Genomic DNA, 57,671 nt, shown 5'->3' with positions numbered 1-57,671 from the left:
TAGCATGTGCGTCGCAAATATCGGCCTGCACGAAGGTGTAACGCTCATTGGTTTCAACATTAGCGAGCGATTCCAGATTACCTGCATAAGTCAGCTTGTCTACATTCACGACATCGTGAGCTGAGTTCTGGATAAGCTCACGCACCACCGCTGAACCGATAAAACCAGCACCACCGGTAATCAAGAAAGTTTTATTCGCCATGTACTACAGTCCTTGAGTTAAATGTTACAACCTATTCAGCAGCGGCGTTGCCCTGCTCTTGCTTAAGTGCTTCCAGGTGAAGCTGGGCATTGGTTATTTGCTGTTGGCGTTTGGGTATGTCGTCTCGTATATGTTTGCGGTAAATAGGTAATAGGTTTTTTTCTTTAGCGACTTCTAACGCGCGCTGCGCTTCTGCTAGCTTGCTTTTTGCCTGTTGCAGATGTTTTTCAGCTTCAGGAATATTGCCGGGCAAGTTGTCGAAACGCTTGGGCTTACCAGGGGTTTTGGGTTTAGTGACCGCTTTACCACTATCTATGTCCGCATGGTAGGCCTTAATAGCTTCATTAATATTGTCATACCAATATGCTCGGCCCTCTTTTAAATAAAGACCTGACTTACAAAGATCCTTCAGGATACCTTCAGAGTGGGACACCATGATTAACGAGGCTTGGCCGATTTTAGATTTGAACAATGCTTTGGCTTTTTCTTTGAAAGCCCTGTCGCCAACAGCAGTCGCCTCATCAGAAATATAGATATCGAAATCGAAGGAAAGCGATAGGCCGAATGACACCCGGGAGCGCATACCTGAGGAGTAAGTTCGCACGGGTTCATCAAACGCTTCGCCAATCTCTGCGAAGTCTTCAACAAATTTGATGACTCGCTTAACCTCTTCAGGTGTACTGCCCTGCACACGGGCAACAAATTTAGCATTTTGCCGCCCGGTCATATTGTTCTGCATACCACCAGCCAGACCCACCGGCCAAGAAACACGACTGTGGCGAATAACTTCACCTCGCTCAGGCTTGTCCATTCCTGCGACTAAGCGCAACAAGGTCGATTTACCCGCGCCGTTGGCGCCGATCAACCCCACGCTTACCCCGGTGGGGATCGTCAGGTTGATGTCCTTGAGTACCCAATCGCTGCCGTGGTGATTGTGGTAGCGTTTGTAGAGGTTTTTTATCTCAATCATTTGTTTGTGAATCGTGAGGTGTGAATCGTGAATCGTGAATGCTCCTCAACTCACTACTTACCATTCACTACTCTCACTTCTTTTCCTTTTCGCTTATAGAGTTTTTCCAACTCGCTTTTGAGCGTTGCGCGGGCGGTTTGTTCACCGTGCACCAGACGAATGGTGTTGGGCCAGCGGCGCATTCGCTTTACGAAGTTGAGCAGGTCTTTTTGATCGGCGTGGGCGGAGTAGCCGCTGATAGAGGTCACGCCTGCCTTTATATCGATTCGCTCGCCGTCTATGTTTACCCAGCCGCCCTGGGGGCCGTACTGCTGAATATCTCGCCCTGGGGTGCCTGCGCCTTGGTAGCCCACAAATAGTACTTGGTGGCGTTCATCGCCGAGCATGGCTTTTAGGTAATTCATAATACGCCCACCTGCACACATACCGCTGGCGGCTATTACTACTGCTGGGCGGCCAGTTTTGGCCAGGTACTCCACCGTTTGTTCGTGCTCTGCGTGGCTGTCCACCGTGTAGAGGTTGGCAAAGTTGAGCGGGTGACGGCCACTGCGGAGGCGGCTTTGAGCTTCTTTATCCCAGTAGGGTTTTAGCTCGCGGTACACCTTGGTAAAGCGTGCGGCCAGCGGTGAATCGACAATTATTTCCAGCGACTGCCATTGTGACGAGCGCGCTTGGTGGATGATGGTTTCCAGCTCGTACAGCAGTTCTTGGGTGCGGCCAATGCTGAACGCAGGCACCATCACCGTGCCGCCGTTAGCGAGTGCTTGCTCCACGGCGGCTTTCAGGGTGGCACGGCGCTGGCGGCGGTCTGGGTGTAGGCGGTTACCGTAGGTGCTTTCGAGTACCAGTTGATCGCAGCCGTAAGGTGATTCGGGGGCGGGCAATAGAGGCGCGTAGGGGGCGCCCAGATCGCCGGAGAACACTACGCGCTCTTTTTCGCCGGTTTTGGCATCCTGGTAGCTTACTTCTACGTAGCTGGAACCGAGTATGTGCCCTGCCCGTTTGAGTTTGACGCGGGTGGTGCCCTTTCCGCCCATACCAGAGCCAGCACTGGAGTGACCGCTTACATCGCTGCCTGAGCCTATGTTGTGCCATTTGCCGTAAGGCACGCTAACAATCTGCTTTTCGAGCTGCGCTTGAAAGCGCTCGATTAGCTGGGTGTTGCGGGTAAAGCCGATTTTTAGCGCGTCTTCAATTACCAGGGGCAGCAGTTTGGCCGTGGGGATCGAGCAGATGATTGGCCCGGTGAAACCTGCGGCCAGCAGGTAAGGCAGCCTGCCCACGTGGTCGATGTGAACGTGGGTGATGACCAGGGCCTTGACGGTGCTGATATCGAATTCGATCTGTAGCTGCTCGAAGCTGTTTTCTGCGGCGTCTTCGCCTTGGAAGAGACCGCAATCTACCAGTAGGGATTCGTTTTGATTGAGAACCAGTTGGTGGCAGCTTCCCGTTACGCCAGTGGCACCGCCGTGGTGGATTATTTCGAGCATACGAGTTGTGAGTTGTGAGTTGTGAGTTGTGAGTTGTGAGTTGTGAGTCGTGAGTCGTGAGTCGTGAGTCGTGAGTCGTGAGTCGTGAGTCGTGAGTCGTGAGTCGTGAGTCGTGAGTCGTGAGTCGTGAGTCGTGAGTCGTGAGGAATTATCGATTTTGTAAATGGCGAATTAACCCACCGAGTAAACCAGATACTTGGTGAATTAATTCAATGGCAGTTGTCACATCCCGGATGTAACCAAGGCGCTGGGCAATCAGCACCTGGGTTTCTATTTCACTCAACGAGCCACGTGCGATAAACAAAAAACGAATAAAGTCTTTATCACTTCCTCTTGCTGCACCTTCTGAAATGTTGCTTGGAATTGATACGGCAGCTCGCCTCATCTGACTTGTGAGACCAAATCTTTCGTCATCAGGAAATAGCGACGTAATTTGATAGATGTGTTCGACCAGATCCATCGCCTGCTGCCAAACTCTCAGCTCCTGATGCTTCCTCATTCCCATCCCCTTACCACTCACACTTCACCATTCACGACTCACACTTCACGCCTCACTTAGTCTCTGTGATCCTTAATGATCATGATCAGCATGCTGAGGATGAAGGCTAGGAAAATGGTGATGATGGCGAATACGCTGCTGTTGTAGAGCCGGTCGGGTTTTGTGGGGTATTCCGGCATTAGCGGGCTTTGCAGTACGCTTACTTGCTTGAGCTGGCGTGCAGCTTCCAGGCGGGTGTTCTCTAATGCGGCGAGTGCGCTGGAGTAGGTTTCCTGGGCGAACTGCGCTTGCAGTTCTAACGTTTCGTATTGCGCTGAAACGCTGTTGAGTGAATCCCCGGATGCCTGAGCGATACGGTCCCGCTGCTCAACAATTTGGTCGCGCAGTGCGCTGATATTGCGCTCTACCTGGCGTAGTTCTGACGATTGCGCGCTTTGGTAGCTAGAGAGCGCCGTACGTTGGGCTTGGAGCCGAGCTAAATCTGCTTCAAGTGTTGCGACAACCTGATTAATGTTTGCAACGGTATCTGTGGGCGATACCAGCCCGTACTCATTTTGGTACTCCAGCAACGCTTCGCGTGTTTCAGAGAAACGTTCATCCAGGCGCACCATTTGCTGCTCTAAAAACTTAACCTGCTCTTCGGCTAAACGGTGCCCCATTTCATTCATATGCGCTTCGCCCGCTTCCAATAGCAGCGTGGTCATCTGGTGCGCAAACTCAGGGGTATACCCCTCTACTTGAACATTCAGCACCCCTGCGTACTCATCTAATTCTACCGTTACCCGGCGCAGATAATATTTGTGCAGGTCTTCAATCGGTGCATCGTGGTTACGTAGTCTGGCAAAAATATCGCCGTGTTCGGTGTAGTGGTCGCGGATATTTAGTTCTTCATCTAGGCGACGCAGCATATCCACGGACAGTAAGTGTTCACGTAATAGCAGCAGATCTTGAGTATTGCCGCCGCTCCCTCCCATGATTGAGGATAAGCTAATTTCAGGGGTAGCTACTTGCGGGCTTTCCAGCACCACCGTGGCCCGTGATACATAACGATCCTGAGCCCAAACAAACCAATAAAAAGAAACTAAGAGTATGGCAAGTATCGCCACGGCCCAGTGTGGCGATTTTTTTACAAAACGACGTAACGAACGTTGCATGGATTATTTAGCCTTTAAACGATCAGAAAAGCGCAGGTGCATTAAAAGCCCAAGGGCAGTAACTGAGAGTGTAACCATCCAAAAGTAGGTCATGCTGGTACCGTGAATAATTTGATAATTTTCAAAAAAACCCAACCTCAGCGACTCTAACGCATGGGGTACAGGATTAAGCATTAGGTACTTGAGCAACCCATGGGGCAATTGATTCAGCGGGAAAATAACGCCGGAGAGTATCAAGAGTGGGAGTGAAAGCATACGAATTATCTTTCCAACCTCAGGCACCAGCGTACTGGCTACTGAAGTAAACAACCCTAGCCCTAGCCCCAACATCCACAATGAGAGCCAACCCCACATTGCACGAATCGCATTATCGGGGTAAATGTCTAGACCAAGCATTATACCGCCAAGGATAAAAAGCAGAAAAACAAAGGTGCGGAGCATTCCTTCTAAAAACACGCGGACAAATACGGGATCGATAGGTTGCACTTGGCGATAAGCAAACAATGAACTGTTACCCTCAATAGCACCCATGCCTCGTAGCATGCCATCCCGTGCTAAGAAAAAGCCGAGCATCCCAGTAATCATCCAAGGGATAAATGGGGCATTAGAGATCAGCTGATCGCCACTGATAAAACTACGTATGGCCGCCATTATTGCTACTAATGCGGCTGGTTCAAATACCATCCAGAACCATCCCATGCGGTCCGCCATGGTTCGCGAAATTGCTTCGCGCATAAACATGGCATACCACACGCTGCGAGTTACCTGCCACGGCGTGCGGGCGCTCCGAGGCTGGGGCTGAGCGTTTATGTTATCCATAGCGTTACTTTTGCATGTGTGAGGTGTGGGGTGTTGATTGTGAGGGGTGAGGTGTAAATTGTGAGGTGTAAATTGTGAGGGGTGAGGTGTGAGAGGGACTTTCTTTACCCCTCACTCCTTACTCTTCACCCTTCACTCCTTACCCTTCACTCCTCACCCTTCTCCTATTACAGATCGACCGCTACACGGGTAGCAACGGCTACCTGATAGAGGATCTGCGTGATGGTGGAGGCTAGCTGCAGGTTGTGCGTGGGTGCGGCGGGCATGACCAATATCTCGTCGCCGGGGCGCAGGTTTACGTTGCGGGCGTTTTCAACCGCACCGTTCTGGCGTACCACCAGAATGTGGTCGTCATCTGCGCGCTCGGTGAAGCCACCGGCGCCTTCGATGTAGTCGATCACGCTCATGCCGGGGCGGTAAACGGCGGCTTGGGGCACCAGCACTTCGCCACTGATCAGCATGGAGTCACTGACCTCAGGAATGGTGACCACATCGCCATCCTGCAGGCGGATATCGGAAATTCGGCCATCGTAGGCCACTACCAAGCGGCCGCTGGGTTCTAGCTCGCTAGCGCGGGAGATGAAGTCTTGAATCAACTCTGCTTCTTGAACTCGAATCTGGGCTTCTTCGTTGGTATTGGAAGGCGCGCCGAGGTAGGTGGTTTCCAAGCGGCGCAGGCTGTCTTCTAGCGACTGCGCTTGCTGCTCTTTTACACTTTCCCGCTTGATTGAGATGCTCTCTACTGCGGTCATGTTTTCCGGCACGGCGATGGCATCTAGCAGTTCGCTCAGGCGGGCATCCCGGGGTAGCGCATAGCGCGAGGGGCCGTAGTAGCTGCCTTCTACCTCAACCACGATGGTTTCGCTGCGCTGGTCGGAGCTGAACAGCACTTCGTCACCGCTGCGAATCGTTTGGCCTGCGAACATGTCGATGGGGAAGTACTGGGCAATGGGGCCGTCTTCACGGTCGCCACGCAGCAGTACGTGGGAAACTCCGCTTTTCAGCCGCGCCAAATTTACCAGCTCGGCGCCGCTAAGCTGATTGCCAACTAGCTCGTAACGGTGTTCACGATGCACATCGCCGCCGACTGCAATGGCGGGGCCGCGCTCTTCGACCACGATGGTGTCGCCATCCTGGAATTGCGGGCGGGCAATGCTGCCATTGAGCAGGAAGTCGTAAAGGTCGACCGTGGCTACTGTGGTGTCGTTGCGCACCACGCGCACTTGGCGATAGCTGCCCAGGTCTTGGTCAATGCCGCCCGCTTGATCCAGAAAGTAGAGCAGCGAGTCGTTAGGTGTACCGGCATAGCGGCCAGGGTTTTCTACATAGCCGGTGACATAAACAGCGACCGGCTGTACGCCTTGCAGGTTGGTGTAGACCTCGACGTTATCCGGGTAAACGGAAGTAATCGCGCTGCGCACGCTGCCATCCACCTCCTGGCTGCTCTGCCCTTCTACATTTAGCGGGCCAGAGCCGGGAATAAAGATATTGCCTTGGGCATCTACTGGCAGCACGCGGTCAAACTCAAACGCGCCCCAGGCGCGTACGGTGACTTGGTCACCGGGCTTGATGCGGTAATCAGGGTTTAGGCCATCGCCCATGGCGCCCCGAAAGCCACCGGTAAATAGGTTGGCGCCAAACGGTGGCAGCGCATCCGGGTCTTGCGGGGGTTCTGATACCGGGCCATAGGTGCCGCTGCGCCAGTCTGCACGGGGGGTGTCGTTAACCTGCTCCTGCTGCTGAGCACCTGCGCCCTGCTGGCCATTTTGTTCCGGCAACATACTGTCGGAAAGGCTCAGGGACTGCGCCATGGTAGTGCTGACGGTGAAGGTGCTAACCAGGGCAAGGGAAACCACAACTATGCTGCGTTTGAACGACGCGCGGTCAAGCAATTTTAAAACGTTCATCAGTTGCTCCCCTGTGTTGTTTGCGCCACAACGCGTTGGTTGACCCAGCCGTTCGGTGTTTTGCATACCAGGGCGGCCCCCGCGGCGTTAGTGCCTGCTTCAACTACGCGCAACTTGCGGCATTCCCGCCCGCTGGCGGCCAGGTAAGCGGCATCGGCCACAACTTCAACGTTGTCGCCCCATGGGCTGCTGGTTACATTCATGATGGCACCGGCGGGGGCTTTGGTAAGAAAATCGTTGAGGCTTTCATCTTGCAGCAACGTGGCGGGGTCATTGTTGAGCACATATTGTGCTTCTTGCTGGCTAGAGCCAGAGGGGTATGAGGCGCAACCGCTGACCATGACTAAACTAAGCGCCGCCAGCAGCATGCGAGCTGGCGACACCAATGAACGTGAGGGTAATGGCATAGTTAATTCCAAATTAAAGGCACGCTACCGCCCAGGGATCGTAACGGGCGTATTCCCTTGCCCTACTTTTCTGCGCGGGTGAATGTGGTGGTGCGCTACACTCTTAGTGGTTTACAGAAGTAGATATCAAACTAGATATTTCGCACCAGCTCGCCATTGTAGGGGAATACCGTCCTCGCCTCTACATCGACAACTCTTGTACAACTTGCTAACTTTACTTACGCAATGAATGGGTTATCTTTCATCGGCTTAGCGGCGGCGACCACCAACGATGCAAAAACGCCACACCGGCAAGCCAGTGTGGCGTAGGCATAACGCGCTTTTCCGCTGGTGAGCGTTGGCGGCTATAACGGGCTGTATACTTCTGCTGATTTGAGCGTGCTACCCGCCTGATCCTTTTCCGAAAGCGCAAACGGTACCGGCAGCTCGGGCCACTCGATACCTAGCGCCGGGTCGTCAAAGCGGATGCAGCGTTCGGATTCAGGATGGTAGAAGTCTGTGGTCTTGTAGAGAAAGTCTGCTGTTTCTGACATCACCACAAAAGCGTGCCCAAAGCCTTCTGGAACCCACAGTTGGCGATTGTTCTCGGCGGAAAGCTCGATGCCCACCCACTGACCAAACTGTGCCGAATCACGGCGCAAATCCACGGCCACATCCCAAACGCTGCCATGCACTACTCGCACCAACTTGCCCTGGGGCTGTTCCAACTGGTAGTGAATGCCACGCAAAACGCCCTGGCGTGAACGTGAATGGTTATCTTGCACGAACTGTCGCTTGCAGCCGGTGGCGTCTTCAAACGCCTGCTGGTTGAAGCTTTCCATAAAGAAGCCGCGTTCGTCGCCGAACACCTTGGGGGTCAGGATCACCACCTCGGGCAGGGCTGTTTTTTCAACGTGCATCAGTGGGCTCCTTCTGCATCTAGACGGTGTAATAGGTACTGGCCGTAGCCGGTCTTAGCCAGCGCAGTGGCACTTTCACGCAGTGCTTCATCGGTTAGCCAGCCCTGCTGCCAGGCAATCTCTTCCAGGCAGGCGACTTTAAGGCCCTGGCGGTGTTCGATGGTTTGCACATACTGGCTGGCTTCCAGCAGGCTGTCGTGGGTGCCGGTATCCAGCCATGCGAAGCCACGGCCCAGGCGCTCGACGCGCAGGTCACCGCGCTCCAGATAGGCGTTGTTGATGCTGGTGATTTCCAGCTCGCCGCGCTCGGATGGCTTCACCTGGCGGGCGATTTCCACCACATCGTTGTCGTAGAAGTAGAGGCCGGTTACCGCATAGGGCGATTTGGGCTTGTCGGGCTTCTCTTCGATGGAAACGGCGGTGCCGCTTTCGTCGAACTCCACCACACCAAAGCGCTCGGGATCCTTGACCAGGTAACCAAATACCGTGGCGCCGCTTGCCTGGTCAGAGGCGCGTTTTAGCTGCTCGGAGAAGTGCTGGCCGTGGAAGATGTTGTCGCCCAGCACCAGGCACACCGGCGCATCGCCGATGAACTCTTCACCAATGATGAACGCCTGGGCCAGGCCGTCCGGGCTTGGCTGCACGGCATACTCTAAACGCACGCCGAAGGAGTCGCCATTGCCCAGCAGGTTTTCGTATTGGGGCAGGTCTTCCGGCGTGGAGATGATCAGGATTTCGCGGATGCCTGCCAGCATGAGTACCGAGATGGGATAATAGATCATCGGCTTGTCGTAGATTGGCAGCAGTTGTTTTGAAACACCGCGCGTGATGGGGTGCAGGCGGGTTCCGCTGCCCCCCGCTAGAATTATGCCTTTACGTTGCATCGTTATTGCTCCTTGCTCGTTGCCCGCCACTAACGCGAGCTTGCTATTTCTTCCACGGTAAGCGCCAACTGGCTTTGCCAACTGGGCAACTGGATTCCCAGTGCTACCTCTATCTTATCGACTTCCAGCCGAGAATTCAGCGGGCGCGCCGCCGGGGTTGGGTAATCAACGGTGGGTATTGCCGTTACACCTTCCGGGCTAATCGCCACCGGTAATCCAGCCTGTTTTGCTACCTGGAATATCTCGCAGGCAAAGCCGTGCCAGCTGGTTTCGCCTTTGGGGGCGAGATGATACACGCCGCTTTTCAGTTCTTTGCTGGCTTTGGGGTTACGCAGCTTAGCTAACGCCTGCTGGGTGACGAGTGCAATCAGGCGTGCAGGTGTGGGCGCCCCCATCTGGTCACTGACAATGCTTAATGCTGTTCTTTCGGCCCCTAGCCGCAGCATGGTGGCCAGAAAGCTTTTGCCGAAGGCGCTGTAGACCCAGCTGGTGCGGAAAATCAGGTGCTGGCAGCCGCTGTTGGCGACGGCTTCGTCACCGGCCAGCTTGGTGGCGCCATAGGCGTTGCATGGCCCGGTGGCATCGCCTTCCTGCCAGGGGGCGGTGCCTTCGCCGTTGTAAACGTAATCCGAGGAGTAGTGGATCAACCAACAGGCGCGCTGCTGGCAGTACTCCGCCAGTTGCGCTGGCAGTTCGGCGTTTAGGCGCGTTGCCATTGCCTGGTCGGTTTCGGCGTTGTCCACCGCCGTGTAAGCTGCCGCGTTGACGATCAGGTCTGGCTGGTGTTCGGCCAGAAATGCATCGACGGCGGCGGCATCGGAAAGATCCAGCGCTGCGCGATTGGGCGCTAGAATTTCTCCCAGCGTTGCCAATTGACGACGCAGTTCAGAGCCCACCTGTCCGTTACCGCCGGTAATGAAAATGTTCATGGTAAATCCTTTTGAGTTCACGCCGGAAGGTTGTGCCGTGCCTCTTACAAGCTGCCCAAGCGTTGGCCCTGGTAGCTGCCGTCTTGTACGCGCTTCCACCAGGCTTCATTAGCCAGGTACCACTCTACGGTTTTGCGTAGCCCGGTTTCGAAGGTTTCTTCTGGTTTCCAGCCTAGCTCACGCTCAATTTTACTTGCATCAATGGCATAGCGTAGGTCATGGCCTGGACGGTCTTGCACGAAAGTGATTAGGTCTTTGTAAGATGTGAGTGGTGAGTGGTGAGGTGTGAGGCGCGAGCGCTGTGCTTGTGAGGGGTTCTCCTCACTCCTTACTCCTCTCTCCTCACTTAACATCAATTCATCCAGAATCTCACAGATGGTCTCAACTACGTGGAGGTTCGTCTGCTCGTTATGCCCACCGATGTTATAGGTTTCACCGACGACGCCTTCCGTGACGACTTTGACCAGCGCGCGGGCGTGGTCTTCTACATATAGCCAATCGCGTACTTGCTGGCCATTGCCGTAAACGGGTAGTGGCTTGCCCGCCAAGGCATTCAAAATCATCAACGGTATGAGCTTTTCGGGGAAGTGGTAAGGCCCGTAGTTGTTGGAGCAGTTGGTGACGAGGATCGGCAGGCCATAAGTGCGGTGCCATGCACGCACCAAGTGGTCGGAACTTGCCTTGCTGGCGGAGTAAGGCGAGCTGGGGGCGTAGGGGGTTTGTTCGGTAAACAGGTCTTCCGGGCCTTCCAGGTCGCCATACACTTCATCGGTGGAGATATGATGAAAGCGGAACGCGCTGGCTTTTTCAGGGGCGCTTGCTTGCAGGCCTTTCCAGTAGTGACGCACGGCTTCCAGCAGCGTGTAGGTGCCGACGATATTTGTCTGGATAAACGCAGCTGGGCCGTCAATCGAGCGGTCGACATGGGACTCTGCCGCCAAGTGCATCACCGCATCCGGCTGATGGCGATTAAGAATATTAGCCATGCTTGCCGCATCACCGATATCGGCCTGCTCAAAGGTGTAGCGGGCGCTGCTGTCTACCGAGCTTAGCGACTCAAGATTGCCTGCGTAGGTCAAGGCATCCACATTCACCACGGCGTGTTCGGTCTGCTCGATCAGGTATCGGATCACCGCTGAACCGATAAACCCTGCTCCACCTGTTACTAGAATATTCATACTAAATCACCACTATTACGGATCACTCTTTGATCGATCCCTGATTAATCTCATCGTTTTCACATGGCGCACATGCAAAAACACTGAACACTACTTACCTGCCCTGCCGAAGATGCCGTGGAATAACCCTTGGGTCATTTTCATAAAATGTTGTCGACGAGGTTTAGCATATAAAGTGTAAAAACCATATTTCAACAGTAACCGCCATGCATCGACACATTTCCACTGCAGCGGCACCCATCCGGTACGGTAGAGCAGCACGGCATTTCTGAAGTGATAATAGTGACGCAATGGGCTGTGCAACGGTATTTTCCGACCACGAAACTCGATGGGCGTTTCGCCCAGGCTGTGCTCCATGTGCGCTCCGCATACACCATAGCTTTGAAACCCGTGATGGCCTGCTCGCAGCCCCCATTCTATGTCGACATAATCAATGAATAAGTCGTCGCGCATGCCACCTACTTTTTCCAGCACCGACATAGGGATCAGGCATCCAGAGGCGATCAGATAATCGACTGGCAACACGGCACTGTCGCTCTCGCAACTATGCCTGCATAACCGCCAGTTGCGAATTTGCAGAAACGGGGGCGGGTTTTTCTGACGAGTATCTACGTAGCGAGGTCCGACAGAAGCAGCTACCGGTTGACTGGCTAGCGCGGCATGCAGCTTTTCAAGCATATTGGGCGCGGGCAGACTGTCTTGATCCATTAACAGCACGTGGCTAGCGCCCTGCTGCTTGGCCCATGCAATGCCTACGTTCTGCGCCGCGGCTATGCCGCGGTTTTCCTCCAAGGCAATGATGTGGTCGGCAGATTGTGGCCGCCCGATACTCCAACTAGGCAGGTCTTCATCTGAGCCGTTGTCCACTATCAGCACCGTTTCTACTTGGCTGGCTAGCCGATCCACCAGCTCACCCAGCACGTCCAGTGCCGGGTGGTAGGTGACAATAACGGCCGTGGTACGCGGTGTTGCCACATTAGGATCGATTGGCATGCCGGTACTCACTGGTTTCAATGATGCTATCGCTTGTGGAGTAACGACCGGCATCTACGCCAACCAGTATCTCCGCCAGCTCTTCCGCCTGATCTTCAAAGTAGGTTAGCTGGCTGTTTTCCAGTTTGATTTCATCCCCTGGGCGATAGTTTTTAAACACTCGGATGGATTCCAGAACCGCCTCTTTCAGGCGCTCACCTTTATCGCTAAATGGGATAATAATACCGTTCTCACCTGGAATGATGTCTTCGACGACACCACCTGCGTCGGTCGTGATGACCCAGACGTTTCTGGCTAGCGCCTCCCGAATGGTCAGGCCGAAGCTCTCTTTCCACTGGGTCGGGAACAGCAGCACATCAATACTGGCGAAGAAGCTATCGATCGTCTCCTGCGTATAGGCGGGCACGATTTCTACTCTTTGCATGTTCTTGAAGGTACTGGGGTCGTAGGTCGAGAACCCAAGATTGCGGGCATTATCGACAATAACGAGCTCAGCATTGGCACTATCGAGCTCGGTGAACACCTTCTTGACGAGATGCACGCCCTTGATTTCAGTATTGCCCCCCACGTAGCCGAAGCGAACAGGCCCATCATGAGCAATTTTGGGTGTGTTGCCTGGCTTACGGATACCGTTCTTGTTAACCAGTACCTTTTTCTCTGAATAGCCGTTGGCGATAAAGAAGTCGGCAAAAAAGCGGCTGGGTGCCAGCAACGCAGAGGCTCCGCTGAGCGCGGCGTCCATTTTGTCCAAACGCTCATTATTGAGGCTGGCGTTGTCCACACAGGAAGCGCATATGTCCCGATCAATCACGTATTGGCCACAGAACTTGCCGCGCCGATCAATCATGAACTGGCGACCACACAGCCACCATGCATCGTGTAGCGTGATGACGTACTTGATGTTCCGTTCCTTGCACAGGTCGACTATTGGCAGGCCGATGCCCTGGATACTGTGCAGGTGCACAATATCTGGCTGGACGACACTCAGCACATCGCTCAGCGCCTGCACGACATGGGGATTATCGAACTGTGACTTGTCATCCAGCCCATCAGGCAGGCCCATGCCATAGACGTTGATACCATCTGCTTCGTAGCGCCTGATTTGATAGGCTTCTGCCACGCTGGTCGGCACTGCTGTGAACATGTGCATGTCAAAATCGTCACGCTGATTCAACCGCGTGTTCATCTCTGCCGCTACCACGGTGGCACCACCAAAGGCGCGAGGCTTGTAGTAGCAATTGACCGCTAATACCTTGCACTTACGGGGCTGCGCTGCGCTTGCTTCGTGTCGGGCAAAGTCGCTGAGCAGGGGTTGAAGTTGCTGGGTGGCAATGTTTTCCGGGGAGTAAGCCTGCATTACAGAGGCATAGGCGTTTGCAGCCATTTGTTCGCGTAGCGCTGCATCAGTTACCAGTTGAGTGAAAGCTTCTTTCCACTCCTGGTCTGTTTCGCAGAGAAAGCCTTCCACGCCATTGGTGATAGCGCTGGTAAAGGCAGCCCGTGGCGAGCAGATAGAGGGCACCTGTACTGCGGACGCTTCCAGAAACTTGATATTGCTCTTGGAGTCGTTGAATACATAGTGCTCCAAGGGCGCAATGCTAATATCACACTCGGCGAGACTCTCTAGGTACTCTTCGTAGGAGCAGACCGGGATGCGTTCAATGCGGGACTCAAACTGATCGAACTCCACAGGTAGATCCAGCAAGCCAATGAGGCGGAAGTGTACGTTGCTGTGCGTTGCCAGTATTTCCAGCAGCGCTGGCACCGCTTCCTGGAAGTCGACGTTGTGGGTATTGGTGCCAGAGCCGTACACGATTCGTACAACGTCATCCTTGATAGCCGTCTTGCGCTTTTCGTTTACCTTTTCGGCCACGACCATGGTTTGTGCATCCAACGCATTTTCGACCACCTGAACACTGTTCATGCCCGACTCTTGCATGGCTTTTGCTAGCCCGGTGGTGGAAGCGATGCCGTTATCACAGCTGAGCATGGCTTTAAGGTAAAGCTCGGCACCTGTCAGTAGCCCCTGGAAATCATCTTTGGAGAGCCCCGCCAGCGTTTTGCTGTTGAGTAGCACTTCTCGGTTGAAAATCAGGTCATCGACTTCCCAATAAGTGGGCACATTGAGGCGCTTGGCTTCTTCGATGATGCTTATTACATTCGGGAACCCTGGAACACGGTAAAAAATGACCATGGAGTGCGTCTGCAAGGCCTTGATCGCTTTTTCAGACTCGTTCCAGTCAATCGCCGTACACTCTACGCCCAAATGCTCGAACATTTTCTGCTTTTGAGTGACTCGGTATTTTTTGCACTGGGGAATGCTGAATTCAGCGACAATCAGTACTCGCGGTGCCAGGTATTCCGGCGCCTGATGGGTAAGTGATGCCAGATAGACGGGGTCGGTCACGTGCGGCATGGTAACGCTGGTGGAGGACTCGACCAGGCGAAACCCTCTTTTCACTCCCGCAAAGCCTTCACGACGATAGATCGCAATGGCTTTGCGCGCCGTGTTTTTCATACCACCGCCGCGCTGCACCGCAGGCTTGATCAAGCCTATCGCCCGGCGGCATTGGTTGACGAATACCTTGCCGTCACGCAGTGGCTTGGTCACCTTCCAGCTTCTGGAATTAAGTATTTCTGCAAGCTGACGCTCTTTTTCAGCCAGCTGCTCGCCACGCTCCAGCAGCGATGTGTCACGCTCGCCGATGGTAGCATTGAGCTGCTCGAACTCTGCATTCCTATTGTCTAACTGAATTTGCGTATCTTTAAGAACACTATCGCGCTCTTCAATGTCATGATTCAGCGCTTTAACTAGATCGTCTCGTTTAGCTATTTCCTGATTGGCATTGGCAACCGCTTCGTGCAGCTGGGTAATGTCCCACTGCCGCTCAATTACCTCACCAAGCTTGGAAAAATACTTACGTATGAGCGCGTGCCCTTCGGGCTGCGACCACTCGTTGACCAGTTCCAGCACTTCTTCTGGCTGCTCTTTACCGACAAACAGCACGCCCAGGCCAAACGAGTGCTCAAAAATGATGTGCGGGTAGTGCTCTTTTAACTCGCTCCACAGCTTCCAAACGCCAAAGTCGCGCTCGCGTACGTTGGTATCGTGAAACAGTACAACGCCTCTTTCGGAGAGCTTCGGCAGCCACGTTTCAAAATCGTGTTTAACCGCTTCGTAGCTGTGAAGACCATCTATGTGTAGAAAATCGACATCACCATCAGCAAAGTTCTCTACTGCTTCATCAAAGGTCATTCTCAGCAGTTTAGAGAAATCTTTATAGTGCTCATCGTGATGCTTGCTGACCACATCAAACACGTGTTCAGAGTACAAACCTGCGTGCTCATCCCCTTCCCAGGTGTCTACCGCATAGCAACGGGTAGGCAGTTTGTTTTTGTCGATGCTTTCACAAAAGGAGAAGTAGGAGTGCCCGTAGTGCGTGCCCAGTTCTACCAGACAGTCTGGCTTCAAGGTTTCAACCAACCACGCACCAAAGGGAATGTGACCAAGCCATGCACTGGGAAACTTCGAGGGTTCTTTCGAAACAAACGAAGACTTCAACATCTGCTGATAAATATTCATAAGCTGGTCATCTCAATCTTTTTCATAGGTATGCCTACTAGCCCAGTACTGACACTGCTGCTATGCGACTTCAATACGATGGCGTCGTGCATCCAGTGGTGCTGGACATGCCCTTGCTGGCTGCCTTCAGCAATCGCTACCGTCATTGAGTAATCCCCCATCGGTAAAACGGGCATCCTGAATTGGAAATTGGCCACGAAGGTTTCGCCTTCAGCAATATGAATCGGCTCTTCTACATAGGTGAGGTAGGTGTTGTCACCGAACAGGTGCTGACCCAGCCTGTCTTTGACAAGGAAGCCGACAATTGGGCTGGTGAGGTAAGCCTTGGCGGTGCATTCAATTCTTACCGTGACGTTTTCACCACCCACTACCCAGGCCAGGCGTTGATCGTTTTCATCCAGCAGGTGCGCCGAGTCGATGACGGCCCCACCACTGCCGAAGCCTTCCGAATTTTCATCAAACTTCACTATTTCGATGTCGTTGCGGTACTGGGTCGTGTTAAGGAAATCCAACCGCATGTCTCGAACGTCTTCGATAGTCTCTTCTTGATCGGAACTGTCGCTCTTTTCATCCTTATTGACTGTCATGGGCGCGGTACCATCCTGCTGCGAGATGTACATGGCAGCCAGATACGCCTTGGATATGTCTTTCGGTTCTCCGATCATCTTGATTTCGCCCTTGTCTAGCCATACCACTCGCTGACAAAGGTTGATAATGGCGCCTGTGTCGTGACTCACAAACAGGACCGTTCCGTGTTCCATGAACTTGCGCAGAAAGCGCATGCATTTCTGCACAAAAAAAGCATCACCTACCGATAATGCTTCATCGATGACGAGGATGTCGGCATCTACGTGTGCAATTACTGCGAACGCTAGGCGAACCGCCATGCCGCTTGAGTATGTTTTGATTGGCTGATCGATGAAGTCGCCGATATCGGCAAACTCCACGATACTGTCGAAGCGATCGCTCACTTCTTCAGTGGTCAGGCCCAGCACAGTAGCGTTCATATAGACGTTTTCGCGCCCTGTGAACTCTGGGTTAAAACCGGAACCAAGCTCCAGCAGCGCTGCAATCCGTCCACGGGTCTCGATCTGGCCCTGGGTGGGTGTCAGCGTGCCGCAGATCATCTGTAGCAGCGTTGATTTACCCGAACCGTTACGACCAATGATACCGACCGTTTCACCTTTTTTGACCTCGAATGAAACGTCATGAAGCGCCTTGAATTCTTTAAAGTAGTTTGTGTGCCCTGCGCCCATCAGCTTTTTCAAACGTGGCACAACAAACTGCTTCAAACGATCATTAGGCTTATCATAAACCTGATAATATTTATGAATATTATCTACTTTAATTATCGTTTCATTAGAGGACATCAGCAAATCCCTTTCTGGTTTTCTGAAACCATGCATATCCTAACCAAGCGAAAACGGTAGAAAAAAACGTATATACTCCCAGCCCTAACCAATCAGGTAAACGACCCCAGATTAGTACTTCTCTTGCTTGCTCGATAATAAAGGTTAAAGGGTTCAGCAATATCAATATCTGATACTCTTCTGGAAGTCGATCGATAGGAAAGAAGATCGGTGACAGGAATAAGAGTACGGTTATTATGACGCCGATGAACTGGCCGATATCACGCAGGAACACCCCCAATGCGGCCAGCATCCAGGCCACGCCTAACGACAACACAGCTAGTGGGAAGAAGACAAGAGGCGATAGGATAATGGTCCAGGGCGGAATGCCAGTAAATGCGATATAGGCGAACTGCAGTACCAGAAGGCTAATAGCCGTGTGAAAAATGGCGCTACCTAATGCAATGGCGGGCAGTATTTCCAGAGGAAACACGACTTTCTTGACATAGTTGGAGCTCCCCAGCACCAAGCCAGGTGCTTTACTCAACACTTCTGCAAAAAAGCTATGCACCACCAAGCCTGCAAACAGGACAACCGCAAACTGAGTGCTAGTTTCATCTTCACCTACGCCCCAGCGGGCATTGAACACCACCGAGAAAACAAAGGTATACACTAACAGCATGAAAACAGGATTTAGGAATGACCAGAACAGTCCTAACACTGACCCTCTATAACGGCCAGCGACATCGCGCTTAGTCATCGTTATAATAAGGTCGCGATGCTGCCATAAACTTTTTAGCAACGACTTGAATGATATTGGTTGATCAGAATGGGGGTTCATCAATTCCTCGGATTATCTTTTCAGGCAATTTTCGCCATCATTTATATAAGACTAGAATAAGATCAACACGTAATGACTAATATCTTTTTATCAGTTGTTGTGCAAAATCATCTATATTAGCGTTTTCTTTCTGCTTCTTTTTTGCGAGAAGGCAATTGAGCAAATAGGTTTTCATACGCCGTCCTTGGTGAAATTAATACATCTTAGGGCTTGGCCAGTACTGGCAGGTGGCTACTATACAGCAGCGAAGGTTTTTTGAGAATTCTGAGGCTCTTTGGTTCCTTAAAAGGCACGATAAGCTAGGAGCTTTTTGGGCTTCACCACCAACAAAAGCAAATGACAATTATTACAATCTATAGCTCTATATCAGTAACTCGTTAAAAATATGCTATTTTGTTTGGATTTATTGTAATGACTCGTGTTCCCCCAACAGATGATGAGAGAGCGTAGTGAATAGCGTAGGCCTATGTGTACCAACATTGAATGCTGGTGCCTTGTGGCATGAGTGGCTAAAACGAACCGCTCTGGCCGCAGATGGATTTCGCGTATTGGTGGTGGATTCTTGTTCTATCGACGGTACTGCCGAAGCCGCGCGCAATGCGGGCTTTGAGACGCTGGAAATCAGCCGTGAGACTTTTAATCATGGTGCTACTCGCCAAAGTGCGCTGCATCACTTGAGCGATTGTGACATCGTGGTTTTTCTCACTCAGGATGCACTGGTGGCCGATTCCGAAGCGCTGACCCGACTAGTCTCCGAATTTGAAGACCCTGAGGTTGGGGCTGCTTTCGGCAGGCAACTGCCACACCTGGATGCCACACCTATTGCCGCTCATGCACGGCTATTTAACTACCCTGCAGCTTCACGGGTGGTCAGCCAGGCAGATATTCCCAGGCTGGGCATCAAAACCGCCTTTCTCTCCAACTCTTTTGCCGCCTACCGCAGGCAAGCGTTAATAGAAGCTGGAGGCTTTCCTGACCATGTGATCCTTTCCGAAGACATGATGGCGGGTGCCAGACTGCTCAAACAGGGTTGGAAACTGGCTTATAACGCCAGCGCCTGTGTACACCACTCCCATAACTATTCGATTCGAGAAGAGTTTAAGCGCTACTTTGATATTGGGGCGTTTCATGCGCAGGAGACGTGGTTGATTGAGTGGTTGGGCAGCGCTGAAGGCGAAGGCTTACGCTTTATTCGCTCTGAGGCGAAATACCTGCTAAAACACGCCCCTATTGCGCTCCCCGGCGCTATGCTTCGCACTTTTGCCAAGTATTTGGGCTACCGGCTTGGGCGCCATCAGAGGCAGTTGCCTAACCGCCTCAAGCAAAAGCTTTCAATGCACGCTCGGTTCTGGAACTGAGCGGCCTGATTTTTTCGCCATAGTCAGTTTAATCCTCAATAGGCGTTTTTATTAAAGAAGCCTTTAACAATAGTAAGGAAGATAATCTTTAAATCCAGCCCCAATGACCAGCTATCGATATACCACAAGTCATGGGCAACGCGTTTTTCCATCTTTTCAATAGTATCTGTGCCACCTCTATGACCGTTCACTTGCGCCCAGCCGGTAATCCCCGGCTTTACTTTGTGTCGCTTCATATAAGACTCAACAATGTCTTTATAATATTCGTTATGAGCCAAGGCATGCGGCCTTGGCCCAACAATCGACATGCGGCCCTGCAATACATTATAAAACTGTGGCAGTTCATCGAAGGAGCTTTTTCTCAGAAAAGCACCAATAGGCGTTATTCTTTCATCGCCAGGACATGCTTGTGTGACCCAACCTTCTGGCTCCTGATGAACGTACATAGTACGAAACTTATAAACCTTGAAAAACTTTCCATTGGCCCCGGTGCGATACTGTTTAAACAATACTGGGCCCGGCGAAGTAGCTTTAATACAGACCGCAATAACAAAGCAAACTGGTAATATCAAAAGGCTAATGATGGACCCTAACACCAGATCTTCCATGCGCTTGACGATGCGTGTCACCCCGTCCAATGGCGAAACACTGAGATCAACCGCCAGGTGGCCCGCCACTTCGCTCATGCGGTGGTTGAGCAGTTGCATACCTTCAAAGTCGGGAATGAAGCGAACCTCTGCAGTATGATAGCGGAGCTCGTAGAAAATGGAACGAACCAGCCCACCCATTTCCAGCGGTACACAGATCCACACTTCTCGCGCACCTGACTCAATGACACGCCTGATCAAGCGTTCATAGAAGAGGTCATCCGGTTTTTCTTGCAAACGCTCGATACCAGCGATGCAGTAACCTTCAAAGGGAGCATTGCGCATCCCCTTGCCCACATGGATCACTTGCAATGAGGGCCCTACCAAGAAGACCGGGCGCTTAGCCTTACCCAGCTTTCTTGCATATTTAAGCAGTAACTGTGCAGCTACTCTTAATCCGGCCGCTATGACAAACGAAAAGAACAGCGTATAGCCGATCCACAAACGAGAGTAGCTACCGGCAGCATGTGCAAAAAAGATGAGTGAAGCTACTAATATGGCAACAGCCGACCATACCATACTCAGCTTTAATAATAGGGTTGATATTTTACTGATACGCCAGCGTATATAACCGCCGTGTAATGTATTAATCATTAAGACTAATAAAGACATTACCACTATTGCAAGCCAATACCTGTCGTGTAGCTGGAGAGATTGAAAGCGTACACAGTGTGCAAGCAGCCCTCCTACTACAAGAGCAAATATATCCACTCCCGGCATTATAAGCTGAGCCGGATAGCGTTCTACAATTCCTATTGATCGTCTATCCATGAGTCACAGTATTTTTTGCAATTCATTATTGCATTATGTTTGCGTTAAGATAGCAGGCAATATTCACTACAATTTGACTAATACCCTTCACTGCTACCCTCTATATGATGTTACATATTTCATCTTTAGCTTTGGACCAAGCATTCAACAATTAATAATTAAAAACATCATTCAACAGCAGTTAATATAAAAATTAAATTAATCAAAACACAAAGTTCCTACTAGCAACAACAATACTCTCACCGCCTTTCCTTTGACGCAATCATAACAGAACAACGAGCATCTCGCCTCATCCTGGAGACTGCTTTCAATGCGCTTCGCACAGGTACCGCTTCTTAAGCGACCTGGATTACCCAGCCCATATTGTAGACGAGCCCATACAGAAGGCTGCAAAAAAGCCCTCTACTTGATGAAGAGGGCTTCTTTGCAGGGTAATGCGCTTAGATTTTGTTTCTTACGAACTATTTAAAAATGATAGCGCGCCCCAGCAAGCCAATACGTCCTGCCTGCCGTGCTCTCTTTACGGACGCTGGGTGCATCACCGTCAGCTAGCTCTACAAATACATCGAATGCGCTGGAGACTTTGTAGTAAGCCCCTGCTGCCCAGGCGTTGCTCTCCTCACTATCGTCAGGGTCTACGTTGTAGTAATCCGCAGTAAATGACCATGGCCCTGTGGAGTAGGTGCCGCCCAGGCCAACCGTCTCAAAACCACCGCCGTAGGTATCGCTATTATCTTGGGTTTCAGCACCTAAGCGCATGGAGAGTTGATCTGTAAGAGAGTATGCGCCGATAAGGCCATAAAGCATTTCGCCGTTACCGCTGCCACCACCTCGAACCACGTTCTCCACCGCGCCAAAACCGATCTTAAACGGCCCCTGCTGGTAACGAACACCGCCTTGGGCGGCAACGACTTCGCCTTCACTGCTCTGTTCAGCAGCCGTTAACCCGCGCTCACTGTAATGCTTAACCTGGAGAAAAGAGGTGAAGCCGTTCAGTTCAGGCGTGTAGTAACCAATCGAATCACCGCGCGACTGTAGCCCGGTTGAATTGAAAAGCAGTCCGCGGTCGAGGTAGACATCAAAGGGTGCCGATACAAATTGGTAGTAAAGACTATCGAAGTTACCCGCTTGCAGTGTGCCGTACTGCTTACTTGCCAAGCCGATATAGCTCTGACGGATTTCATTAAAACCCTGGTCAGTATTACGTTCATCGCCAGTAAATCGCCACTCTAAGCGCCCAAAGGCGTTTAAGTCGGATGTAATAGCCTGGCTCATTCGAAACCCTAGACGGGAGTACACATCAACGAATTCCGCGCCATCATTGACCTTATTGCCGGCACGATCAAACTCTGGGCCACCGCCCGCGATACCCATTGAGATACGCCCGTAAACATCAAGTTTAGAGCCCTCTTGATCATATAGCGTTGCGGCTTGAACCGAGGCGATGCTTAACAGGCTGGCTACCGCTACTGCTAACTGCTTCTTCTGCATTCGAAATGATCCCTTGATATGCTCATCTTATTGGCTGCTTACGCTATTCCGCTGTGCAGCGAACTAATGTTATACAATATCAAGTTATCATTAAAGAAAAATCATTCTTATTTACATTAGCTATAAAAACGCAATCATTAATCCCAAAAAAACCGGCCTCTAAGAGGCCGGTTCTATTTGGTTCTGCTAGGCAGTTACCCTTTAAGCGTGGTGTTTAAACCAAGCTTAGAAGTGGTAACGAGCGCCTGTCAGCCAGTATACGTCGTCAGTCAGGTCACCAAGGGTAACGTCACGATCAACAGTTGGTGCGTCGCCATCGTTAAGCTCGAGGAACACGTCGAAGTTACTGGATACATTGTAATAAGTACCTAGAACCCAAGCGTTACTGTCGTCTAACTCTTCGCGGTCTACGTTGTAATAGTCAGCAGCGAATGCCCAAGGACCAGTGGTGAAAGTACCACCTACACCAACTTTATCGTAGCCATTTTCGTCGTTAGCACCACGAAGCGCGTAGCTGTCGTTGTTGTCACGAGTTTCATAGCCCAGACGTGCAGAGAACTGGTCAGTGAAATCGTAAGAACCGATCAGGCCGTACAGCACTTCGCCGTTACCGCCGCCGCGCTGCACGTCATCAACGAAGCCAAGACCAACAGTCACAGGGCCTTGTGCATAACGTACGCCACCCTGAGCTGCAACAACTTCACCTTCTGAAGATTGCTGAGCTTCAGTCAGGCCGCGCTCGCTGTAGTGCTTCGCTTGCAGGTAAGCAGTGAAGCCACTCAGGTCAGGCGTGTAGTAACCGATAGAGTCGCCACGTGACTGCTTCGGGTGACCTGCGAATTCTAAACCACGATCGATTTCCCAATCAAAGGGCAAAGAAACGAACTGGTTGTAGAAGCTGTCGAAGTTACCCGCTTGGAAAGTACCAAACTGGTCGCTTTGCAGACCGATGTAGCTCTGACGGACTTCTTTGAAGCCGGTGTTGCCGTTACCGCTGGGGCCGGTACGCTCGTCACCATCGAAACGCCACTCAACACGACCGAACGCAGTCAGATCGCGAGAAACTTCGTGGCTCATACGCAGACCAAGACGCGAATAAACGTCTACAAACTCAGCGCCGTCATCGATTTTCTGACCAGCGTTATTGAACTCGGGGCCACCGCCAGCGACACCCATGGCGATACGGCCATAAACATCTAACCGAGTGCCGTCTTGGTCATAAACGGTTGCAGCTTGGGCTGCAGCAGAGGCACCCAGGGCGCCAACGATAGCAGTCGCTAAAAGTGTTTTTTTCATGATGTAAGTTCCTTAACTCGTATACTGTTTCGATCGTTGCTGCTCAGCTCTTAATAAGCTGGCAGTTGGCTTTTGCGGGCCATGCTCTTTTGCCATCCACTGGTTTTTCCCAGTGGTATGCGGCATGTCCTCAACTAAGCCTTGTTATAGTCCAATGCTCGCAGAACAAACTCTATACCGGGACTCAAGGGAACGCAATAGAAAAAAACAGTGTTTTCTTACTATTTGTGCTTTTTTATGGAACCCCTGCCTACTGACCTGGTCTCAGCGGCCTTTGAATTTTTGCTGTAGGCCTAACAATTTGTCTTCCATGCTAAGCGGCTTACGCGGCTCGCTTTTTTCGTTTTCTGCCTGCTCTGCCGCCTCTTGGCGGGGTTTATGCGCAACAGGCTTCGGTTTGGGTGGCGCTTTCTTGGACGGCTGCGGCCCTTTCTGATCACCACGTTTTTCTGCTGCATGCAGTGCCGATTGCTTATCAACCTTGCCGGCAGGCTGACCATCTAAATCTACCCGCTCAACACCCTCTCGCACGGCTTTTATGTAGCGAGGAAGGTTCACGTAGTTGGCTAAGGCGCGGCGAATCAGTTTATTTGGCCACTCTTCGCGCTCGGCAAGCTCTTGGTGAATGCCTACTTTTAGCGGTTTGGTGTGCCCCTTAAAAAACGCTTTGGGGTAGCGCTCATACCATTGATTAAGCAGGGCGTGCGGCGAAGGCACTGACGCTGTTTTAGGGTCGCTAGCCGCTTCGCTGGGCGCTTTTTGTGCAGAGACTTCTTCAGGTTCAGGGACTTGCTCTTCAGCTGGTTCTTCTTCGAAGGCTTTAGTGTCTTGAGCTGCCGCCTCTGGCGCATCGTCGCTGAGCACTTCTTCGTTATGCGTTTCAGTTTCTATTGTCGTCGCGGTTTCTGAGCTTGGCACGCTTTGGGCTTGGGCGTCTTTCAGCGCCAATTGCTGTTTTAGCCGCTGATTTTCTTCGCGCAGGGCTTGTAGCTCAGCTTGTGTGCGTTCAAGACGTGTTTCTAAGTCATCCAACATATTCATTAAGCTGGCGGCCATAGCCTTCTCCTTTGACCTTTTCAGTCAGCGATACGCTCGTAGACCACAAAATCATAGCTTGGCTGCCCTTCAGCTGGCTGCCCTGCTACGCGCTGTACTTCTTTCCATTCGCTGGGGTCGAAGTCAGGAAACGTGGCGTCGCCTTCTACGTCTATATCCACTTCCGTTATGTAGAGCCGCTGGGCAAAGGGTAACGCCTGGCGGTATATCTCTCCGCCTCCCATGACCATGATCTCTTCTGCTGCTTCTATAGTGGCGTGCTGGTCAGCTAGTTCTAGCGCTGCAGGCAGGTCGTGGCATACGCGTACACCTTCGTGGGAAAACTCGGTGTTGCGCGTCACCACCACATTAAGCCGATTCGGCAGCGGCTTGCCAATGGATGCGTAGGTTTTACGCCCCATTACCAGCGGTTTTGCCTGGGTCATGCGTTTGAAAAACTTTAAATCTTCGGGCAGGTACCAAGGTAGCTTGCCCTCTACGCCGATCACTCGATTTTTCGCCATGGCGACGATCATTGCTACAGGCACCAGGGAGTCAAAGGTATCTTTCTGCTGGCTCATACCGCTACCTCGGCTTTGATGTGCGGGTGCGCCTCGTAAGCATCAATGTGGATATCTTCGAAACGGAATGCGAACAGATCGTCTATTTCGGGGTTAAGCACCAGTTTAGGCGCTGCTTTGGGGGTGCGCGACAGCTGTTCTTTGGCCTGCTCAAGATGATTACTGTACAGGTGGGCATCGCCTAGGGTGTGGATAAATTCGCCCGGCTTCAGGCCAGTCACTTGGGCAACCATGGTCAGCAGTAAGGCGTAGCTTGCAATATTAAACGGTACACCGAGGAAAATGTCGGCACTGCGTTGATAGAGCTGGCATGACAGCTTTCCATTGGCGACGTAGAACTGAAACAGGCAATGGCACGGCGGTAGCTGCATTTCATCGACCTGGGCTGGGTTCCAGGCCGAGACAATCAAACGCCGCGATTGGGGCGTGGTGCGAATTTGGCCAAGCACTTTGGAAATTTGGTCAACGCTGCCGCCTTTGGGATCGGGCCAACTGCGCCACTGGTAGCCGTACACGGGGCCTAGGTCGCCGTTTTCATCCGCCCACTCGTCCCAGATCCGCACGCCGTTCTCTTTTAAATAGGCGATGTTGGTGTCGCCTTTCAGGAACCACAGTAGTTCGTGAATGATAGAGCGCAGGTGGAGTTTTTTGGTGGTCAGTAGCGGAAAACCACGCGACAAATCAAAGCGCATTTGATGGCCAAACACGGAGCGGGTGCCTACGCCTGTACGGTCGTGGCGGTCAACACCATGCTCCAAAACGGTTTGCATCAGGTCTAAATAGGGTTGCTCAAGCGCGGGCGTTGTAGCAGTCACAGAATTTCCAAATTAACAGGCGATGTAGCGGTTTATTCTAGGCGCCCATAGCGGCTCGGTCTAGCGGTGCCGGCTGGTTAGCGTTATTCGACCAACCCCGGCACCGCTGCGCGCTGCTTAATTTGCGACTTTTACATCTACTGGCTGGGAACGTGACCAGGCGATGATGACTAGGCCCAGCGCAATCATCGGTAGTGAGAGCAGCATGCCCATGGTGACCCAGCCGAAGGCGATAAAGCCGATATGTGCGTCGGGCATGCGGACAAACTCGACCATGAATCGGAATACGCCGTAGCAGACTAAGAATAGCCCGGATAAAAAGCCACGGGATGTTGGCTTAGCCGAGACCCACCACAGAATAGCAAACAGTACGACGCCTTCTAACAGGGCTTCATAAAGTGCTGATGGATGACGCGCTTCAGGCCCCATACCGGGAAATGGCATGCCCCAGGGTAGCGAAGTCACGCGACCCGGTAGCTCATGATTAATAAAGTTACCGATACGCCCGGCACCTAAGCCAATTGGCACTAACGGGGCGATGAAATCGGTAAGGGTTAAAAATGCCAGCTGTTTACGACGGGCGAATATCCAGGCAGCGAGCAATACGCCGAGCAGGCCACCGTGGAAGCTCATGCCGCCATCCCATACGCGGAAGATCCAGAGCGGGTCTGCTGTCCATTGCCCTAGCCCATAAAACAGCGCGTACCCTAAACGCCCACCGGCCACGACACCGATCGCGCAATAGAAGAGTAAATCGCCGATATCGTCATTATTGAGGCCGATACGCGATGCGCGCCGACAGCCGAGCCACCAGGCCGCTACAAAACCCACAACGTACATCAGGCCATACCAATGGACTTGCAGTGGCCCTAAGGAGATTGCCACTGGGTCAATCGTTGGGTAATTAATCATTTAAACTCTCTAATCTGACCAAAGGAATTAATGAGGCCTTCTCGCGGAGGTAGGCATTTAGCAACCGTACATCGTCACCACAGGCTACCGCCACGATGCGTGCGCCAATGTCACGGGGCAATGATAAGTCGGCATGCTCAGAAAGCCACCTTTATCGTCATTTAGGCGGCGGCGCTTTAATCCTGCGCACCTGGAAACCAGCGGACAATCATATTAAGAAGAGTTTCAGGTTGATAGGGCTTGGCGAGCAGGTCATCCATACCGGCAGCTAAACAGGCATCGCGCCCGGCATTGTCGATATTGGCCGTTAACGCGACCAGCACGCTTGGACTGCCGCCACTTTTGCGCTCGTACTCGCGCCAGCGCCGGGTAGTTTCACGCCCGTCCAGAGTGGGCATAAAGATATCCATAAACACCAGATCAAAGCGGGTGTTTCTTTGGCGCTCCAACGCTTGCTCGCCGCTGCTGACGCCTTCCACCTTTAGGCCTTGGGATTCCAGCATTTGCCGCGCCAACATCAAATTGACCGGACCATCATCGACGACTAATACACGTAAATTGCGCTGGTCCCCTGTGTGCTCGCAGTCTCCCACCTCTGTTGCACTGCTTACAGCAGCTTGTCCAGCATCCTGCTCAGCACCTTGCTGAACGAGGTTCACCAATAGCGCACGGATATCCGAGACGTGCTCGTACACTTCCATGACATTTTGTCGAAAGCTATCGGTAATCTCTTTTTCAGCCATCGCACTTAAATGATCTAACAAGTTATCCGTTTCACGCTGCAGCAACGTTAAATAGCCTGATTTCAAACGCGACTCTTCCCGCGCTCTTTCGCGGCCTGCCATTAACAGTTTGAGCTGACGCTGCTGATGCTGAAGGTCGTCCAACAGGGTTTGCTCATGCTCCTGCTGGGTGTTCTTAGTCGCGGCAGTGGCTACTTGCGAGCAGTGCATGCAGCGCTCAAGACCGGCTAGCACTTCATTAACGTTGGCCAAGCGCTGAAGAGGTAGATGGGATTCGTCGGCAGCATCCGGAGGAGAACATTTATGTTCGGGTAACGAACGTGCAGCGGTGGCGCACAGGGCCTGACTATGCCGTTCAAGTTCGGTGAGTTCTTGCATAAAACGGCTATCTTTGCGCCGAGCGCGGGCTTTCACCAGCATCAGAAAGGCGCCAACGTTTAAACTACTGCCGACAAGCAGAGCCGCCATTAACCACAGCATGGTGCTCCAGGAAGCGTAACTGGGCGACATCCCCCACACCATTGCGCCAACCAACAGACAGAGCACAACTAGTGCTGCTTGTACAAGCAATAGAGGCCACAGCAGAGGCCAAACAATGGCGTTCCAAAAGTGCTCCCTTTGATAGTGCTGCATGATCTCGCCTTCCTATTAGCCGCATGGCCGCTGATAACGTGACCGCTTTAACCTTTGCGCGAACTGCCGACACTCATAAATCACCCCTTTCTGTGTGATGATTTATGCTACAAATATGATACCGATGTAAGTGTACGTCTACACTTCGTTACTGTCATGCGGCTGTTGCGTTGAACGCTCTCCACCCTTTTTGTCTACGAGTTTGTTATGTGCTTGATATCGTTTGCTTGGCAACCCGGCACACCCACGCCTTTGCGGCTGATGGGTAACCGTGATGAGTTTTATGCGCGCCCCACCGCGCCCATGGGTGAGTGGCAAGATAGCCCTGACGTTGTCGGTGGGCGTGATTTAGAGGCCGGTGGCTCATGGATGGCGGCCAGGCGTGGCGGTGTCGTGGCGGCCTTAACCAATGTGCGTGACCTGCAACTAAGTGTGCCACCCGGTGCGCCTAGCCGAGGCGAATTGGTCGCTGGTGCCTTGCAGTGTGGCAATATTGAAGCATGGTTAAGGGAGCTTAGCCAGGGAGAGGCGTTGCGCTATGCTGGCTTTAATTTATTAGTCGCAACACCACAGCGGCTTTGGCACCTGCACCGGGGCCGCGATCGCTTGGCTCTCAGCGAAGTGCCCCCCGGCGTGCATGGTTTATCCAACGCCGATCTTAACTCCCCCTGGCCAAAGCTGTTAGATGTGCGTAGGGCGCTTGAGGACGCTATTTTGCAGCCAGGATGCTGGCCAACCGCGGTTCAGCGCGCAATGCAGAACCCGCAAGAAGCGGCTGTCGAGGCATTACCGGATACCGGCGCTGGCCTTGAGCTGGAGCGCCAGCTTTCGGCGGCGTTTATAGTTGGCGAACACTACGGCACCCGCGCCACTTCGTGGCTAACCCTGGATAGCCACGGGCACATCAGAATTACCGAACAGCGCTTTGGGCCGCGGGGACGCTTTGAGGGTGAAACCACCCTGGCGCTGGCCAACGATTCGCTAGCATCAACGCTCTAGGGTTTGCCTAGTCACGGGGTGGCATCAGGTGCGACAACTGCCACTCATCCATACGCCCTTCTAAATGGGTATGCACCTGGGCAGGTGTATCCAGCTCCATCACTTCTTTGAGCAACTTCTCGGCATCGCTAAGCGGAACCCGGCGAATGGCCGCGCGCACTTTGGGCAGGCTAGGCGCATTCATGGAGAGACTGGTAAAGCCCATGGCCATGAGCAGCAACGCCCCAGCTGGGTCGCCAGCCAATTCACCGCATAGCGAAATAGGCTTTTTCAACCGCGTGGCATCGTTGGCCAGTTCAAGCAGCGCCCCCAGCAGCGCCGGGTGAAGCGCGTCGTAAAGGCTTGATACGCGCGGGTTATTGCGATCCACCGCCAGCAGGTACTGAGTGAGATCGTTGCTGCCCACTGAGAAGAAATCGACGCGTTTCGCTAGCGCATCCATTTGGTAGATAGTGGCGGGCACCTCGATCATCACGCCCACTTGGGGCCTAACGACAGTAATGCCCTCTTCACCCAATTCCAGAATGGCGCGATCCAGCAGGCGCAGCGCTTCGTCGACCTCTTCGACGTTGGTGATCATCGGGAACAGTACGTAGAGGTTATCCAGGTCGATCGAGGCTTTGAGCATGGCGCGCAGTTGCACCATCAGCACTTCCGGGTGATCCAGCGTGACGCGCATACCGCGCCAGCCTAGAAACGGATTGGCCTCTTCAATCGGGAAGTAGGGCAGGTCTTTATCACCGCCAATATCCAGGGTACGCATCACCACCGGCAGCGGCGCAAAGCCTTCAAGCTGGTCTCGATAGAGTTTGGTTTGCTCTTTTTCGCCGGGGAAGCGTTCAGTAATCATAAACGGCACTTCGGTTCGGTAGAGCCCCACCCCACCGATACGGCTTTTTAGCAACGCAGTGGCATCTACCGCCAAACCGGTATTGACCATTAGCGGCATGACGTGGCCGTCGGGTGTGGCGCTGGGCAGATCCTGTTCGTGCTCAAGCAGTTCGCTGAGCGCCTCTTCTTCGGCGATCAGACTTTCATAACGTGCCGTTAGTTCAGGCGAGGGGCGCACAAACAGTCGGCCACGGTGGCCATCTAGCACAACCGGCGCACCGCCTAGCCGCGGCAACGGCAAATCGACCATGCCCAACACCGTCGGAATGCCCATGGCGCGGGCCACAATCGCCACATGGGACGTGCTGGAGCCACGTACCGAGACCAGCCCTTTGAGCTTATCGCGAGGCACTTCGCCCAACATGGCCACGCTGATTTCATCACCGACCAAAATGGCGTTATCGGGGTAGGTTTCCGGCGTAGAGGGGGTATCTTCTTGGAGGTGGGCAAGCACCCGACGCCCCAGGTCGCGAATATCCGCTGCACGCTCACGCAGGTAGTTATCGTCTACCCGCTCCAAGTACTGGACATGGCGGCGTACTACATCGGCCAGCGCGCCGGGCGCCCACTGCCCTTCGCGAATGCGTTTCTCCACCTCATCGGCAAGCGCCGCTTCGCCGAGCATTTGTTGGTAAACATCAAACAGCGCCAGCTCCTGAGCGGAGATGCGGCTTGCCAAACGCTCGGCGGCGGCACGAATTTCGCTGCGGGTTTTGCCAATGGCTTCTTTTAGGCGGGCAACTTCATAATCCTGATCACGGGGAATCAGGTCGGGCACGCTATTTAAATCGGCAGGCGGCGTAATCACTACCGCCTCCCCCATGGCCATGCCTGGCGAAGCGGCGACACCTTTAAACATTGCCTGGCCACCGGCAAGCGCCGGGCGCAACAGGTTGCCGGTGGCCAATGCGTGGGCTAAGACCCCTGCCAGCTGCGCCGCCATGGTGACCAGAAAGGCTTCGTCTTCATCATCGTAGCGGCGCTTTTCGGCTTGCTGAACCACCAATACGCCAAGCATATGGCGCTGGTGAATAATCGGCACACCCAAAAAGCTGGAGTAGCGCTCTTCTCCGGTGGCTTCAAAATAGCGGAACTGCGGGTGGGTCTGGGCATCTTCGAGGTTCAGCGGCTCGCTGCGCTTAGCCACCAAGCCCACCAGGCCTTCGCCTAACGGCAGGACTACGCGCCCTACCGCCTGGGTGCGCAAGCCGATGGTTTCCATCAATACAAGCGACTCTAGCTCTTTATCGTAGAGATAGAAGGAGCAGACGTCGGTCTGCATCGCTTTACGAATTCGGCGTACCATCGTGGACAGCGCGGCGTCGAGGGTGCGCGCGCCGTTCACTTCCTGAATCACCCGGCGCAGCACCTCAAGCATGGACGTTTTACTTTTCACTATTATTTGCCTCGCTGAGGAATTTCCTGGCAGACTGCTGCCGCCCTACGGTGGGCAGCAGCGAATCACCCTAATCGTCATCCTGTGCCAGACGCTGAACGCGGGGAGACAACTCTCGCAGCGCGCGCCGGTATACCTCTCGCTTAAAAGGCACTACCTGCCCTAGCGGGTACCAGTAGCTCACCCACCGCCACCCATCAAATTCGGGGGTTGGGGTTGCCGTCATACAGATTTGGCTTTCCTGGCAACGGATTTTAAGTAAAAACCACTTCTGCTTCTGGCCTATACAGACCGGACGCGAATGTGTGCGAATCATACGTCGTGGCAGACGGTAGCGTAGCCAGCCCCGGGTGCAGGCAACAATATCAACATCGTCGGCGGTTAGGCCGATCTCTTCGTAAAGCTCACGAAAAAGTGCTTGTTGTGGCGTCTCGCTTGCATTGATGCCCCCCTGGGGAAATTGCCACGCATTTTGTCCTACCCGACGTGCCCAAAGCAGCTGCCCCTGGCTATTGGCAATGATGATGCCAACATTGGGGCGAAAGCCGTCAGCGTCGATCACGGACATCACCTTATAAATTTTCAGTTGTCCCCATTTTTCCACAAGGGTGACAAGCGTATCAATACAATATAACGCTAAGTGGTGAATGCTTACTTTGTATTAGCCCTATCGTTGGTGGGAATGGCAGGACGACTCTGCGATAATCCGCGTCCGCTATTTGCCTTACTAGCGTCTTTTAAGCACGACAGATACACCACTACTAACCACTGACTAAAAAAGGGGAGCGCCGTGAGTCTGGCCATTTTCGATTTGGATAATACGCTGCTATCCATCGACAGCGATCATGCCTGGGGCGAGTTTTTACTCGAACAAGGGGCAGTCGACCCGGTGGCTTACCGGGAAGCCAACGAGCGCTTTATGGCCGATTACAACGCGGGCACTCTGGATATGGCGGCCTTTTTGGAAATGGCGCTTAAACCGCTGGCCGATAATTCACCTGAACAGCTTTCGGCGTGGCATCAGCAGTTTATGGTCAGCAAAATCGAGCCTAATATTCTGCCCAAAGCGGAAGAGCTGCTTGCGCGCCACCGTACCAAAGGCGATACGCTGCTGATTATTACCGCCACCAACCGCTTTATTACCGCGCCCATTGCCGAACGCCTGGGTGTGGATCACTTAATTGCGGTGAATCCGGAAGTCAAAGAGGGCCGCTACACGGGGCGCGTTTCGGGCATTCCCAGCTACCGCGAAGGCAAAGTCACCCGCTTGGAAAAGTGGCTGGAAGGTCAAGACCTTACCATGGAAGGCGCCTGGTTCTACAGCGACTCGCACAATGATTTGCCGCTGTTAGAAATAGTCGAGCACCCCGTCGCCGTCGACCCCGACGACACCCTGCGCGAAGTTGCCAAAGAGCGTCAGTGGCGGATCATGAGTTTGCGGGATTGAGTTGGTGAATCGTGAATCGTGAATCGTGAATCGTGAATCGTGAATCGTGAATCGTGAATCGTGAATCGTGAATCGTGAATCGTCAGGAGTATAGGTCTCATCAACATATCCCGAAGGTTGGATTAAAGTGTCCAACTTTCGGGGGTCAGTTCAGGAGGCGGCGGAACGGCGCCCAGTGGCGTCACACCATATCTGGCAACGCTGCGCGCTTAAGCTACTTTTTGTGCACGCGTTTCCAACATTGCGGCAATACTCAAATGGTAATCAATATCTGGCCACTCTATGCCTGTGGCGTCACAAATAAATTGGTAATGCCGCAGCACCTTAACAGAGGCCTGCTCAAGCTCAGGATACCAGTTCATAGGTGTTGAGATACGCCTCCCATCGCTCAGCTCGACATGGAGGTAATGGTCATCAAAATGGACTTCTTTACCTGCTAAACCAGTCATTCCAAGTCTCCAAAAATTGCTGTTTATGCGAGCTAATCAACTCAAGGCACTCCTTGAGTTCCTGCTTCTTTAATGATGAATAAACCACGACTTCAGTCTCAATCTCAACTTTAGCCCAGCCATCTGACTTCATCACATGCACATGGGGTGGAGGGTGTTCATTGGCGTAAAAAAAGAACTTGAAGCCTTTTTCATTTAGTAACGTTGGCACTTCAATTACCTCTGCCTGTGAGACTAGAAGCATAGCAACCCCTAGCCATACCGTCACTTGCAAAGCCCCAGGCGAATCTCGGCAATAAAAAACCCCGTAAGCATCACGCTTACGGGGTTTGGCTTTGACTGGCGCTTATCTAAAAGCGTCAGCGGGCGCGTTTAGCCGAGCAGGTGCTCGACCGCGGCACGCTCTTCGCGCAGTTCTTTCTCGGTGGCTTTCATCTTCTCTTGGCTGAATTCGTCAATTTCGAAGCCTTGAACGATTTCATACTTGCCACCCTGGCAACGTACCGGGTAGGAGTAGATGATGCCTTCTTCGATGCCGTAGCTGCCGTCAGACGGAATCGCCATGCTGACGATGCCTTTGGAACCCAGCGCCCAGTCGTGCATGTGGTCGATGGCTGAAGAAGCAGCAGAGGCGGCAGAAGAGGCGCCACGTGCTTTGATGATCGCCGCGCCGCGCTGCTGCACGGTGGGGATAAAGTCATTTTCGTACCAGTCGCGCTCAACCAGATCGAACGCTGCTTTGCCGTCGACTTTGCACTGGGCAAGATCCGGGTACTGGGTGGCACTGTGGTTGCCCCAGATGATCATGTTTTCAACGTCAGTGACGTGCTTACCGGTTTTCTGTGCCAGCTGGGTCAGGGCGCGGTTGTGATCCAAACGCGTCATGGCGGTGAACTGACCTGCGTCCAGATCCGGCGCGTTGCAGGAAGCAATTAGCGCGTTGGTGTTGGCGGGGTTGCCGACCACCAGCACTTTCACATCACGGCTGGCGTGATCGTTCAATGCTTTACCTTGAACAGAGAAGATTGCTGCGTTGGCTTCCAGCAGATCTTTACGCTCCATACCCGGGCCACGCGGACGCGCACCTACTAGCAGGGCAAAGTCAGCGTCTTTAAAGGCAGTGTTTGGGTCGTCGGTGGCAACGATGTCTTGCACCAGCGGGAAGGCACAGTCGTTAACTTCCATTACCACGCCATTCAGGGCGTCCATTGCCTGGGGAATTTCCAGCAGCTGGAGAATGACGGGTTGATCCGGCCCCAGCATGTCGCCAGCGGCGATGCGGAAAATGAGAGAGTAGCTGATCTGACCGGCACCGCCGGTAATCGCAATACGTACTGGATCTTTCATCATTGCTCCTTGATTGGTTCGCCTAGGGATGGTTCTCGCCTGAGGAGTGGCTTAACAGAACTCAAGACGCAAAGATGGTATGCCCAGCCGGACAAAAACTCAATCAGACATGAGACTACTTGCCATTTGACACACAAGCTTTCCTTCCATTGGCGTGCTACTCGCTGAAAAGGTTGAGTTGCGCTATGGTATCTTCGGCTTTATGCCCCTCCTTTCTTGTTTTGCTAAGGACATGGACGCTCCATGCGAAGAATCCCGTTTTCTTATGCCCTAGCTAGCCTACTGGTGCTGGCACTAGTGATATGGCTCGCTTTTGGTAATTTTCAGCGCTTTCAAACCACGCCTCCTGACGCCCCCGATCAAATCGAAGCGGGTTCGCGGGTCGAAATTGTCGTGCAGCAGAGCACACCGTTTATTCCCCAGCAGATTATTCAAGGCCAGTTGACTGCCGAGCGTGAAACCACCCTGCGCGCCAACGTAGCGGGCTTTGTAGACGAGAAGCCGGTGGCCCAAGGTAGCCGCGTTGAGGCGGGCGATACGCTGTTGGTCATTGATAACGACGCTTTGCCCGAGCAGTTGCAGCAGGCCCGTGACGAGCTAGCAGTTGCCGAGGCGGAATATGCCGGGGCACGCAACCTGCGCCAGCGGGAACTGATCTCCCAGCCAGAGCTACTGCGCCTGCAGAGCGCGCTAAGCGCCAGCGCTGCCTCGGTGGCTCAGCTGCAGAATCAACTGGATGACAGCCGCCCCACCGCGCCTTTTGATGGGGTGCTTAACCGCGTACAGGTGGAACTGGGCGACTTGCTGCAGCCCGGCGAGGAGTGGGGCCAGTTGGTCGACGACCGCCGCTTGAAAGGCGCTGCCTGGGTCTCTCAGCAGCAGGTGGGTGATTTAAGCGTAGGCCTGCCGGTGACTGCACGACTGCTGAACGGTGACCACCTGGAGGGTGAACTGACCTTTATTAGCCACCGCGCCGAAGAGGCCACGCGCAGTTTTTATATTGAAGCGACGCTGGATAATCCGGCCGGTAAGCGTTTAGCAGGTGGCAGCGCCGAGCTGACCATCACCCTCCCCCCGCGCCAAGTGCATACCCTTTCGCCTGCGCTGCTGAGCTTGAATAGCGAAGGCCAACTGGCGGTCAAGCATCTGGATGACAACGATCAGGTACAGCAGACCGCTGTGGAACTGGTAAGTGCCGATACCCAGCGCGCCTACGTGACTGGCCTGGCCGACCCGCTTCGCCTGATCACCCTGGGCGCAGGCATGGTCAACGTTGGCGAAACGGTCAGCCCAGTAATGACTGAAGAGGCCACCATTTCACAACCGTCACCCGGCCAGGATAGCGTCCATGCGCCAGTTGATTAATGCGGCGCTAGCCCACACCCGTACGACGTTATTGCTGTTGGTGAGCCTGCTGCTGGCAGGCATCACTGCTTGGCAGATGATCCCCAAGGAAGCCAACCCCGACGTTACCATTCCGATGATTTACGTCTCGCTGTCGCTGGAGGGCGTTAGCCCCGAAGATGGCGAGCGGCTGCTGATTCGCCCCATGGAGCAGGAGCTGCGTGGCATCGAGGGGCTGCGTAAGTTCACCGCTCAATCCAGCGAAGGCCATGGCTCAATCACGCTGGAATTCGACCCTGGCTTTGACCCCGACACCGCACTGACCGACGTGCGCGACCGGGTGGATATTGCCCGCAGCGAGCTGCCTTCAGAAGCGGATGAGCCGCGGGTGATGGAGGTTAATGTATCGGAGTTTCCGGTGTTGACCATCGGCCTTTCGGGGCAGTTGGACACCCGGGAACGAATGTCGATTGCCCGGCGCCTGCAGGAAGAGATCGAAGGCATCGCCGATGTACTGGAAGTCGACATCGCCGGTGAGCGGGAAGACTTGCTGGAAATCGTCGTTGATCCGCTGGTGCTGGAGAGCTACGGGGTCGATTTTGATGCGTTGTTTAATCAGGTATCGCGCAATAACCGCTTGGTGGCAGCGGGTAGCTTGGATACCGGCGCGGGGCGCCTGGCGTTAAAAGTCCCCGGCATTATTGAGTCCCTTGAGGACGTCATGAATATGCCGGTCAAGGTCGATGAGGATCGCGTGGTCACTTTTGGCGATGTGGCGTGGATCAACCCCACATATAAAGAGCCGGAAGGCTTCGCCCGCATTGATGGCCAGCCCGCGGTGGTGCTGGAAATTTCCAAACGCGCGGGGGCGAATATTATCGCCACCATTGGCGCGGTACGTGAACGATTGGCCGAAGCCGATGACCTGCTTCCCGAGCAGTTACGTTTCACCACCATTCTGGATGAGTCGACCACCGTGGAGAATATGCTCTCCGAGCTACTCAACAACGTGCTGACTGCCGTGGTGCTGGTGCTGATCGTGGTGGTCGCGGCCATGGGCTGGCGCATGGCGCTGTTAGTCGGGCTTACCATTCCCGGCGCGTTTTTAACCGGCATCCTGCTGGTGTGGGCATTCGGTTTTACGCTCAATATCGTGGTGCTGTTCGCGCTGATTCTGGTGGCGGGCATGCTAGTGGATGGCGCGATCGTGGTCAGCGAGCTTGCTGATCGCCATTTACGTGATGGTCAAACACCCCATCAGGCGTGGCTTAACGCGGCTTCGCGCATGAGCTGGCCGGTCATCGCCTCCACCGCCACTACGCTCGCGGTGTTTATTCCCCTGCTGTTCTGGCCCGGCGTGGTCGGCCAGTTTATGAAGTACCTGCCCGCCACGGTGATTTTGTGCCTTTTAGCATCGTTGGCCATGGCGCTGGTGTTTTTGCCCACGCTGGGGCGCTTGTTTACGCGCTCGGAGGCCAAACAAACAGACGCGACACATGCAGATAGCAACCATGAGGAAGAAGCGACGACGTCGTTTGGGCGGGGTTATCGCCATCTATTGTCCAGGCTACTCAAGCACCCTGCCTGGGTACTGCTGGTGACGGTGCTGTTAATGGCGCTGCTATATACCGGCTATGCACGCTTCAACCACGGCGTCGACTTCTTCCCCAGCGTGGAACCTGACAGCGCCCAGGTGCTGGTGCGCGCCCGGGGCGATTTTTCTGCCGTCGAGACCGATGCCATCGTTCAGCGGGTGGAAGCGCAGCTATCTGGCATGAGCGAAGTGAGGGCGCTGTATGCGCGTTCGTTTGCAGTGCCCAACGAACAGATGGGCAATGACGTGATCGGCATGCTGCAGTTCCAGTTTATCGACTGGCATGAGCGCCGTCCCGCCCAGGCTATTTTGGACGATATGGCCGAGCGTGCAGGGGATATTCCCGGTATTACGCTGGAGTTTCAGGAGCAGGAGATGGGCCCTGGCGGCGGCAAACCGATTGTGCTGGAAGTGAGCGCCACGAATCCTGACGTTGCCGATGCAGGGGTTAACCAACTTACCCAGTTAATGCGCGAGCTGGGTGGTTTTACCGACATTCAGGATAACCGCAGTCTGCCCGGCGTGGAGTGGCAGGTTAACGTGGACCGGGAAGCCGCGGCGCGCATGGGCACCGATGTCACCACTATTGGCAGCGCGGTACAACTGCTTACTACCGGCCTTCAGGTAGCGAGCTATCGGCCGCCGGAAGTCAGCGATGAAGTGGATATCCGCGTGCGTCTGCCGCAAAACTGGCGTTCACTGGATCAACTCGAGCGCTTGACGATCAATACCCAGCGGGGCCAGGTGCCCATCTCGCATTTTGTGACCCTGGAACCGGCACCTAAAGTCGGTACGCTCAACCGCATTGATGGCCGACGCGCCATTACGATAGACGCCGACCTTGCCCCCGGCTATCTCGCTGATGAGCGCCTGGGTGCCCTGCTGGAAGCTGGCAGCGACAGCCTGCCTGACGGCTTAATGGTTAATGTGGCCGGAGAGCAGGAGGATCAACAGGAATCGATGCAGTTCCTGGCCAGCGCGTTCTTGATTGCTATCGGTTTGATGGCGCTGATTCTGGTCACGCAATTCAATAGCTTCTATCAGGCGGGCTTGGTGCTGTCGGCGATTGTGTTCTCTACCGCCGGGGTGCTGATGGGTCTGCTGATCACCGGTCAGGCGTTCGGCATTGTCATGGTGGGAATGGGGGTGATTGCTCTGGCGGGCATTGTGGTTAATAACAATATCGTCTTGATCGATACCTACAACGAGCTACGCGGCCAGGGTATGACACCCGGCGAGGCGGCGCTGGAAGCGGGCTGTTTACGCCTGCGCCCGGTGCTATTAACGGCGATTACCACGGTGCTGGGGTTAATGCCAATGGTGCTGGGGATCAATGTAGACCTCTTCACCCCTGCCCTGGGTTTCAATGCCCCTTCTGCCCAGTGGTGGACGCAGATGTCGAGCGCCATCGCCGGGGGGCTCACCTTCGCCACCGCGCTAACGCTGCTACTCACGCCGTGTATGTTGGTGATTGGAGGTAAATTACGGCGCAGGGGGTGAAGGGTGAAGGGTGAGGGGTGAGGGGGAGTTGGAATGGCAGAGGCGCCGCGTGGCGGCGCCTGTTTAATAGCGGGCTTAAGCGGGAGCTTTGTTGTGCTCAGGGCTGTGGGCGGCATGTAAGCGCGCGATTAGCTGGTCTTCCAGGGCAAAGCGTTCGGTGAGGCCGCGGGCTAGGCGGTCGATCCAGGCAGGCAGGCGGGCAATATTTTGCTCGCAGCTAAGCGTGGAGCCAAAATCGGTATCAAACTCCAATACCATCTCGGTGGACATTTCTAAACGTTCGAGCAATTTTTCCGCAATGACAAGCGCGCTTTCATCACCAAAGGCCTGAGCCTCTTCTGAAAGCTGCGGATAGATCTCAAAGTGTCCGGCGCTGATGTAATCCATCAACTGCTCACTGAAGGTATCGATGGGTGCTTTGCTCACCGCTTCCAGTTCAGCATCACACGCTTCTTTTAGCTCAATAAAGCTGACCAATAGATGACGACGTTGATCCAGCCAGCGGTCGATCAACGTATGCACGCCACCCCAGCGCTCCAGGGCATTTTTGCAATCTTCGAGCATGGGGCTTTCTCCTTAAACTTACCTTTTGACTAAGCAACTTTTAACGACACTACTTTTGACTGTGCTTAGCCGCTCAGAACAACGGTAGGCCTAGGTTCGCGCCTCCTCTTACCGCTGTCAATCCCAGCGGGTACGGTTTCTTTGGTACTTAACGTTCACTGCTAATAACGCTTTTGAATACGCCGCATAAACACTGCTCTCAAGCGGCTAGCGCTAGCATTACATTAATTATATTTATGCTCTCAACTTCCGGTCGCCATTGCGTGTAAAGGCGGCTGTCGGGTCTCAAATGCTCGTCAAAATATATTTTAAGCCTAAACATTTTAAGCTTGAATTTTATACATGCCTCTCCTATCTTCAAAACAGAGTGTATTTTCCCGTGGAGAAAAATAATGAGAATCGCCTGCCTGGGTGGAGGGCCTGCCGGCCTCTATTTTGCGATCAGCATGAAGCTGCAGGATCCTTCCCATGAGATCGTGGTGCTTGAACGTAACCGTGCTGACGATACCTTCGGCTGGGGCGTGGTGCTGTCCGACGAAACCCTCGACAACCTGGCAGCCAACGACCCGGTTAGCGCAGAGCGAATTCGTGAGCACTTCGCCTATTGGGATGATATTGCAGTTGTTCATAAAGGCGTCAAAACCGTCTCCACCGGCCACGGCTTTTGCGGTATTGGCCGCCGCCAGCTGTTAATTCTGCTCCAGGAGCGCGCCCGCGAACTCGGCGTAGACATGCGTTTTGAAACCGATGCCACAGAAGACGCCATTGAACAGTACCGGCAAGAATATGACTTGGTGTTGGCGGCCGATGGCCTGAACTCCCGCACCCGCCAAACCTATGCTGAGCATTTCAAACCCGATATTGATGTGCGGGCGTGTAAATTTGTTTGGTTGGGCACGCACCAGACCTTTAACGACGCTTTCACCTTTATTTTCGAGCACACCGAGCATGGCTGGGTGTGGGCCCACGCTTACCAGTTTGATAACGATACGGCGACTTTTATCGTCGAGTGCAGTGAAGCCACCTGGCAGGCGTTTGGCTTTGGTGAGCTGAGCCAGCAGGAATCGATTGCGGTCTGCGAGCGTATTTTTGCCAAGCATCTTGATGGCCATGCGCTGATGACCAACGCCAACCATATCCGCGGCTCGGCGTGGATCAACTTTCCACGGGTGCTTTGCGAGCGTTGGAGCTATGAGAATGTAGTACTGATGGGCGATGCCGCAGCGACTGCCCACTTCTCGATTGGCTCGGGCTCCAAACTCGCCCTGGAAAGCGCCATAACGCTGGCTAACTGCTTACACAGTGAAAGCAGTAGGGAAGCTGCCATCGCCCGCTACGAAGAAGACCGCCGTTTCGAGGTGCTGCGCTTACAGTCCGCAGCGCGTAACTCCACCGAGTGGTTTGAGCAGGTAGAGCGCTACCTGGATCTCGACCCGGTGCAGTTCAACTACTCGCTATTGACCCGTTCCCAGCGCATCAGTCACGAAAACCTGCGGGTACGCGACCCCGAGTGGCTGGAGAGCGCCGAGCGCTGGTTTCAAACCCAGGCGGGCAATCCAGACAGCGCCCGCGCACCGATGTTTGCCCCCTACCAACTGCGCGATATGACCCTGGTTAATCGCGTCGTGGTCTCGCCCATGGCCCAGTACAAAGCCGTGGATGGCTGCCCAACCGATTGGCACTTTAGCCACTACGCCGAGCGGGCCAAAGGCGGTGCGGGACTGGTGTATACCGAAATGACCTGCGTCAGCCCCACTGGGCGTATTACCCCCGGCTGCCCAGGGCTGTACGCCCCCGAGCATGAAGTAGCCTGGAAGCGCCTGTGTGATTTTGTTCACGCGGAAACCAACGCCAAGCTGTGTGCCCAAATCGGTCACTCCGGCCCTAAAGGCTCTACCCAACTCGGCTGGCAGGAGATGGATGCCCCGCTGGCGGAGGGCAACTGGCCAATACTGTCAGCCTCTGCTCAACCTTGGGCAGCGCGCAACCAGGTGCCGAAGGCGATGGATCGCGAGGATATGGATCGCATCCGCGACGAGTTCGTCAGCGCAGCGCAAATGGCTGACCGCGCGGGCTTCGATATGGTCGAGATTCACGCCGCCCACGGCTACCTGCTCTCTTCGTTTATCACTCCCCTGACCAACCATCGTAACGATGAGTATGGCGGCGCTTTAGATAATCGGCTGCGTTATCCGCTGGAAGTTATCAACGCCGTGCGCAGCGTTTGGCCTGCCCATAAACCGCTTTCGGTGCGTATTTCCGCCAACGACTGGTGCGGCGATGAAGGCATTACCCCTGATGATGCGGTTGAGATCGCCAAGCGGCTGCGGGAGGCTGAGGTGGATATTGTGGATGTCTCGGCTGGGCAAACCTCGACCCAAGCCAAGCCGGTGTATGGTCGTATGTTCCAAACGCCCTTCTCTGACCGGATCCGTAACGAAGCATCAATTGCCACCATGGCGGTGGGCAATATTTATCAGGCCGATCATGTGAACTCGATTCTAATGGCTGGCCGCGCTGACTTGGTCTGTATCGCCCGCCCTCACCTGGCTGACCCTTACTGGTTGTTGCACGTTGCTGCTGGCTTAGGTGATAGAGAAGTCGAGTGGCCAGCGCCCTACCGAGCAGGGGCGGACCAGCTGCAACGTTTAGCTGAGCGTGGCGAGGGCTGGATATGAGTTTGATGGGAAAACGCGCCGTGATTACCGGCGGCGGCAGCGGTATCGGTGCGGATATGGCCTTAGCCTTTGCCCAAGCAGGCGCTGATGTGACCGTTACCGGCCGCCGGGAGGCTGCCCTTCAAACGGTAGCTGACCAACATGATGCCATCAGCTTCGCAGTGGTCGATGTCACCGACGAAGCCGCCATGGTGGCGTTTTTCGAGAACATCGGCAGGGTCGATATTGTTATCGCCAACGCCGGAGCGGCGGAAAGCGCGCCATTTGCCAAGACATCGTTCGAGCAGTGGCAGCGCATGCTTAATGTAAATCTAAGCGGGGTATTTCTAACCCTACGCGAAGGCTTAAAGCAGCTAAATGACGGTGGGCGACTAATCGCCGTTGCCTCCACCGCTGGCCTGAAGGGGTACGCTTATGTGGGCGCTTACTGCGCGGCAAAACATGGCGTGGTGGGGTTGGTGCGTTCGCTGGCGGCTGAGACAGCGACTCGCAACATAACGGTTAATGCGCTCTGCCCTGGGTTTACCGACACACCCTTATTGGCGGCCAGCGTCGACAACATTGTGGCTAAAACCGGCCAGTCCGCCGAACAGGCAACCTCTCATTTTGAGTCCACCAACCCCACCGGGCGCTTAGTCACTCCCGCCGAGGTCACCGCAACGGCTTTATGGCTATGCGGCCCTAATAGCAGCGCGATTAACGGCCAGGCGATCTCAATTTCAGGGGGTGAAGTATGACAGCTGGGAATGTGGCTGGAAACAGCTTAAGTAAGGAACGCCTGCGCTTATGGCTGCGCATGTTGCGGGTCACTCGCCAAGTAGAAGCCGAACTGCGTGAGCGCCTGCGCACCGAGCATGACTCTACGCTGCCGCGCTTTGATGTGATGGCCGCGCTGTATGCCGCTGAGGAGGGCCTAAAAATGAACGAGCTCTCCAAACGGCTGCGGGTTTCCAATGGCAATGTCACCGGCATTATCGATCGCCTGGTAGAGGATGGTGCCGTGGAGCGTATTGCCATTGAGGGCGACCGGCGTGCCACGCGGGTGTGCTTAACGGTGGTTGGTCGGGAAAACTTTAGAGGAATGGCCGTTGAGCATGAACGCTGGATCAATGCGCTATTTGAGGGGGTAAACGAAGAGGACGCCCACCATATAGGCGAGCTGCTCCACCGCTTACCCGCTTCTCCTAACAATGCCGATTAATCACTGATAGGCGAGAACAATATTATGAAGAGCATGGCAGGCTTAACCCCCGAGCACTTTATCTGGGAAATGCGCGGTGATGTTGCCGTTATTCGGCTCAATCGCCCTGAGCGCAAAAATCCGCTGACCTTTGAGAGCTACGCAGAGCTGCGCGATACCTTTCGTGATCTGGCCTACGCCTCGGATGTGCATGCCGTGGTATTTACCGCCAACGGCGAGAACTTCTGCTCCGGCGGCGATGTACATGAAATTATCGGCCCGCTAGTGGGCAAAGATATGAAGGGCCTGCTCGAATTCACCCGCATGACCGGGGATCTGGTCAAGGCCATGCTGAACTGCGGCAAGCCCATTATCGCCGCCGTAGACGGCATTTGTGTGGGGGCGGGGGCGATTATCGCCATGTCCTCGGATATTCGCTTTGCCACCCCTCGCGCCAGCACGGCGTTCCTGTTTACCCGGGTGGGCCTAGCGGGCTGCGATATGGGCGCCTGCGCGATTCTTCCACGCATTATCGGTCAAGGCCGCGCCGCAGACCTGCTCTACAGCGGCCGCAGTATGAGTGCCGAGGAAGGTCTGCAGTGGGGTTTTTACAACCGCGTGGTCGAGCCGGACGTTCTTGAAGAAGATGCCATCGCCTACGCCACCCGCCTGGCCAATGGACCCACCTTTGCCCACAGCATTACCAAAACCCAGCTAAATCAGGAGTGGTCGATGAGCCTGGAGCAGGCTATCGAATCGGAAGCCCAGGCCCAGGCAATCTGCATGCAGACCAACGATTTCGAGCGCGCCTACCACGCCTTTGTAGCCAAACAAAAACCTGAGTTTAAGGGGGACTGATGAGCGACAAGAGTTTTCTAGCGTGGCCCTTTTTTAAGGCCCAGCATCGCGAACTTTCCGAGCAGCTTGAGGCGTGGTGCCATGCTGAACTACCCCGCGATCACCGCGATGTGGATGCCACCTGTATCCAGCTAGTGCGTGACCTGGGCAAAGCGGGCTTTTTGCAAGGCACCGCTGGCGAGCATATCGATGTGCGCAGCCTGTGCCTCATTCGCGAAACCCTTGCCCGCCACGACGGCTTGGCCGATTTCGCCTTTGCCATGCAGGGGCTGGGCACCGGCGCAATTAGTCTGTATGGCAGTGACGAACAGAAGCAATGGCTGGATAAAACCCGCCGGGGTGAAGCCATTTCTGCGTTTGCCCTGAGCGAGCCCCGCTCGGGGTCTGATGTGGCCCAACTGGATACCACCGCCGAGCATGACGGCGATAGCTACCGGTTAAATGGCGAAAAGACCTGGATCTCTAACGGCGGCATTGCCGATATCTACACGGTCTTCGCCCGCACCGGTGAAGGGCCCGGCGCTAAAGGGCTTTCGGCGTTTTTAGTACCTGCCGACACCCCAGGGCTGGAGATTCGTGAGCGCCTGGAGTCTGTGGCACCTCACCCGCTGGCACGGCTGGGCTTCAACGATATGGTGCTGCCTGCCAGCGCGCTGATCGGCAAGCCTGGGCAAGGCTTTCGGATTGCCATGTCGGTGCTGGACGTTTTCCGCTCCACGGTTGGAGCAGCAGCCCTTGGCTTCGCCCGCCGGGCGCTGGAAGAGTCGCTCTCCCGCAGCCGCTCCCGGGAGCTGTTTGGCGCAACCCTTTCTGATCTGCAAATGGTGCAGGGCCACTTGGCCGATATGGCGCTGAATGTAGATGCCGCTGCCCTGCTGGTTTACCGCGCCGCTTGGACCAAAGACCAAGGCGCGGAGCGCGTCACCCGAGAAGCCGCGATGGCCAAGCTGTTTGCCACCGATCAAGCCCAGCAGGTGATCGATCAAGCCGTGCAGCTACATGGCGGTGACGGGGTGCGCAAAGGCCACATTATCGAGAGCCTCTACCGGGAAATCCGCGCGCTGCGTATTTATGAAGGGGCATCAGACGTCCAGAAAGTAGTCATCGCCCGCAGCATGCTCGCGGAAGAGTAAGCAGCAAAAAGTCGAACAAGGTTTTACACCAAACAATAAAACACAACGCCAGACACCGTATCCCTGCCCCAGGGCTATCACAGTTGGAAATGACTTCTTTGAATATCTCCGTTAACGGGAGAAGAGAGCAGGTTGGAGCGAGGGTCTTTTGACAGGGATGTCAAAAGTAGCGCCCAAGGAAGGGTTCACAGCGCCCTCGCGGAAGCCTGCTCTCGAGACCAAAGCGGTGCAGATCTCCATCTGAGAAAGACCTGATTTCTATATGGCTCGGGCAGGAATAAACAACGACTCTAAATACGGAGGTTGGTCATGTACATCCAGTCGGCTCATGCTGATACTTTTGCGCGGGATAACCTGCCACCCACTGATGGTCAGCCTGAGTTTCTGCTCGCGGGCTACGATTATCCTGAACGCCTGAACGCAGGCGTAGAACTGTGCGATCGGCTGCTCAACCTGGGCCACGGTGAACGGATTGCCTTAGCGGGCAATGGCCGACGGCGAACCTATCAAGAACTCACCGAGTGGACCAACCGCCTTGCCCACGTGCTGGTCGAAGACCTTGGCGTGATTCCCGGCCAGCGAGTATTGATTCGTTCGGCCAATAACCCGGCTATGGTGGCCTGCTGGTTAGCCGCCACCAAGGCAGGCGCTGTTGTCGTCAACACCATGCCAATGCTGCGCGCCAAAGAGCTATGCCAGGTCATTGATAAAGCGGAAATCAGTCTCGCCCTCTGCGATACCCGCCTGCTCGATGAACTGGTTGAGTGCCAACAACATAGCCCGGAGCTCAAACGGATCGTTGGCTTTGATGGCACCGCCAACCACGACGCCGAGCTTGACCGCTTGGCACTCAGTAAACCCGCCACCTTTGATGCCGTGGATACCGCCGCCGACGATGTGGCGCTGCTCGGTTTTACCTCGGGCACCACCGGCTCACCTAAAGCGACCATGCATTTTCACCGTGACCTGCTGGTGATTGCCGATGGCTACGCTAAAGAGGTGCTGCAGGTAACGCCGAAGGATGTATTTGTCGGCTCCCCCCCATTGGCGTTTACCTTCGGCCTGGGTGGATTGGCGATCTTTCCGCTGCGCTTTGGCGCCACCGCCGTGCTGCTCGAACACGCCTCCCCACCCAATATGATGGACATTATCCGCGAGTATCAGGCCACGGTAGTATTTACCGCACCCACGGCATATCGCGCCATGCTCTCCGCACCCACTCGTCATGAGGATTTAAGCAGCCTGCGCGTCGCGGTTTCCGCTGGTGAAACCCTGCCCGCGCCGATTTATCATGACTGGATCAAGCAAACCGGCACGCCCATCATTGACGGCATTGGTGCGACGGAAATGCTGCATATCTTTATCTCCAACCGCCTGGATGACCATCGCCCCAATTGCACCGGCAGACCGGTAACAGGCTACCAAGCACGTATTGTTGATGACACGATGAATGATGTACCTCGCGGCACGGTGGGTAAGCTTGCCGTACGTGGCCCTACCGGCTGCCGCTATCTAGCCGATCAGCGCCAGCAAAAATACGTCAAAGATGGCTGGAATATTACCGGCGATGCGTTTTATCAGGATGAAGAGGGTTACTTTCATTTCGCCGCCCGCAATGACGATATGATTGTCTCGGCGGGCTATAACATCGCAGGCCCTGAAGTGGAGGCGGCGCTACTGGCCCACCCCGCTGTTAAAGAGTGCGCGGTGATTGGCGCACCCAGCGAAGAGCGGGGGCAGATTGTCGAGGCTTTTGTTGTTCTAAACGATGGATTTCAGCAAGATGAAGAGTGTCAGCAAATGTTGCAAGACTTCGTGAAGCAGTCCATTGCGCCGTATAAGTACCCTCGCTCCATACGTTTTATCGAGGCACTACCTAAAACAACCACGGGTAAGGTTCAGCGCTTTCGGCTGAGCCAGGAACATTACCCCAGCGCTGGCTCTCCCTGCACCAATATAAATAGCACCAACGTATAACCCTCTAAGCAATAAAACGATTAAAAATGAGGAATGATCCATGAAAATGATATCCCGCTTTGGCCTTGGCTTACTGCTCTCCTCCAGCCTGGTAACCGCTCACGCCGACGACGTTAAAATCGGTATGATCACCACCCTGTCAGGCGGCGGTTCGCACCTGGGCGTGGACGTTCGCGATGGCTTTATGCTCGCTCTTGAGCAGGCTGGCCGTGACGATGTGGAAGTGCTGATCCAGGATGACGCTAACCGTCCTGACTTGGCGCGCAGCTTGGCCAATGAGTTTATGCAGCGTGATGAGGTCGATATTCTGACCGGCATTATCTGGTCCAACCTGGCAATGGCAGTGGTCCCCACTGTGACGCGCCAGGGCACGTTCTATCTCTCACCCAATGCCGGACCTTCCGACTTAGCGGGTCGCATGTGCCATGAGAACTACTTCAACGTGGCCTACCAGAACGATAACCTGCACGGCGCGATGGGTGCCTACATGCGCGAGGAGGGTTATGAGCGCCCGATCATCATGGCGCCCAACTACCCGGCTGGCACCGATGCGTTGGCGGGCTTCAAACACCTTTATGAAGGTGAGGTTGTCGGTGAGCTTTACACCCAAATGGGGCAGACTGACTACGCTGCGGAAATTGCCCAGATTCGTGACAGCGATGCCGACAGCCTGTTCTTCTTCTTGCCCGGCGGGATGGGTATCTCGTTTATGAAGCAGTGGGAGAGCTCCGGCGTTGATATGCCGATCTTTGGCGCCGCCTTCTCGTTTGACGAAATTCTGATCAAAGCGGTAGGCAGTGCAGCCATTGGCGCGCGCAATACCTCGCTATGGGCTTATGACCTCGAAAATGACACCAACGCCCGCTTTGTAGAGGGTTTCCAGGCCGCCTATGACCGCATGCCGACGCTTTACGCTGCACAGGGTTATGACACCGCCAACCTGATTCTTAGTGCGCTTGACGTTGCCCACCCCGATGATAAAGACGCCTTCCGCGAAGCACTACGTGCCGCTGATTTTGATAGCGTGCGCGGCGAGTTCCGTTTTGGTCCTAACCATCACCCTATCCAGGACATCTACGTTCGTGAAGTCGTGGAAGGTGACGATGGTGAGCCTACCAATCGCCTAATTGGTATCGCGATTGAAGATATCCAGGACGTCTACTTCGAAGAGTGCAAGATGTAATACCGCTGCGGCTGGGCGTGATCGCCCGGCCTTTGCTCTTTTCCTTCGCAAAGGATGTTTGACGTGTCCGTTACTCTGCTAATTGAGCAACTACTTAACGGCGTGCAGCTCGGCACCATGCTGTTTTTGATGGCCAGCGGCCTCACCCTGGTGTTCGGGGTGATGGGGCTAATCAACCTTGCCCACGGTTCGTTTTACATGGTGGGGGCCTATGCCACCGCCGCTGTGACTGCCTCAACCAGCTCTTTTTTGATTGGCCTGGGGGCCGGTATGGCTGCGGCCGCCATGGTCGGCGCGCTGGTGGAGTTACTGGTCATACGCCGACTCTATCACCGCCCTCACCTTGACCAGGTATTGGCGACCTTTGCGCTTATTTTGATTTTTTCAGAAGGTACGCGCTGGGTTTTCGGCTCGTCACCCATGCGGCTTAGCCCGCCCACCTGGTTAACCGGGTTCGTCACGCTGCCCGGCGATACCCGCTATCCCATCTATCGACTGATGCTGATTGGCGTGGGGATTGTCATTTCCATCGCGCTTTACTTGCTGATTTCTAAAACACGCTTAGGCATGCGTATTCGCGCCGGAGAAAGTGACCGCGAAATGATTGGTGCACTTGGGGTGAATATTTCCAAGCTGTATACCGTGGTCTTTGCGTTGGGCGCGGGGTTGGCAGGCTTAGCCGGTGCATTGGTGGGGGCGCTACAGTCTGTACAGGTAGGCATGGGTGAACCGGTGCTGATTTTGGCCTTCGTCGTGATCGTGATTGGTGGTATCGGCTCCATTAAAGGGGCGCTACTGGGTGCGCTGTTGGTGGGTGTGGTCGATACATTGGGGCGGGTCTATTTGCCGATCTTTTTCCGTGCGTTTATGCCGCCCTCTGAGGCGACAGGTGTCGGCGCGGCGCTGGCTGCGATGCTGATCTATATCCTCATGGCCGTTATTCTCGCGTTCAAGCCAAAGGGACTGTTTTCTGCTCATGACTAATAACACTTACCTGTCTAAGAACGGCTTGGCTAAGAACGGCCCCCAGGGCGTTACCAACGCTTCCCTTGCCACCAAGACGGATAGCCACTTTGATCGCAAAGGGCTGGTGCAGATAACCCTGCTCGGGCTGCTATTTTTGCTACCTGTTGCGGCTTATTTTCTGGGCCATACTTACTACGTCAATTTGGCTTCACGGATGACCATCATTGCCATGGCCGCCGTTGGACTTAATCTGGCAATTGGCTATGGCGGCATGGTGAGTTTTGGCCATGCGGCCTACTTCGGCCTGGGTGGCTACGTGGCAGGCATCAGTGCCTATCACGCCTTTGATGTTACACCGTTTATGACCTGGCCCATTAGCATTCCGGGCAGCGATAGCCTGCTGGTGGTATGGCTGGCCGCCGCCGTACTGTGCGGACTGCTGGCGCTGGCGATCGGCGCTATTTCACTGCGCACTACCGGGGTGTATTTTATTATGATCACCCTCGCCTTTGCGCAGATGATTTACTACTTTGCCAACTCCTGGCCGACCTATGGCGGCGAGGATGGCCTGCCGATTTACATACGCAATACCCTGCCGCTGGTCGATAGCAGCAATGCGCTAACCTATTTTTTGATCTGCTTCACCGGGTTAATACTGGCGATGGCGATCACCTCACGGCTGATGAAATCACGTTTTGGTGCAGCACTCACCATGGCGCGGCTTAACGAGGTGCGTTTGGCCACTGCTGGGATTAGCCCCTACCCCATTCGCCTGGTGGCGTTTGTGATTTCTGCGGCAATTACCGGGCTTGCCGGTGCGCTATATGCGGATCTAAATGGCTTTGTTAGCCCCACCATGCTCAGTTGGCACTTCTCCGGTGAACTGATGGTGATTGTGATTCTGGGCGGCGTAGGGCGCCTGTATGGCCCGCTGGCCGGTGCAGTGCTGTTTGTAATGATGGAGACATTCCTCGGAGGCGTTACCCAGTATTGGCAGCTATTCCTGGGTTTAGTCCTGCTTGGCGTGGTGCTGTTCGCCAAACACGGGGTGATGGGTTGGTTAGCTGGGAGGGAGCGCAATGAGTGATATCGTTCTTTCACTGCAAAACCTGAATAAACGTTTTGGGGCGTTGCAGGCAACCGGTGATGTCTCGCTGGATCTTAAGCCAGGAGAAATCCACGCACTGATTGGGCCCAATGGAGCGGGTAAATCGACGTTGATCGGCCAAATTGCCGGCAATATACGCCCGGATGAGGGCCGCGTTTTTCTAGCCGATACCGAAATCACCGGTATGAGTATTGCCCAACGCGCCCGTTTGGGGCTGGGGCGTAGTTTTCAGGTCTCCTCGCTGGCCGAGCCGCTTTCCGTGATGCGTAATGTGATGATGGGCGTTCAGGCGCTGCAGAGTCATAGCTTTCGCTTCTGGAAACCCGTCGCCCGTGACCGGCACCTGCTTGAACCCGCTTATGCGGCCCTGGAGCGCATGCAGCTTAGCCATCGCGCCTGGACGCCGGTCTTTGAGCTTTCCCATGGTGAGCGCCGTCAAGTGGAGGTGGCTTGCGCCCTGGCCCTTAAGCCCCGCGCCCTTTTGCTGGATGAGCCCATGGCTGGTCTGGGCCCGGAAGGTTCGGCGAAGCTTACTGAGCTGCTGGAAACGCTAAAGCTGGAAGTGCCCATTTTGCTAATCGAGCACGATATGGAAGCGGTGTTTCGGCTTGCCGATCGCATCTCGGTGCTGGTCTCTGGCAGCGTTATCGCCCACGGCGATAGCCAGGCGATTAGGCAGGATCCGCGCGTTCGTGAAGCCTACCTGGGAGATTCTGATGCTTAAGGTTGCTGACATTGAAACGTTTTATGGCCCCTCCCAGGCGCTCTTTGGCGTCAACCTTGAGGTGAACGCCGGGGAAATGGTGGCGTTGATGGGCCGTAATGGTATGGGTAAAACCACCACCATTCGCTCGATATTTGGTCTGACGCAAGCTAGCCGCGGCACTATTGAATTTGAATCTCAAGAGATACGCCGTTTGCCCGCTTACCGCATCGCTAAGGCGGGGTTGGGTTTGGTGCCAGAAGGGCGCCGCTGCTTTCCCAATTTATCCGTACGCGAAAACCTGCTGGTCACCGCTCGCCCTGGCGAGTGGACGCTGGAAAAAGTGGCAACGCTGTTTCCGCGTTTGGAGGAGCGCCGGGCGCAAATGGCCAAAACCCTTTCTGGCGGTGAGCAGCAGATGCTGGCCATTGGTCGGGCATTGATGACCAATCCGCGCTTGCTAGTACTTGATGAAGCCACCGAAGGCTTGGCGCCGGTTATTCGTCAGGAGATTTGGCGAGCGATTCGGCTGCTTAAGGAGCAAGGCCAGGCCACGCTGTTGGTGGATAAGTCGTTAAGCGAGATTCTGCCTATCGCTGACCGCTGCACCATTCTTGAAAAGGGCAGCACAGTGTGGGATGGGAAACCAGCGGCACTGGACAGTGCTGTGCGTGACCGTTACCTGGGTGTGTAGGGAGGAAAATAATAATGGCGTTTACCACGCAGCGGAAGGTTCGTTTTCAGCACTGTGACCCGGCCGGTATCGTTTTTTACCCTCGCTATTTCGAGATGATCAACTCGGTGGTAGAGGATTGGTTTGAGGAGGTCGTGCACCACGACTTTAACCAACTGCATGTGGAGACCGGTACGGGCGTGCCCACTGCTGCTATCGAGACCCAGTTTCATGCACCTAGCCGATTAGGCGAACGGCTGACCTTTGAATTAAGGGTTCAGTCCATGGGGCGCAGCAGTTTAACGCTGCAGATTGTCGCTTATTGCGGAGAGCAAAAGCGCTTAACCAGTGATTCAACCCTGGTATTTGTGGATTTAAGTAGCGGTAAGCCGATGCCATGGACAGAGGCAATACGCCAGCATATTACCGTTGATAACCTATAAGGATAGCCATAATGAGTGACGCCAACTTTCATCAGCTTCTTCACCCTTCCCACTGGAAACCGGCCATTGGCTACGCTAACGGCGTGCTGGCTTCGGGCCAAACTGTGTTTGTAGGCGGCCAGATTGGCTGGAATGCCGACCAGGTATTTGAAAGTGATGACTTTGTCGTGCAAGTGAACCAGGCGCTGCAAAATATCGTGGCGATCTTAAAAGAGGCTAATGCAGGCCCGGAGCATATCGTGCGGTTAACTTGGTATGTGACGGATAAGCAGGAGTATCTGGCGCGGCTTAAGGAGGTGGGCGCAGCCTATCGCGAAGTGCTGGGCAAGCATTTCCCGGCGATGACTATGGTTCAGGTGGCGGGACTTGTCGAAGATCAGGCCAAGGTAGAAATCGAAGCGACTGCGGTGATTCCGGCCGTATAGCGTTATGAGTACGGGGCAGCGGCAGGGTGCCGCGGGGGCGCTGTGAACCCATCCATGGGCGCTACTTTTTCCATCTGACCGCCATGGATGGCGGAAATGCCGGAATTGTCGGGAACATTTTCCGGCCCTGGAAAAAGACCCCCGCTATACCCTGCCCCAGCCCCTCGCTGGAAGCCGAACTTTCAGCGCCCTAACTGGACGCTGCTTGGTATTAGCAGTGAAACCCTTTAATCCACTCAACAAAACAACCATCGTTAAGATAGTGCTCAAGAATCGAGAAGTGGTCTACGTTGGGAAGTAGCTGCTGAGTCACTGTTTGGCCTTGCTGGCTTAAATGCTCAGCATAGCTGCTCATCTGGCGCTCGAACTCTTCAGACTCCAGGTTCCCTGCTACCAGCTGTATAGGCGCAGATACTCGGCACGGCAGCCATAAGGGGCTGAACTCCTGCACATCGCGCCCGCTGAGCTGAAGCTTGGGCTGCAGCCATGACCAAGGAAATGGCCGCAGGTCGTATAAACCGCTGATACAGAGCGCGCCGCGAATCAACTGGTTGGGTAAGCCAAAGGTGCCTTGCCAATCCGTCGACATTAACATCGCGCATAAATGCCCGCCCGCCGAGTGCCCCGAAACACTCAGCTGCTCAGGATCAACTTCCAACTCAGCGGCATGGCAATAAATGTAGGCCACCGCTGCTTGGCTCTGCCGCACCAGTTCGCTAAAGCGAACCTGTGGGCAGAGCGCGTAGTTGACCACCGCGACGGTGATACCAGCGTTGACCAAGCCATCGACGATAAAACTAAATTCACGATGGCTCAGCGAGCGCCAGTAGCCGCCGTGGAAGAACACATGCACCGGCGCTTTTGGGCTATCGGTATCAGGTGCATCGGCATGAAAGATATCCATGCGCTCAGCAAGCGTTGAGCCATAAGGCAGATCGAGCGTTGTGCGGTGGTTAATTCTTGATGCTTCGCTGCGCTCACGCCAATCCTTTACCAACACCGCCGGGTCACGACCCATCATCGGGTCGTAGGCGCGATCGATCTCTTCTTGAGTCGTAAAGTGTTGATAAAGCATGTACGTCTCCTTATCGCTGACGCCCTACTAACCCCGACTTTTCATCAACAGCATACGCAGCGGTGCGATTGCCAGAATGGCAAATCCGATTAGCGTCCAGGCGGGCAGTGATAGGCCGAGCAACGAGAAATCGATATTGGCGCACTCCCCCGAGCCGGTTAACACCATGGAAACCACATCCTGCATGGGCAGGATATCCATCATGTAATCGAGCCCAGGGCCACAGGAAGGGACTTCATCGGCTGGCAAGCCTTGTAGCCACACATGGCGTCCGGCGATAAAGGCACCCGTTCCCACCGCAATGAGCGACAGCAGGCCATAAATGACTTTACCCGCACGCCCAGCGGGGCTGTGGATAGCCGCAATCGCAAACACGATGCCCGCGGCGATCACCGCTACGCGCTGAAAGATACACAGCGGGCAAGGTTCATAACCGCCGATGTGCTCTAGCCCAAGGGCTACCGCCATCATCAAAACGCAGAAGGCTAAACCGGCCAGGGCTACCGAGCGAAAGGAGTGCAAAATCATTGACGAACCTCAGATGGCAGCGCCGACATGGCGCGGGACTCACGGGCTTTAGTGAAGTAGACCTGTAAAAACTCTTCAAAGGTCTCTTGGTCAGCGGCTTCAATATCGTGCTGCTGCTGGTGGGAGGTCTCGATTAACTGGGCAAGTAACGCTTCGCGACTACGCTGCATCGGCTCGGCTTTCAATTGTGCGGCCTGCTCTTGAGCAAGGCTTAACATCAAATCGCTAAGCGATCCGCCATTCTCCTTCAGCCGTTGAAGCACTTGCGCCGATGGCGTTAGCGAAGGGTCTGCCAGGCGTGGAGCAAGGCTTGCCAGCGCGTCAGCATGAGGGGCTCCCTCCTCGACCGCATCCAACAGTCGGGCGACTTCTCCCATCTCTGCGAATATCTGCTCGCCCCACTCACGTACCGAGGTGGATTCACCGTGGTTAAACAGCGTGAGTTCAGGGTCACGGCCGCGCTCGACCACCCAGCGACGGTTGTCGTCCAGACGGTCACACTCTTCATCGGAGATCCATGGGCTGTCGCTGAGCAAGCACCACATCAAGAAGGTGTCCACAAAGCGCATCTGCTCTTCAGTGACGCCGAGAGGGTCGAAAGGATTCAGATCCAAACAGCGCACTTCGATGTACTCCACACCGCGTGCTTCGAGCGCCTGGCTGGGCGTTTCGTTGTGCTTGGCGACCCGCTTGGGGCGAATATCGCTGTAGTATTCGTTTTCGATTTGAAGAATATTGGCGTTTAGCTGGCGCCACTCACCATCCACGTGAACACCCATTTTTTCATAGTCGGGCCACGGCGAAGAGATGGCGTGGCGAAGGGTGTTAACGTAGTTAGATAGCGAGTTAAAACAGATTTTAAGCTGCGACTGCACCTTGTTTTGATAGCCCAGATCCGACATGCGTAGGGTTGTCGCGTAAGGCGCGTAGTAGGTATCGTCACTGAGGGAGTGCAGCTTTTCAGGCACTTTTTTGTCGTCGGGCAAAAAGCTCTTATCGATGGCCGGGGATGCGCCAAACAAATAAAGCAGTAACCAGCTATGGCGACGGAAGTGGCGAATCATGCCGAAATAACGGGTAGAGCGGTAATCGTTGAACGGGATATTGGTGGCTTTTTCCATTTCACGCAGGGCGTGCCACATATCATCCGGCAGCGATACGTTGTAGTGAACGCCTGCAATCGCCTGCATGATGCGGCCATAGCGCATATCCAACCCTTTACGGTAAACATGCTTCATGGTGCCCACATTGGAGCTGCCGTAGTCGGCAATCGGCACGCTGTCGTTACCGGAAAGCCTGGAGGGCATGCTGCCCGGCCAGATCCACTCATTTTCAAGATGGTGATAGGTGAAGGTGTGCAGGTCAGAAAGAAAGCACAGCGCTTCACCCGGCAGCGAATAAACCGGCGTAATGTACTCTAACAGTGACTCTGAATAATCCGTGGTGATATGCGGGTGGGTTAACTTGGAGCCCAGCGCGTGGGGGTGCGGCGTTTGCGCAATGTGGCCCTTGGCATCAACCCGTAGCCCCTCTTTCTCAAGTCCACGACGCAGGCGGCCCAACCGACCAAGGCGCGCACTGGGGATCAGGCGCTCGACTTGCGCGGTCAGCGCAGATGGCACAGTGAGTGGTTCAGGCAAGATGAACACTCCTTGTCAGTAAAGCCCGCCGTAAGCGGGCCTTGTTGTAGTCAGGTGGCATCGCCATCATCGCTGTTCGAAAGTAGACAACAGGATATGGCGGCAACGATCATTTTTTCAAGGCGCGCGACTATTTGCCGCCACGTGCTTTTAGCAAAGCAGCCCCCAGCGCGCCCATGGGCGCTGGTTCGTCGGTCTTGGCGCTATTACGTTGGTTCCGAGACGGCTTGCGGTTGGCGTTCCGCTGATCTCTAGTTGAGCCATCGTGCTTATTAGCATCGTTTTCTGCCTCTGGCTGGTCATCCAGGCGCATTGAAAGCCCCACCCGCTTGCGGGGTATGTCCACACTCATGACTTTGACAGTCACAATATCCCCCGCCTTAACCACGCTGCGTGGATCGTCGATAAAGCGATCCGACAGCGCTGAAATATGTACCAGGCCGTCCTGATGGACACCGATATCCACAAAAGCACCAAAATGTGTCACGTTGGTAACTGTGCCTTCGAGCACCATGGAAAGCTTGAGATCGTTGAGGGTTTCGACCCCTTCGCGGAACTCGGCAGCTTTAAACTCTGGGCGCGGGTCGCGGCCGGGTTTATCCAGCTCTTTGAGAATATCGCTGACCGTGGGCACCCCAAAGCGCTCATCGGCAAAGTCGGCTGGCTTTAACGCTTTCAGCGCAGCGCTATCGCCAATCAAGCCGCGCACTTCACGGCCGCTCTGCTTAGCGATACGCTCTACCAGTGGGTAGGCTTCAGGGTGTACGGCGCTGGCATCCAAGGGGTTATTGGCATTATGGATGCGCAAGAAACCCGCACACTGCTCAAAAGTCTTTGCGCCCAGTCGGCTGACTTCTAACAGCTCTTTACGGCTTTTAAAGGCGCCTTTGGCATTGCGCTGGGCAACGATATTTTCGGCCAGTGCAGCACTCAGCCCCGCCACCCGGGAAAGCAACGCGCTGGAGGCGGTGTTGAGATCGACGCCTACGGCGTTAACACAGTCTTCAATCACCACTTCCAGGCTGCGGGAGAGCTGCACCTGGGAGACATCGTGCTGATACTGGCCAACGCCGATGGATTTGGGCTCGATTTTCACCAGTTCGGCAAGCGGGTCTTGCAGGCGACGGCCGATAGAGACCGCACCGCGTACCGTGACATCGAGATCGGGCATTTCACGCGAGGCG

Annotated in this window: 52 protein-coding genes (2 of these 52 only partly in view); 18 read left to right on the top strand and 34 right to left on the bottom strand. The window is 54.4% G+C overall.

The features are described 5' to 3' along the window. From rfbB (U738_RS05080) to U738_RS05005, 16 genes are all read right to left on the bottom strand, one after another. On the bottom strand, positions 1 to 202 hold the start of the coding sequence (gene rfbB / locus U738_RS05080) for a dTDP-glucose 4,6-dehydratase (protein ID WP_035577963.1). It extends 869 nt beyond the left edge of the window; only the first 202 of its 1,071 coding nucleotides appear in the window; its start codon is at positions 200 to 202; the stop codon falls past the left edge of the window. A 31-nt stretch (positions 203 to 233) separates the two neighbouring features. After that, positions 234 to 1,172, bottom strand: coding sequence for an ABC transporter ATP-binding protein (locus tag U738_RS05075; RefSeq protein WP_035577961.1), 939 nt, complete (start codon positions 1,170 to 1,172; stop codon positions 234 to 236). Between the two features lie 53 nt (positions 1,173 to 1,225). Beyond that, positions 1,226 to 2,662 (bottom strand): MBL fold metallo-hydrolase RNA specificity domain-containing protein, encoded by a 1,437-nt coding sequence (locus U738_RS05070; protein WP_035577959.1) that lies wholly within the window; start codon positions 2,660 to 2,662, stop codon positions 1,226 to 1,228. A gap of 148 nt (positions 2,663 to 2,810) precedes the next feature. Continuing rightward, positions 2,811 to 3,161 carry a four helix bundle protein gene (locus U738_RS05065; protein ID WP_152561125.1) on the bottom strand — a complete coding sequence of 117 codons (351 nt, stop codon included), beginning with the start codon at positions 3,159 to 3,161 and terminating at the stop codon, positions 2,811 to 2,813. Between the two features lie 56 nt (positions 3,162 to 3,217). Continuing rightward, on the bottom strand, positions 3,218 to 4,315 hold the full coding sequence (locus tag U738_RS05060) for a chain-length determining protein (protein ID WP_035577955.1): 1,098 nt from the start codon (positions 4,313 to 4,315) through the stop codon (positions 3,218 to 3,220). Between the two features lie 3 nt (positions 4,316 to 4,318). Continuing rightward, a complete protein-coding gene (locus U738_RS05055) occupies positions 4,319 to 5,134 on the bottom strand; it encodes an ABC transporter permease (protein ID WP_051912758.1) in 816 nt (271 codons plus the stop codon). A gap of 167 nt (positions 5,135 to 5,301) precedes the next feature. Continuing rightward, on the bottom strand, positions 5,302 to 7,041 hold the full coding sequence (locus tag U738_RS05050; protein ID WP_035577953.1) for a polysaccharide biosynthesis/export family protein: 1,740 nt from the start codon (positions 7,039 to 7,041) through the stop codon (positions 5,302 to 5,304). Then, positions 7,041 to 7,448, bottom strand: a complete 408-nt coding sequence (locus U738_RS05045; RefSeq protein ID WP_035577952.1) for a DVU3141 family protein — start codon at positions 7,446 to 7,448, stop codon at positions 7,041 to 7,043. The genes U738_RS05050 and U738_RS05045 overlap by 1 nt, the downstream gene beginning before the upstream one ends. A 344-nt stretch (positions 7,449 to 7,792) precedes the next feature. Further along, positions 7,793 to 8,347 (bottom strand): dTDP-4-dehydrorhamnose 3,5-epimerase, encoded by a 555-nt coding sequence (rfbC, locus tag U738_RS05040; protein WP_035577950.1) that lies wholly within the window; start codon positions 8,345 to 8,347, stop codon positions 7,793 to 7,795. Further along, the gene (gene rfbA, locus U738_RS05035) at positions 8,347 to 9,231 is read right to left on the bottom strand and encodes a glucose-1-phosphate thymidylyltransferase RfbA (protein WP_035577947.1); all 885 of its coding nucleotides are present in this window, start codon (positions 9,229 to 9,231) and stop codon (positions 8,347 to 8,349) included. The genes rfbC and rfbA overlap by 1 nt, the downstream gene beginning before the upstream one ends. A gap of 29 nt (positions 9,232 to 9,260) precedes the next feature. After that, complete coding sequence (gene rfbD / locus U738_RS05030; RefSeq protein ID WP_035577946.1) at positions 9,261 to 10,160, bottom strand: dTDP-4-dehydrorhamnose reductase; 900 nt, start codon at positions 10,158 to 10,160, stop codon at positions 9,261 to 9,263. A 44-nt stretch (positions 10,161 to 10,204) separates the two neighbouring features. Next, the gene (gene rfbB / locus U738_RS05025; protein ID WP_035577944.1) at positions 10,205 to 11,338 is read right to left on the bottom strand and encodes a dTDP-glucose 4,6-dehydratase; all 1,134 of its coding nucleotides are present in this window, start codon (positions 11,336 to 11,338) and stop codon (positions 10,205 to 10,207) included. Between the two features lie 90 nt (positions 11,339 to 11,428). Then, positions 11,429 to 12,331: a glycosyltransferase family 2 protein gene (locus U738_RS05020; RefSeq protein WP_051912757.1), complete on the bottom strand. Its 903-nt coding sequence runs from the start codon at positions 12,329 to 12,331 to the stop codon at positions 11,429 to 11,431. Beyond that, positions 12,315 to 15,914: a class I SAM-dependent methyltransferase gene (locus tag U738_RS22615; RefSeq protein WP_051912756.1), complete on the bottom strand. Its 3,600-nt coding sequence runs from the start codon at positions 15,912 to 15,914 to the stop codon at positions 12,315 to 12,317. Before U738_RS22615 ends, U738_RS05020 begins: the two co-directional genes overlap by 17 nt. Beyond that, positions 15,911 to 17,284 carry an ABC transporter ATP-binding protein gene (locus tag U738_RS05010; RefSeq protein ID WP_035577942.1) on the bottom strand — a complete coding sequence of 458 codons (1,374 nt, stop codon included), beginning with the start codon at positions 17,282 to 17,284 and terminating at the stop codon, positions 15,911 to 15,913. The genes U738_RS22615 and U738_RS05010 overlap by 4 nt, the downstream gene beginning before the upstream one ends. Further along, positions 17,274 to 18,104, bottom strand: a complete 831-nt coding sequence (locus tag U738_RS05005; RefSeq protein ID WP_035577940.1) for an ABC transporter permease — start codon at positions 18,102 to 18,104, stop codon at positions 17,274 to 17,276. The genes U738_RS05010 and U738_RS05005 overlap by 11 nt, the downstream gene beginning before the upstream one ends. A gap of 449 nt (positions 18,105 to 18,553) precedes the next feature. On the opposite strand from U738_RS05005, the gene U738_RS05000 reads away from it, so the two are divergent. After that, a complete protein-coding gene (locus tag U738_RS05000) occupies positions 18,554 to 19,462 on the top strand; it encodes a glycosyltransferase (RefSeq protein WP_035577938.1) in 909 nt (302 codons plus the stop codon). Positions 19,463 to 19,497: 35 nt separating this feature from the next. Here the strand turns inward: U738_RS05000 and U738_RS04995 are convergent, their stop codons facing one another. From U738_RS04995 to U738_RS04960, 8 genes are all read right to left on the bottom strand, one after another. Beyond that, a complete protein-coding gene (locus U738_RS04995) occupies positions 19,498 to 20,829 on the bottom strand; it encodes an undecaprenyl-phosphate glucose phosphotransferase (protein ID WP_327050263.1) in 1,332 nt (443 codons plus the stop codon). A 516-nt stretch (positions 20,830 to 21,345) separates the two neighbouring features. Next, positions 21,346 to 22,371 carry a porin gene (locus U738_RS04990; RefSeq protein ID WP_035577934.1) on the bottom strand — a complete coding sequence of 342 codons (1,026 nt, stop codon included), beginning with the start codon at positions 22,369 to 22,371 and terminating at the stop codon, positions 21,346 to 21,348. Between the two features lie 225 nt (positions 22,372 to 22,596). Further along, positions 22,597 to 23,667, bottom strand: coding sequence for a porin (locus U738_RS04985; RefSeq protein WP_035577932.1), 1,071 nt, complete (start codon positions 23,665 to 23,667; stop codon positions 22,597 to 22,599). 264 nt (positions 23,668 to 23,931) lie between these two features. After that, a complete protein-coding gene (locus U738_RS04980; RefSeq protein WP_035577930.1) occupies positions 23,932 to 24,723 on the bottom strand; it encodes a ProQ/FINO family protein in 792 nt (263 codons plus the stop codon). 20 nt (positions 24,724 to 24,743) lie between these two features. Next, positions 24,744 to 25,283 carry a dihydrofolate reductase gene (locus tag U738_RS04975; protein ID WP_035577928.1) on the bottom strand — a complete coding sequence of 180 codons (540 nt, stop codon included), beginning with the start codon at positions 25,281 to 25,283 and terminating at the stop codon, positions 24,744 to 24,746. Then, entirely contained in the window at positions 25,280 to 26,098 is an 819-nt protein-coding gene (locus tag U738_RS04970) for a thymidylate synthase (RefSeq protein WP_035577926.1), read from the bottom strand. Before U738_RS04970 ends, U738_RS04975 begins: the two co-directional genes overlap by 4 nt. A gap of 117 nt (positions 26,099 to 26,215) precedes the next feature. Next, complete coding sequence (lgt, locus tag U738_RS04965) at positions 26,216 to 27,010, bottom strand: prolipoprotein diacylglyceryl transferase (RefSeq protein ID WP_035555440.1); 795 nt, start codon at positions 27,008 to 27,010, stop codon at positions 26,216 to 26,218. A gap of 176 nt (positions 27,011 to 27,186) precedes the next feature. Then, positions 27,187 to 28,386 (bottom strand): response regulator, encoded by a 1,200-nt coding sequence (locus U738_RS04960; protein ID WP_035577924.1) that lies wholly within the window; start codon positions 28,384 to 28,386, stop codon positions 27,187 to 27,189. A 207-nt stretch (positions 28,387 to 28,593) separates the two neighbouring features. Between U738_RS04960 and U738_RS04955 the strand changes: the two genes are divergently transcribed. Then, complete coding sequence (locus U738_RS04955) at positions 28,594 to 29,385, top strand: NRDE family protein (protein WP_035577923.1); 792 nt, start codon at positions 28,594 to 28,596, stop codon at positions 29,383 to 29,385. A gap of 7 nt (positions 29,386 to 29,392) precedes the next feature. On the opposite strand, the gene ptsP is transcribed toward U738_RS04955, so the two are convergent. Then, positions 29,393 to 31,654, bottom strand: coding sequence for a phosphoenolpyruvate--protein phosphotransferase (gene ptsP, locus U738_RS04950; RefSeq protein ID WP_035577921.1), 2,262 nt, complete (start codon positions 31,652 to 31,654; stop codon positions 29,393 to 29,395). Between the two features lie 88 nt (positions 31,655 to 31,742). Continuing rightward, the gene (gene rppH / locus U738_RS04945; RefSeq protein ID WP_022519684.1) at positions 31,743 to 32,234 is read right to left on the bottom strand and encodes an RNA pyrophosphohydrolase; all 492 of its coding nucleotides are present in this window, start codon (positions 32,232 to 32,234) and stop codon (positions 31,743 to 31,745) included. A 228-nt stretch (positions 32,235 to 32,462) separates the two neighbouring features. Between rppH and U738_RS04940 the strand changes: the two genes are divergently transcribed. Further along, a complete protein-coding gene (locus U738_RS04940) occupies positions 32,463 to 33,119 on the top strand; it encodes an HAD family hydrolase (RefSeq protein WP_035577919.1) in 657 nt (218 codons plus the stop codon). Between the two features lie 209 nt (positions 33,120 to 33,328). Here the strand turns inward: U738_RS04940 and U738_RS04935 are convergent, their stop codons facing one another. From U738_RS04935 to U738_RS04925, 3 genes are all read right to left on the bottom strand, one after another. Beyond that, a complete protein-coding gene (locus tag U738_RS04935; protein WP_035577917.1) occupies positions 33,329 to 33,568 on the bottom strand; it encodes a DUF2442 domain-containing protein in 240 nt (79 codons plus the stop codon). Continuing rightward, positions 33,549 to 33,812, bottom strand: coding sequence for a DUF4160 domain-containing protein (locus U738_RS04930; RefSeq protein ID WP_200882482.1), 264 nt, complete (start codon positions 33,810 to 33,812; stop codon positions 33,549 to 33,551). The genes U738_RS04935 and U738_RS04930 overlap by 20 nt, the downstream gene beginning before the upstream one ends. 128 nt (positions 33,813 to 33,940) lie before the next feature. Continuing rightward, a complete protein-coding gene (locus tag U738_RS04925; RefSeq protein WP_035577915.1) occupies positions 33,941 to 34,915 on the bottom strand; it encodes a malate dehydrogenase in 975 nt (324 codons plus the stop codon). A gap of 243 nt (positions 34,916 to 35,158) precedes the next feature. On the opposite strand from U738_RS04925, the gene U738_RS04920 reads away from it, so the two are divergent. After that, positions 35,159 to 36,280 (top strand): efflux RND transporter periplasmic adaptor subunit, encoded by a 1,122-nt coding sequence (locus U738_RS04920; RefSeq protein WP_035577913.1) that lies wholly within the window; start codon positions 35,159 to 35,161, stop codon positions 36,278 to 36,280. Continuing rightward, positions 36,264 to 39,353 carry an efflux RND transporter permease subunit gene (locus tag U738_RS04915; RefSeq protein ID WP_035577911.1) on the top strand — a complete coding sequence of 1,030 codons (3,090 nt, stop codon included), beginning with the start codon at positions 36,264 to 36,266 and terminating at the stop codon, positions 39,351 to 39,353. The genes U738_RS04920 and U738_RS04915 overlap by 17 nt, the downstream gene beginning before the upstream one ends. A gap of 75 nt (positions 39,354 to 39,428) precedes the next feature. On the opposite strand, the gene U738_RS04910 is transcribed toward U738_RS04915, so the two are convergent. Next, a complete protein-coding gene (locus U738_RS04910; RefSeq protein WP_035577908.1) occupies positions 39,429 to 39,917 on the bottom strand; it encodes an Rsd/AlgQ family anti-sigma factor in 489 nt (162 codons plus the stop codon). A gap of 392 nt (positions 39,918 to 40,309) precedes the next feature. On the opposite strand from U738_RS04910, the gene U738_RS04905 reads away from it, so the two are divergent. The 13 genes from U738_RS04905 to U738_RS04845 all read left to right on the top strand — a co-directional run bounded on the left by U738_RS04905 (position 40,310) and on the right by U738_RS04845 (position 53,244). Next, positions 40,310 to 42,595 carry a bifunctional salicylyl-CoA 5-hydroxylase/oxidoreductase gene (locus U738_RS04905; RefSeq protein WP_035577906.1) on the top strand — a complete coding sequence of 762 codons (2,286 nt, stop codon included), beginning with the start codon at positions 40,310 to 40,312 and terminating at the stop codon, positions 42,593 to 42,595. After that, complete coding sequence (locus U738_RS04900; RefSeq protein WP_035577903.1) at positions 42,592 to 43,332, top strand: SDR family NAD(P)-dependent oxidoreductase; 741 nt, start codon at positions 42,592 to 42,594, stop codon at positions 43,330 to 43,332. The genes U738_RS04905 and U738_RS04900 overlap by 4 nt, the downstream gene beginning before the upstream one ends. Further along, on the top strand, positions 43,329 to 43,796 hold the full coding sequence (locus U738_RS04895; RefSeq protein WP_035577900.1) for a MarR family winged helix-turn-helix transcriptional regulator: 468 nt from the start codon (positions 43,329 to 43,331) through the stop codon (positions 43,794 to 43,796). The genes U738_RS04900 and U738_RS04895 overlap by 4 nt, the downstream gene beginning before the upstream one ends. Before the next feature lie 24 nt (positions 43,797 to 43,820). Next, complete coding sequence (locus tag U738_RS04890) at positions 43,821 to 44,633, top strand: enoyl-CoA hydratase family protein (RefSeq protein ID WP_035577897.1); 813 nt, start codon at positions 43,821 to 43,823, stop codon at positions 44,631 to 44,633. Continuing rightward, entirely contained in the window at positions 44,633 to 45,766 is a 1,134-nt protein-coding gene (locus U738_RS04885) for an acyl-CoA dehydrogenase family protein (RefSeq protein ID WP_035577895.1), read from the top strand. Before U738_RS04890 ends, U738_RS04885 begins: the two co-directional genes overlap by 1 nt. A 309-nt stretch (positions 45,767 to 46,075) precedes the next feature. Next, positions 46,076 to 47,743: a benzoate-CoA ligase family protein gene (locus tag U738_RS04880; RefSeq protein WP_035577893.1), complete on the top strand. Its 1,668-nt coding sequence runs from the start codon at positions 46,076 to 46,078 to the stop codon at positions 47,741 to 47,743. A gap of 40 nt (positions 47,744 to 47,783) precedes the next feature. Next, positions 47,784 to 48,926, top strand: coding sequence for an ABC transporter substrate-binding protein (locus U738_RS04875; RefSeq protein WP_035577891.1), 1,143 nt, complete (start codon positions 47,784 to 47,786; stop codon positions 48,924 to 48,926). A 63-nt stretch (positions 48,927 to 48,989) separates the two neighbouring features. Then, on the top strand, positions 48,990 to 49,910 hold the full coding sequence (locus U738_RS04870) for a branched-chain amino acid ABC transporter permease (RefSeq protein WP_035577889.1): 921 nt from the start codon (positions 48,990 to 48,992) through the stop codon (positions 49,908 to 49,910). Further along, complete coding sequence (locus tag U738_RS04865) at positions 49,903 to 50,979, top strand: branched-chain amino acid ABC transporter permease (RefSeq protein ID WP_035577886.1); 1,077 nt, start codon at positions 49,903 to 49,905, stop codon at positions 50,977 to 50,979. Before U738_RS04870 ends, U738_RS04865 begins: the two co-directional genes overlap by 8 nt. After that, positions 50,972 to 51,724 carry an ABC transporter ATP-binding protein gene (locus U738_RS04860; RefSeq protein WP_035577882.1) on the top strand — a complete coding sequence of 251 codons (753 nt, stop codon included), beginning with the start codon at positions 50,972 to 50,974 and terminating at the stop codon, positions 51,722 to 51,724. Before U738_RS04865 ends, U738_RS04860 begins: the two co-directional genes overlap by 8 nt. Next, positions 51,717 to 52,397 (top strand): ABC transporter ATP-binding protein, encoded by a 681-nt coding sequence (locus U738_RS04855; RefSeq protein WP_035556816.1) that lies wholly within the window; start codon positions 51,717 to 51,719, stop codon positions 52,395 to 52,397. The genes U738_RS04860 and U738_RS04855 overlap by 8 nt, the downstream gene beginning before the upstream one ends. A gap of 14 nt (positions 52,398 to 52,411) precedes the next feature. After that, positions 52,412 to 52,819, top strand: coding sequence for an acyl-CoA thioesterase (locus U738_RS04850; protein WP_035577880.1), 408 nt, complete (start codon positions 52,412 to 52,414; stop codon positions 52,817 to 52,819). An 11-nt stretch (positions 52,820 to 52,830) separates the two neighbouring features. Then, the gene (locus tag U738_RS04845; RefSeq protein ID WP_035577878.1) at positions 52,831 to 53,244 is read left to right on the top strand and encodes a RidA family protein; all 414 of its coding nucleotides are present in this window, start codon (positions 52,831 to 52,833) and stop codon (positions 53,242 to 53,244) included. 211 nt (positions 53,245 to 53,455) lie between these two features. Here the strand turns inward: U738_RS04845 and U738_RS04840 are convergent, their stop codons facing one another. From U738_RS04840 to U738_RS04825, 4 genes are all read right to left on the bottom strand, one after another. Next, complete coding sequence (locus U738_RS04840) at positions 53,456 to 54,319, bottom strand: alpha/beta hydrolase (RefSeq protein ID WP_035577875.1); 864 nt, start codon at positions 54,317 to 54,319, stop codon at positions 53,456 to 53,458. 27 nt (positions 54,320 to 54,346) lie between these two features. Beyond that, positions 54,347 to 54,847, bottom strand: a complete 501-nt coding sequence (locus tag U738_RS04835) for a disulfide bond formation protein B (RefSeq protein ID WP_035577872.1) — start codon at positions 54,845 to 54,847, stop codon at positions 54,347 to 54,349. Beyond that, positions 54,844 to 56,487: a glutamate--cysteine ligase gene (gene gshA / locus U738_RS04830; protein ID WP_035577870.1), complete on the bottom strand. Its 1,644-nt coding sequence runs from the start codon at positions 56,485 to 56,487 to the stop codon at positions 54,844 to 54,846. The genes U738_RS04835 and gshA overlap by 4 nt, the downstream gene beginning before the upstream one ends. A 130-nt stretch (positions 56,488 to 56,617) precedes the next feature. Continuing rightward, a protein-coding gene (locus U738_RS04825) for a Tex family protein (RefSeq protein WP_035577867.1) crosses the window boundary here: on the bottom strand, positions 56,618 to 57,671 show its end. The gene runs 1,301 nt beyond the window's last position; 1,054 of the gene's 2,355 nt are visible here — the last part of the coding sequence; the start codon falls outside the window, past its right edge; the stop codon is at positions 56,618 to 56,620.

Origin of the sequence: Halomonas sp. TG39a, from assembly GCF_000744395.1 — a bacterium.
GTDB classification, from domain to species: domain Bacteria; phylum Pseudomonadota; class Gammaproteobacteria; order Pseudomonadales; family Halomonadaceae; genus Vreelandella; species Vreelandella ventosae_B.
The sequence above is the reverse complement of the archived record's forward strand: the minus strand, read 5'-3'. Positions and strand labels throughout refer to the sequence as shown.

Bases quoted from the DNA above. Each gene is read 5' to 3' on its own strand.
- U738_RS05070 (WP_035577959.1), bottom strand. From the start codon at position 2,662: ATGCTCGAAATAATCCACCACGGCGGTGCCACTGGCGTAACGGGAAGC.
- rfbD (WP_035577946.1), bottom strand. From the start codon at position 10,160: ATGAACATTTTCATTACCGGCGGTAACGGACAGGTGGGCTCTGAACTG.
- U738_RS04865 (WP_035577886.1), top strand. From the start codon at position 49,903: ATGACTAATAACACTTACCTGTCTAAGAACGGCTTGGCTAAGAACGGC.
- ptsP (WP_035577921.1), bottom strand. From the start codon at position 31,654: ATGCTTGAGGTGCTGCGCCGGGTGATTCAGGAAGTGAACGGCGCGCGC.
- rfbC (WP_035577950.1), bottom strand. From the start codon at position 8,347: ATGCACGTTGAAAAAACAGCCCTGCCCGAGGTGGTGATCCTGACCCCC.
- U738_RS04955 (WP_035577923.1), top strand. From the start codon at position 28,594: ATGTGCTTGATATCGTTTGCTTGGCAACCCGGCACACCCACGCCTTTG.
- U738_RS04895 (WP_035577900.1), top strand. From the start codon at position 43,329: ATGACAGCTGGGAATGTGGCTGGAAACAGCTTAAGTAAGGAACGCCTG.
- U738_RS04995 (WP_327050263.1), bottom strand. From the start codon at position 20,829: ATGCCGGGAGTGGATATATTTGCTCTTGTAGTAGGAGGGCTGCTTGCA.
- lgt (WP_035555440.1), bottom strand. From the start codon at position 27,010: ATGATTAATTACCCAACGATTGACCCAGTGGCAATCTCCTTAGGGCCA.
- U738_RS04960 (WP_035577924.1), bottom strand. From the start codon at position 28,386: ATGCAGCACTATCAAAGGGAGCACTTTTGGAACGCCATTGTTTGGCCT.
- U738_RS04855 (WP_035556816.1), top strand. From the start codon at position 51,717: ATGCTTAAGGTTGCTGACATTGAAACGTTTTATGGCCCCTCCCAGGCG.
- U738_RS04975 (WP_035577928.1), bottom strand. From the start codon at position 25,283: ATGAGCCAGCAGAAAGATACCTTTGACTCCCTGGTGCCTGTAGCAATG.
- U738_RS04900 (WP_035577903.1), top strand. From the start codon at position 42,592: ATGAGTTTGATGGGAAAACGCGCCGTGATTACCGGCGGCGGCAGCGGT.
- U738_RS04930 (WP_200882482.1), bottom strand. From the start codon at position 33,812: ATGCTTCTAGTCTCACAGGCAGAGGTAATTGAAGTGCCAACGTTACTA.
- U738_RS04915 (WP_035577911.1), top strand. From the start codon at position 36,264: ATGCGCCAGTTGATTAATGCGGCGCTAGCCCACACCCGTACGACGTTA.
- U738_RS04840 (WP_035577875.1), bottom strand. From the start codon at position 54,319: ATGCTTTATCAACACTTTACGACTCAAGAAGAGATCGATCGCGCCTAC.
- U738_RS04920 (WP_035577913.1), top strand. From the start codon at position 35,159: ATGCGAAGAATCCCGTTTTCTTATGCCCTAGCTAGCCTACTGGTGCTG.
- U738_RS05005 (WP_035577940.1), bottom strand. From the start codon at position 18,104: ATGAACCCCCATTCTGATCAACCAATATCATTCAAGTCGTTGCTAAAA.
- U738_RS05020 (WP_051912757.1), bottom strand. From the start codon at position 12,331: ATGCCAATCGATCCTAATGTGGCAACACCGCGTACCACGGCCGTTATT.
- U738_RS04910 (WP_035577908.1), bottom strand. From the start codon at position 39,917: ATGCTCGAAGATTGCAAAAATGCCCTGGAGCGCTGGGGTGGCGTGCAT.
- U738_RS04880 (WP_035577893.1), top strand. From the start codon at position 46,076: ATGTACATCCAGTCGGCTCATGCTGATACTTTTGCGCGGGATAACCTG.
- U738_RS05010 (WP_035577942.1), bottom strand. From the start codon at position 17,284: ATGTCCTCTAATGAAACGATAATTAAAGTAGATAATATTCATAAATAT.
- U738_RS04935 (WP_035577917.1), bottom strand. From the start codon at position 33,568: ATGACTGGTTTAGCAGGTAAAGAAGTCCATTTTGATGACCATTACCTC.
- U738_RS05060 (WP_035577955.1), bottom strand. From the start codon at position 4,315: ATGCAACGTTCGTTACGTCGTTTTGTAAAAAAATCGCCACACTGGGCC.
- U738_RS04860 (WP_035577882.1), top strand. From the start codon at position 50,972: ATGAGTGATATCGTTCTTTCACTGCAAAACCTGAATAAACGTTTTGGG.
- U738_RS04990 (WP_035577934.1), bottom strand. From the start codon at position 22,371: ATGCAGAAGAAGCAGTTAGCAGTAGCGGTAGCCAGCCTGTTAAGCATC.
- U738_RS22615 (WP_051912756.1), bottom strand. From the start codon at position 15,914: ATGAATATTTATCAGCAGATGTTGAAGTCTTCGTTTGTTTCGAAAGAA.
- U738_RS04980 (WP_035577930.1), bottom strand. From the start codon at position 24,723: ATGGCCGCCAGCTTAATGAATATGTTGGATGACTTAGAAACACGTCTT.
- rfbA (WP_035577947.1), bottom strand. From the start codon at position 9,231: ATGCAACGTAAAGGCATAATTCTAGCGGGGGGCAGCGGAACCCGCCTG.
- U738_RS04885 (WP_035577895.1), top strand. From the start codon at position 44,633: ATGAGCGACAAGAGTTTTCTAGCGTGGCCCTTTTTTAAGGCCCAGCAT.
- U738_RS05055 (WP_051912758.1), bottom strand. From the start codon at position 5,134: ATGGATAACATAAACGCTCAGCCCCAGCCTCGGAGCGCCCGCACGCCG.
- U738_RS04835 (WP_035577872.1), bottom strand. From the start codon at position 54,847: ATGATTTTGCACTCCTTTCGCTCGGTAGCCCTGGCCGGTTTAGCCTTC.
- U738_RS05065 (WP_152561125.1), bottom strand. From the start codon at position 3,161: ATGAGGAAGCATCAGGAGCTGAGAGTTTGGCAGCAGGCGATGGATCTG.
- U738_RS04905 (WP_035577906.1), top strand. From the start codon at position 40,310: ATGAGAATCGCCTGCCTGGGTGGAGGGCCTGCCGGCCTCTATTTTGCG.
- rfbB (WP_035577944.1), bottom strand. From the start codon at position 11,338: ATGAATATTCTAGTAACAGGTGGAGCAGGGTTTATCGGTTCAGCGGTG.
- U738_RS04925 (WP_035577915.1), bottom strand. From the start codon at position 34,915: ATGAAAGATCCAGTACGTATTGCGATTACCGGCGGTGCCGGTCAGATC.
- U738_RS05045 (WP_035577952.1), bottom strand. From the start codon at position 7,448: ATGCCATTACCCTCACGTTCATTGGTGTCGCCAGCTCGCATGCTGCTG.
- U738_RS04845 (WP_035577878.1), top strand. From the start codon at position 52,831: ATGAGTGACGCCAACTTTCATCAGCTTCTTCACCCTTCCCACTGGAAA.
- U738_RS04985 (WP_035577932.1), bottom strand. From the start codon at position 23,667: ATGAAAAAAACACTTTTAGCGACTGCTATCGTTGGCGCCCTGGGTGCC.
- U738_RS05075 (WP_035577961.1), bottom strand. From the start codon at position 1,172: ATGATTGAGATAAAAAACCTCTACAAACGCTACCACAATCACCACGGC.
- U738_RS04850 (WP_035577880.1), top strand. From the start codon at position 52,412: ATGGCGTTTACCACGCAGCGGAAGGTTCGTTTTCAGCACTGTGACCCG.
- U738_RS04890 (WP_035577897.1), top strand. From the start codon at position 43,821: ATGAAGAGCATGGCAGGCTTAACCCCCGAGCACTTTATCTGGGAAATG.
- U738_RS05050 (WP_035577953.1), bottom strand. From the start codon at position 7,041: ATGAACGTTTTAAAATTGCTTGACCGCGCGTCGTTCAAACGCAGCATA.
- U738_RS04875 (WP_035577891.1), top strand. From the start codon at position 47,784: ATGAAAATGATATCCCGCTTTGGCCTTGGCTTACTGCTCTCCTCCAGC.